Annotated in this window: 58 protein-coding genes and 1 tRNA gene (1 of these 59 only partly in view); 33 read left to right on the forward strand and 26 right to left on the reverse strand. The window is 63.6% G+C overall.

Going from position 1 to position 55,089, the window contains the following annotated elements; all coding sequences use genetic code 11:
- Window positions 1–215: 215 nt before the first annotated feature.
- Complete coding sequence (locus LB543_RS22940; RefSeq protein ID WP_224615642.1) at window positions 216–2,048, reverse strand: ATP-binding protein; 1,833 nt, start codon at window positions 2,046–2,048, stop codon at window positions 216–218.
- Window positions 2,049–2,203: 155 nt separating this feature from the next.
- Between LB543_RS22940 and LB543_RS22945 the strand changes: the two genes are divergently transcribed.
- Genes LB543_RS22945 through LB543_RS22955 form a run of 3 tightly spaced genes read left to right on the forward strand, consistent with a single transcriptional unit; the run spans window position 2,204 to window position 3,654 of the window.
- Complete coding sequence (locus LB543_RS22945) at window positions 2,204–2,767, forward strand: helix-turn-helix domain-containing protein (protein WP_224615643.1); 564 nt, start codon at window positions 2,204–2,206, stop codon at window positions 2,765–2,767.
- A gap of 4 nt (window positions 2,768–2,771) precedes the next feature.
- Window positions 2,772–3,080, forward strand: coding sequence for a hypothetical protein (locus LB543_RS22950; protein ID WP_224615644.1), 309 nt, complete (start codon window positions 2,772–2,774; stop codon window positions 3,078–3,080).
- A gap of 43 nt (window positions 3,081–3,123) precedes the next feature.
- Complete coding sequence (locus LB543_RS22955) at window positions 3,124–3,654, forward strand: GNAT family N-acetyltransferase (protein ID WP_224615645.1); 531 nt, start codon at window positions 3,124–3,126, stop codon at window positions 3,652–3,654.
- 6 nt (window positions 3,655–3,660) lie between these two features.
- Here the strand turns inward: LB543_RS22955 and LB543_RS22960 are convergent, their stop codons facing one another.
- Complete coding sequence (locus tag LB543_RS22960; protein WP_224615646.1) at window positions 3,661–4,548, reverse strand: LysR substrate-binding domain-containing protein; 888 nt, start codon at window positions 4,546–4,548, stop codon at window positions 3,661–3,663.
- Between the two features lie 119 nt (window positions 4,549–4,667).
- Here LB543_RS22960 and LB543_RS22965 point away from each other — a divergent pair, with 119 nt between their 5' ends.
- Together LB543_RS22965 and LB543_RS22970 are read left to right on the forward strand one after the other, a co-directional pair.
- Window positions 4,668–5,819 carry a gamma-butyrobetaine dioxygenase gene (locus tag LB543_RS22965; protein ID WP_140812666.1) on the forward strand — a complete coding sequence of 384 codons (1,152 nt, stop codon included), beginning with the start codon at window positions 4,668–4,670 and terminating at the stop codon, window positions 5,817–5,819.
- A complete protein-coding gene (locus tag LB543_RS22970) occupies window positions 5,816–6,400 on the forward strand; it encodes an HD domain-containing protein (RefSeq protein WP_224615647.1) in 585 nt (194 codons plus the stop codon). Before LB543_RS22965 ends, LB543_RS22970 begins: the two co-directional genes overlap by 4 nt.
- A 193-nt stretch (window positions 6,401–6,593) precedes the next feature.
- On the opposite strand, the gene LB543_RS22975 is transcribed toward LB543_RS22970, so the two are convergent.
- Entirely contained in the window at window positions 6,594–8,402 is a 1,809-nt protein-coding gene (locus tag LB543_RS22975; protein WP_224615648.1) for an NAD(P)/FAD-dependent oxidoreductase, read from the reverse strand.
- 446 nt (window positions 8,403–8,848) lie between these two features.
- Here LB543_RS22975 and LB543_RS22980 point away from each other — a divergent pair, with 446 nt between their 5' ends.
- On the forward strand, window positions 8,849–10,645 hold the full coding sequence (locus tag LB543_RS22980) for an acetolactate synthase 3 large subunit (protein ID WP_263498798.1): 1,797 nt from the start codon (window positions 8,849–8,851) through the stop codon (window positions 10,643–10,645).
- 78 nt (window positions 10,646–10,723) lie between these two features.
- A complete protein-coding gene (gene ilvN / locus LB543_RS22985; RefSeq protein ID WP_140758083.1) occupies window positions 10,724–11,299 on the forward strand; it encodes an acetolactate synthase small subunit in 576 nt (191 codons plus the stop codon).
- Window positions 11,300–11,310: 11 nt separating this feature from the next.
- Here the strand turns inward: ilvN and LB543_RS22990 are convergent, their stop codons facing one another.
- A complete protein-coding gene (locus LB543_RS22990) occupies window positions 11,311–11,700 on the reverse strand; it encodes a metalloregulator ArsR/SmtB family transcription factor (protein ID WP_224615649.1) in 390 nt (129 codons plus the stop codon).
- 186 nt (window positions 11,701–11,886) lie between these two features.
- Here LB543_RS22990 and LB543_RS22995 point away from each other — a divergent pair, with 186 nt between their 5' ends.
- The 10 genes from LB543_RS22995 to LB543_RS23040 all read left to right on the forward strand — a co-directional run bounded on the left by LB543_RS22995 (window position 11,887) and on the right by LB543_RS23040 (window position 22,014).
- Window positions 11,887–12,834 carry an acyl-CoA desaturase gene (locus tag LB543_RS22995; protein WP_224592381.1) on the forward strand — a complete coding sequence of 316 codons (948 nt, stop codon included), beginning with the start codon at window positions 11,887–11,889 and terminating at the stop codon, window positions 12,832–12,834.
- A 154-nt stretch (window positions 12,835–12,988) separates the two neighbouring features.
- The gene (locus LB543_RS23000) at window positions 12,989–13,585 is read left to right on the forward strand and encodes a LysE family translocator (protein ID WP_224592383.1); all 597 of its coding nucleotides are present in this window, start codon (window positions 12,989–12,991) and stop codon (window positions 13,583–13,585) included.
- A 102-nt stretch (window positions 13,586–13,687) separates the two neighbouring features.
- The gene (locus LB543_RS23005; protein WP_224615650.1) at window positions 13,688–13,978 is read left to right on the forward strand and encodes a type II toxin-antitoxin system RelE/ParE family toxin; all 291 of its coding nucleotides are present in this window, start codon (window positions 13,688–13,690) and stop codon (window positions 13,976–13,978) included.
- Window positions 13,975–14,295, forward strand: coding sequence for an addiction module antidote protein (locus LB543_RS23010; protein WP_140812671.1), 321 nt, complete (start codon window positions 13,975–13,977; stop codon window positions 14,293–14,295). Before LB543_RS23005 ends, LB543_RS23010 begins: the two co-directional genes overlap by 4 nt.
- Before the next feature lie 331 nt (window positions 14,296–14,626).
- A complete protein-coding gene (locus LB543_RS23015; RefSeq protein WP_224615651.1) occupies window positions 14,627–15,895 on the forward strand; it encodes an efflux RND transporter periplasmic adaptor subunit in 1,269 nt (422 codons plus the stop codon).
- A complete protein-coding gene (locus LB543_RS23020; protein WP_140812673.1) occupies window positions 15,892–19,053 on the forward strand; it encodes an efflux RND transporter permease subunit in 3,162 nt (1,053 codons plus the stop codon). The genes LB543_RS23015 and LB543_RS23020 overlap by 4 nt, the downstream gene beginning before the upstream one ends.
- A gap of 80 nt (window positions 19,054–19,133) precedes the next feature.
- The gene (gene nthA / locus LB543_RS23025) at window positions 19,134–19,739 is read left to right on the forward strand and encodes a nitrile hydratase subunit alpha (RefSeq protein WP_140758076.1); all 606 of its coding nucleotides are present in this window, start codon (window positions 19,134–19,136) and stop codon (window positions 19,737–19,739) included.
- A complete protein-coding gene (nthB, locus tag LB543_RS23030) occupies window positions 19,736–20,395 on the forward strand; it encodes a nitrile hydratase subunit beta (protein ID WP_224615652.1) in 660 nt (219 codons plus the stop codon). The genes nthA and nthB overlap by 4 nt, the downstream gene beginning before the upstream one ends.
- Window positions 20,382–20,750: a nitrile hydratase accessory protein gene (locus tag LB543_RS23035; RefSeq protein ID WP_224615653.1), complete on the forward strand. Its 369-nt coding sequence runs from the start codon at window positions 20,382–20,384 to the stop codon at window positions 20,748–20,750. Before nthB ends, LB543_RS23035 begins: the two co-directional genes overlap by 14 nt.
- A gap of 136 nt (window positions 20,751–20,886) precedes the next feature.
- Window positions 20,887–22,014 (forward strand): ATP-dependent RecD-like DNA helicase, encoded by a 1,128-nt coding sequence (locus LB543_RS23040; RefSeq protein ID WP_140812675.1) that lies wholly within the window; start codon window positions 20,887–20,889, stop codon window positions 22,012–22,014.
- Between the two features lie 24 nt (window positions 22,015–22,038).
- Here the strand turns inward: LB543_RS23040 and LB543_RS23045 are convergent, their stop codons facing one another.
- Complete coding sequence (locus LB543_RS23045) at window positions 22,039–22,467, reverse strand: STAS/SEC14 domain-containing protein (RefSeq protein ID WP_224615654.1); 429 nt, start codon at window positions 22,465–22,467, stop codon at window positions 22,039–22,041.
- Between the two features lie 160 nt (window positions 22,468–22,627).
- Between LB543_RS23045 and LB543_RS23050 the strand changes: the two genes are divergently transcribed.
- From LB543_RS23050 to LB543_RS23065, 4 genes are all read left to right on the forward strand, one after another.
- Entirely contained in the window at window positions 22,628–23,368 is a 741-nt protein-coding gene (locus LB543_RS23050) for a pyridoxine 5'-phosphate synthase (RefSeq protein ID WP_224615655.1), read from the forward strand.
- A 95-nt stretch (window positions 23,369–23,463) separates the two neighbouring features.
- On the forward strand, window positions 23,464–25,377 hold the full coding sequence (locus tag LB543_RS23055; RefSeq protein WP_224615656.1) for a potassium transporter Kup: 1,914 nt from the start codon (window positions 23,464–23,466) through the stop codon (window positions 25,375–25,377).
- A 152-nt stretch (window positions 25,378–25,529) separates the two neighbouring features.
- The gene (locus LB543_RS23060) at window positions 25,530–27,449 is read left to right on the forward strand and encodes a potassium transporter Kup (protein ID WP_224615657.1); all 1,920 of its coding nucleotides are present in this window, start codon (window positions 25,530–25,532) and stop codon (window positions 27,447–27,449) included.
- A 38-nt stretch (window positions 27,450–27,487) separates the two neighbouring features.
- Window positions 27,488–28,528 (forward strand): SDR family oxidoreductase, encoded by a 1,041-nt coding sequence (locus LB543_RS23065; RefSeq protein WP_224615658.1) that lies wholly within the window; start codon window positions 27,488–27,490, stop codon window positions 28,526–28,528.
- A 34-nt stretch (window positions 28,529–28,562) separates the two neighbouring features.
- Here LB543_RS23065 and LB543_RS23070 read toward each other — a convergent pair whose 3' ends face one another.
- The gene (locus tag LB543_RS23070) at window positions 28,563–29,453 is read right to left on the reverse strand and encodes an SDR family oxidoreductase (protein ID WP_224615659.1); all 891 of its coding nucleotides are present in this window, start codon (window positions 29,451–29,453) and stop codon (window positions 28,563–28,565) included.
- 135 nt (window positions 29,454–29,588) lie between these two features.
- On the opposite strand from LB543_RS23070, the gene LB543_RS23075 reads away from it, so the two are divergent.
- Window positions 29,589–29,999, forward strand: a complete 411-nt coding sequence (locus LB543_RS23075; protein WP_224615660.1) for a winged helix-turn-helix transcriptional regulator — start codon at window positions 29,589–29,591, stop codon at window positions 29,997–29,999.
- A gap of 50 nt (window positions 30,000–30,049) precedes the next feature.
- Here the strand turns inward: LB543_RS23075 and LB543_RS23080 are convergent, their stop codons facing one another.
- On the reverse strand, window positions 30,050–30,787 hold the full coding sequence (locus LB543_RS23080) for a glutathione S-transferase family protein (RefSeq protein ID WP_224615661.1): 738 nt from the start codon (window positions 30,785–30,787) through the stop codon (window positions 30,050–30,052).
- A 101-nt stretch (window positions 30,788–30,888) separates the two neighbouring features.
- On the opposite strand from LB543_RS23080, the gene LB543_RS23085 reads away from it, so the two are divergent.
- On the forward strand, window positions 30,889–31,341 hold the full coding sequence (locus tag LB543_RS23085) for a MarR family winged helix-turn-helix transcriptional regulator (RefSeq protein WP_224592519.1): 453 nt from the start codon (window positions 30,889–30,891) through the stop codon (window positions 31,339–31,341).
- A 20-nt stretch (window positions 31,342–31,361) separates the two neighbouring features.
- Here the strand turns inward: LB543_RS23085 and LB543_RS23090 are convergent, their stop codons facing one another.
- Window positions 31,362–31,871 carry a hypothetical protein gene (locus LB543_RS23090; protein ID WP_224615662.1) on the reverse strand — a complete coding sequence of 170 codons (510 nt, stop codon included), beginning with the start codon at window positions 31,869–31,871 and terminating at the stop codon, window positions 31,362–31,364.
- A gap of 377 nt (window positions 31,872–32,248) precedes the next feature.
- On the opposite strand from LB543_RS23090, the gene LB543_RS23095 reads away from it, so the two are divergent.
- Together LB543_RS23095 and ilvC are read left to right on the forward strand one after the other, a co-directional pair.
- Window positions 32,249–32,902, forward strand: a complete 654-nt coding sequence (locus LB543_RS23095) for a TetR/AcrR family transcriptional regulator (RefSeq protein WP_224615663.1) — start codon at window positions 32,249–32,251, stop codon at window positions 32,900–32,902.
- Window positions 32,903–33,036: 134 nt separating this feature from the next.
- On the forward strand, window positions 33,037–34,056 hold the full coding sequence (gene ilvC / locus LB543_RS23100; RefSeq protein WP_023757108.1) for a ketol-acid reductoisomerase: 1,020 nt from the start codon (window positions 33,037–33,039) through the stop codon (window positions 34,054–34,056).
- 76 nt (window positions 34,057–34,132) lie between these two features.
- On the opposite strand, the gene LB543_RS23105 is transcribed toward ilvC, so the two are convergent.
- Complete coding sequence (locus LB543_RS23105) at window positions 34,133–34,714, reverse strand: BA14K family protein (RefSeq protein ID WP_224615664.1); 582 nt, start codon at window positions 34,712–34,714, stop codon at window positions 34,133–34,135.
- Window positions 34,715–34,880: 166 nt separating this feature from the next.
- On the opposite strand from LB543_RS23105, the gene LB543_RS23110 reads away from it, so the two are divergent.
- The 4 genes from LB543_RS23110 (at window position 34,881) to LB543_RS23125 (ending at window position 37,561) form a co-directional block, all read left to right on the forward strand.
- The gene (locus LB543_RS23110; protein ID WP_224615665.1) at window positions 34,881–36,008 is read left to right on the forward strand and encodes an endonuclease/exonuclease/phosphatase family protein; all 1,128 of its coding nucleotides are present in this window, start codon (window positions 34,881–34,883) and stop codon (window positions 36,006–36,008) included.
- A 19-nt stretch (window positions 36,009–36,027) separates the two neighbouring features.
- The gene (locus LB543_RS23115) at window positions 36,028–36,744 is read left to right on the forward strand and encodes a hypothetical protein (protein WP_224615666.1); all 717 of its coding nucleotides are present in this window, start codon (window positions 36,028–36,030) and stop codon (window positions 36,742–36,744) included.
- A gap of 140 nt (window positions 36,745–36,884) precedes the next feature.
- Window positions 36,885–37,139, forward strand: a complete 255-nt coding sequence (locus tag LB543_RS23120; RefSeq protein ID WP_224615667.1) for a FitA-like ribbon-helix-helix domain-containing protein — start codon at window positions 36,885–36,887, stop codon at window positions 37,137–37,139.
- On the forward strand, window positions 37,136–37,561 hold the full coding sequence (locus LB543_RS23125) for a type II toxin-antitoxin system VapC family toxin (protein ID WP_224615668.1): 426 nt from the start codon (window positions 37,136–37,138) through the stop codon (window positions 37,559–37,561). The genes LB543_RS23120 and LB543_RS23125 overlap by 4 nt, the downstream gene beginning before the upstream one ends.
- Window positions 37,562–37,625: 64 nt before the next feature.
- On the opposite strand, the gene LB543_RS23130 is transcribed toward LB543_RS23125, so the two are convergent.
- Genes LB543_RS23130 through LB543_RS23140 form a run of 3 tightly spaced genes read right to left on the reverse strand, consistent with a single transcriptional unit; the run spans window position 37,626 to window position 40,838 of the window.
- On the reverse strand, window positions 37,626–38,843 hold the full coding sequence (locus tag LB543_RS23130; protein ID WP_224615669.1) for an ABC transporter permease: 1,218 nt from the start codon (window positions 38,841–38,843) through the stop codon (window positions 37,626–37,628).
- Window positions 38,844–38,845: 2 nt separating this feature from the next.
- Window positions 38,846–39,547, reverse strand: a complete 702-nt coding sequence (locus LB543_RS23135) for an ABC transporter ATP-binding protein (protein ID WP_224615670.1) — start codon at window positions 39,545–39,547, stop codon at window positions 38,846–38,848.
- A 4-nt stretch (window positions 39,548–39,551) separates the two neighbouring features.
- Window positions 39,552–40,838, reverse strand: coding sequence for an efflux RND transporter periplasmic adaptor subunit (locus LB543_RS23140; RefSeq protein ID WP_140758056.1), 1,287 nt, complete (start codon window positions 40,836–40,838; stop codon window positions 39,552–39,554).
- A gap of 101 nt (window positions 40,839–40,939) precedes the next feature.
- On the opposite strand from LB543_RS23140, the gene LB543_RS23145 reads away from it, so the two are divergent.
- Both LB543_RS23145 and LB543_RS23150 read left to right on the forward strand, forming a co-directional pair.
- Entirely contained in the window at window positions 40,940–41,848 is a 909-nt protein-coding gene (locus tag LB543_RS23145; protein ID WP_224615671.1) for a PhzF family phenazine biosynthesis protein, read from the forward strand.
- A 106-nt stretch (window positions 41,849–41,954) separates the two neighbouring features.
- Window positions 41,955–42,030: transfer RNA gene (locus LB543_RS23150), tRNA-Lys, on the forward strand.
- Between the two features lie 117 nt (window positions 42,031–42,147).
- On the opposite strand, the gene LB543_RS23155 is transcribed toward LB543_RS23150, so the two are convergent.
- The gene (locus LB543_RS23155; RefSeq protein ID WP_140758054.1) at window positions 42,148–42,459 is read right to left on the reverse strand and encodes a hypothetical protein; all 312 of its coding nucleotides are present in this window, start codon (window positions 42,457–42,459) and stop codon (window positions 42,148–42,150) included.
- A gap of 301 nt (window positions 42,460–42,760) precedes the next feature.
- Here LB543_RS23155 and LB543_RS34205 point away from each other — a divergent pair, with 301 nt between their 5' ends.
- Window positions 42,761–42,988: a DUF559 domain-containing protein gene (locus tag LB543_RS34205; protein ID WP_224598499.1), complete on the forward strand. Its 228-nt coding sequence runs from the start codon at window positions 42,761–42,763 to the stop codon at window positions 42,986–42,988.
- Here LB543_RS34205 and LB543_RS23165 read toward each other — a convergent pair.
- The 8 genes from LB543_RS23165 to cbiE form a co-directional block, all read right to left on the reverse strand.
- Window positions 42,957–43,355, reverse strand: coding sequence for a hypothetical protein (locus tag LB543_RS23165; RefSeq protein WP_224598497.1), 399 nt, complete (start codon window positions 43,353–43,355; stop codon window positions 42,957–42,959). The two genes, LB543_RS34205 and LB543_RS23165, sit on opposite strands and share 32 nt — an antisense overlap.
- A 90-nt stretch (window positions 43,356–43,445) precedes the next feature.
- Window positions 43,446–44,456, reverse strand: a complete 1,011-nt coding sequence (gene cobT / locus LB543_RS23170) for a nicotinate-nucleotide--dimethylbenzimidazole phosphoribosyltransferase (RefSeq protein ID WP_224615672.1) — start codon at window positions 44,454–44,456, stop codon at window positions 43,446–43,448.
- Window positions 44,457–44,494: 38 nt separating this feature from the next.
- Window positions 44,495–45,271 (reverse strand): adenosylcobinamide-GDP ribazoletransferase, encoded by a 777-nt coding sequence (cobS, locus tag LB543_RS23175; protein WP_224615673.1) that lies wholly within the window; start codon window positions 45,269–45,271, stop codon window positions 44,495–44,497.
- Between the two features lie 4 nt (window positions 45,272–45,275).
- Window positions 45,276–46,589, reverse strand: a complete 1,314-nt coding sequence (locus LB543_RS23180; RefSeq protein WP_140812692.1) for a cobyrinate a,c-diamide synthase — start codon at window positions 46,587–46,589, stop codon at window positions 45,276–45,278.
- Window positions 46,586–47,404, reverse strand: coding sequence for a uroporphyrinogen-III C-methyltransferase (cobA, locus tag LB543_RS23185; protein WP_140758048.1), 819 nt, complete (start codon window positions 47,402–47,404; stop codon window positions 46,586–46,588). The genes LB543_RS23180 and cobA overlap by 4 nt, the downstream gene beginning before the upstream one ends.
- Window positions 47,401–48,165, reverse strand: a complete 765-nt coding sequence (gene cobM / locus LB543_RS23190; protein WP_224598488.1) for a precorrin-4 C(11)-methyltransferase — start codon at window positions 48,163–48,165, stop codon at window positions 47,401–47,403. The genes cobA and cobM overlap by 4 nt, the downstream gene beginning before the upstream one ends.
- Window positions 48,162–48,548, reverse strand: a complete 387-nt coding sequence (locus tag LB543_RS23195) for a cobalamin biosynthesis protein (RefSeq protein ID WP_224615674.1) — start codon at window positions 48,546–48,548, stop codon at window positions 48,162–48,164. Before LB543_RS23195 ends, cobM begins: the two co-directional genes overlap by 4 nt.
- Window positions 48,545–49,786: a precorrin-6y C5,15-methyltransferase (decarboxylating) subunit CbiE gene (cbiE, locus tag LB543_RS23200; protein WP_224615675.1), complete on the reverse strand. Its 1,242-nt coding sequence runs from the start codon at window positions 49,784–49,786 to the stop codon at window positions 48,545–48,547. Before cbiE ends, LB543_RS23195 begins: the two co-directional genes overlap by 4 nt.
- A gap of 1 nt (window position 49,787) precedes the next feature.
- Between cbiE and LB543_RS23205 the strand changes: the two genes are divergently transcribed.
- Window positions 49,788–50,555 carry a cobalt-precorrin-6A reductase gene (locus tag LB543_RS23205; protein WP_224615676.1) on the forward strand — a complete coding sequence of 256 codons (768 nt, stop codon included), beginning with the start codon at window positions 49,788–49,790 and terminating at the stop codon, window positions 50,553–50,555.
- Here the strand turns inward: LB543_RS23205 and LB543_RS23210 are convergent.
- The 5 genes in view from LB543_RS23210 to LB543_RS23230 are tightly spaced (at most 2 nt apart) and all read right to left on the reverse strand, a layout consistent with a single transcriptional unit that may run on beyond the window.
- Entirely contained in the window at window positions 50,519–51,283 is a 765-nt protein-coding gene (locus tag LB543_RS23210) for a precorrin-3B C(17)-methyltransferase (protein ID WP_224615677.1), read from the reverse strand. The genes LB543_RS23205 and LB543_RS23210 overlap by 37 nt on opposite strands.
- Complete coding sequence (locus LB543_RS23215; protein WP_224615678.1) at window positions 51,280–52,038, reverse strand: precorrin-2 C(20)-methyltransferase; 759 nt, start codon at window positions 52,036–52,038, stop codon at window positions 51,280–51,282. The genes LB543_RS23210 and LB543_RS23215 overlap by 4 nt, the downstream gene beginning before the upstream one ends.
- Window positions 52,035–52,667, reverse strand: coding sequence for a precorrin-8X methylmutase (locus LB543_RS23220; protein WP_140758040.1), 633 nt, complete (start codon window positions 52,665–52,667; stop codon window positions 52,035–52,037). The genes LB543_RS23215 and LB543_RS23220 overlap by 4 nt, the downstream gene beginning before the upstream one ends.
- A 2-nt stretch (window positions 52,668–52,669) precedes the next feature.
- On the reverse strand, window positions 52,670–54,007 hold the full coding sequence (gene cobG, locus LB543_RS23225; RefSeq protein ID WP_224615679.1) for a precorrin-3B synthase: 1,338 nt from the start codon (window positions 54,005–54,007) through the stop codon (window positions 52,670–52,672).
- Window positions 54,004–55,089: the end of a cobaltochelatase subunit CobN gene (locus LB543_RS23230; RefSeq protein WP_224615680.1), read on the reverse strand. It continues 2,454 nt past the right edge of the window; 1,086 of the gene's 3,540 nt are visible here — the last part of the coding sequence; its start codon lies beyond the right edge, outside the window; it ends in the stop codon at window positions 54,004–54,006. Before LB543_RS23230 ends, cobG begins: the two co-directional genes overlap by 4 nt.

The raw sequence follows: 55,089 nt of genomic DNA on the forward strand, positions 1-55,089 counted from the left end.
CGGTCTCCCTTGTTGAGATCTGCAACGACCTCATTCTGGCACATTGCGATGCCGTCGGGGGCCGTCCACCCCAACACGGACCAAAAGTCCGCTCCGCTCCGGTTCTCGAAGTCGACACCAATCGACTCAGCCTGACGAATTTCCTGACGGGATTTACCCAAGCTGTCCAACGAAGCAGAAACCACGGAAATTTGACGCGAGAGCAGCGGTTAAGCTCAATCGTTCTGCGGGCGCAGGCCGAAGGTGGCGGGTTTGAGGCCGTAGCGCGTGTCGAAATCTTCGTCCGACTGCACGCGGGCCGCCGATGACGGTTTGCGGTAGTCGGGGTCGCCGGCCTGCCGGCCGGAATCGACCACCTCGGCGAAGGCCATCGCCTGGCTCTGCGGTTTCGGCACGTTGCGCAGCCGCTCGACGATCGCCACCAGATCGACCTCGCCGGCTTTCGACGTCACTTCTTCGTCGCGCTTGGCCGTGCCGGGAAGCAGGTGAGCGGGCAGTCTTTCGAATTTCAGCCGCATGGTCGTCGCCACGCCTTCGCCGAAGGCGATCGCTTCGCGCTGGCCCATGGAAGACAGGAACGCGAGCGTGGAGGCGGACGAGTCGGCGATTGCCGAGCGGATGATCGCCTGGTCCTGCTCGTTGGCGAGCCGCATGGCGAAGAAGGTCGAGCATTGCGACAGGATGGTCGGGTCGAGCTCGCCAGGGCGCTGGGTGACGACGCCGAGATAGCAGCCATATTTGCGGCCTTCCTTGGCGATGCGCGACAGCGCATGCCGGGTCGGCGCGAAGCCGAGACGCGCATCGGCCGGCATGTAGCGGTGCGCTTCCTCGCATAAAAACAGGAGTTGCAGCTTGCCTTCGCTCCACAAGGCAAGGTCGAAGGCCAGGCGCGCCAGCACCGAACAGACGGAATTGACCACTTCCGAAGGCATCCCGGCCATCTCGAAGCAGGTTACCGGGCGGCCATGATGCGGCACGCGGAAGATGTTGCCGATCGTCTCGTGGATGGTGTCCTCGATGAGGCGCGAATTGAACATGAAGCGGTAGCGCGGATCGGCAGCCGCGGATTCGATGCGCGTCTTCAACGATTTGAGCGTCGGGCGATCGTTCTTGCTTTCGAGCAAGCCCATGCGCTCGTCGATCTGCTTGAGCAGGTCGGCGATGCGATAAGGCACCGGCGTATCGGCGGTCAGCGCATCGCTGCCGCGCCTGAGGTAGGCGCCGGAATTGGGGTTGCGATAGAGGTTTTTGGCCATCGGAACGAGGTCGCGAAGAGCGTCGATCTCTTCCGGCACCGTTTCGCGTCCGCGAAACAGCACCTCGGCGAATTCCTCCAGCGTGAACATCCAGAACGGCAGGTCGAGTGTCTTGGAATCGACCCTGACGCAATATTCGGGTAGCGAGGCCGCGAATTCGTTGTGCGGATCGAGGATCAGGATGCGCAGGTCGGGTCGCGCCGCGATCGACTTGCGCAGCAGCAGCGACACGGCGGTCGACTTGCCGACGCCGGTCGTGCCGACAATGGCGAAATGGCGCGCCAGCGTATCGTCGATCGCGATGTTGGCGGCGATGGCCTCGTCCTGCGCCAGCGAGCCGATGGTAAGGGAATGGCGGCCGGCCAGGTCATAGACTGCCTGCAGGTCGCGGGTGCGGATGCGGTGCGCGACGGCGCCGATATGCGGATAGCTGGTGATGCCGCGGTCAAAGATCGGCTTGGCGCCGGGGTCGGCGCCGTCGCGCACTTCGCCGATCAGCTCGATGCTGACCTCGATGGCGTTCTGGCCCTCATTGCTCCAGGCGCGATCCGACTTGCCGATCGCATAGACCAGGCCAACGGTGCGCGTGGTGCCCAGATTGATGGAGATCATCTTGCCCACTGTCCACAGGCCGGTGACCGCGCCGTCGACATCCTCGGCATAGGCGCTGATGGTGGCGCGCGCGCCGTCGCATTGCACGACGTTGCCCAGGATGCGCCGAACGTTCTGCTCTGCGTTGCGGCGCTCCTGCGATGTTGGTTCTCCGACGGAAGCCTCGCGTTCGACATACATGGACAGGCCAATCCCCATTTCCCTGGAGACCGGACCCTACAGGATCGGGGTTAAGGTCGGATGAGGTCGGATGGTGTAGAGAGGATTAAGGTCCGGGTGAAAATTATCGTGAGATGGCTCTTCACTCGGGTTCCCTATTTCGCTATAATGGACGAATGGATGATATAGCGAACGATATTTCCTCGACCATCGGCAGGCGCATTCACGCCGAGAGGATCATGCGGGATTGGTCGCTGGCCGAACTCGCCGAGAGGTCCGGCGTTTCCAAGGCGATGCTGAGCACGATCGAGCGCGGCATGACCAGCCCGACCGCCGCGCTTCTGGTGCGCATTGCGGCGGCCTTCGGCATGACGCTCTCGACCCTCATCGCGCGCGCGGAATTGCAAGGCGGCGGGCTGCTGCGCACGGCCGACCAGCCGGTGTGGCGCGACCCTGATACGGGCTATGTCAGGCGGCATCTGTCGCCGGCCGGCGACATGCCGCTCGAACTGATCAAGGTCCATCTGCCGGCAGGCGCGAAAGTCAGCTTGCCGGCGGCTTCCTACGCCTTCATCAAGCAACAGATCTGGCTGATTTCGGGAAAACTCGAATTCACCGAGGGGGATCAGGTGCACAGGCTCGAGCCCGGCGACTGCCTGGCACTTGGGGCGCCGTCGGATTGCACCTTCCATGCGCTGGAGCCGGGCGCCGACTATCTCGTCGCGCTGGTCAGGGGCTGACATCATGGCAAGACGGCCAAAGCGCTCCCACAATGGGGGGCCGCCTCTCGACGACTACAAGGGACCGCCATGGGGCAAGGGTGATCCTTACATCTTCCTGGCCTGGCAGGCGGCGCACGCCAAGGCATGGAAGGCGCCGAGCCGCGAGGTGATGCTGATGCGCATGGAAAAGGCTGAACGGCTCGGCCTGACCTATGAGGAATACACGCTCGAAATCCTCGAGCGCGGTCGGCATCTCAGGGAAGAGGACACCGAACGCATCGGCGCCATCAAGGCCGCGCGCAAGCGGCGGCGTGTGCGCCATCTCGACTGACCCAGCGCTGTCGATCCCATCAATCGTTTCCAGAGGACCAGATATGAATGCCATAGAAATCGGGCCATTGACCGCCAGCCAGGAAACACTCGCACTGCTGACGGATCTGCTGGTCGAAACGGTTGCCGCCGGCGGATCGGTCAGCTTCATGCATCCGCTGGCACCGGAGGCGGCAAGGGCATTCTGGGAGACGTCGCTGGCCGCGGCGGCACGAGGGCAAAGAGTGGTGCTTGGGGCATGGGACGGTGGGACTCTGGTCGGCACCGTCACCTTGCTGCTCGACTACCCGCCCAACCAGCCGCATCGGGCCGAGATCGCCAAGCTGATGACATCGGTCGAGCAGCGGGGCAGGGGCGTCGGGACACGCCTGATGCGGGCCGCCGAACGCCTCGCGGTGGAGAAGGGGCGCACGCTGCTGGTTCTGGATACGGCGACGGAGGAGGGTGCTTCAGGGCTTTATGAGAAGCTCGGCTTCACCCTGGCCGGCGAGGTACCGGATTATGCGCTGAAGCCGCATGGCGGGTTGACGGGCACGCTGATCTACTGGAAGCGTATCGGCACAGCGTCGCGGTAGCGCCAGTCAGGTCCGGGCCTTTCCGGCAAGGCGCTTCAGCAGCCAGTGGCGGAAATCCTGCTCGGCGCTGGTCAGCTGCGCGGTCGACGGCCTGGTCAGAAAATGCCCCGACGTGCTGGGGAGCTCAAAATCGGAAAGCGGGACCAGCGCCCCACTGTCGAGCGCCGCGTCGATCAAGGGGCGGGAACCCAGAAGCACGCCGGCACCGGCGCTCGCCGCCTCCATCGCGGCGACGAAACTGTCGAAGCGATGAGACCGCTGGGTATGGCCGGCCAATCCGGCCGCCGCGAACCATTCCGCCCACATCTCGCGCGCGCCGGCCACGAGAAGCAGCGGCAGCGATGTCCAGTCGGCGGCCTTGGCCAGGGCCGGACTTGCCACCGGCACAAGCCGCTCGGCGGTCAGCCTCTCGGCCTCGCGTCCAGGAAAGGACCCATTGCCGAAACGGATGTCGAGCGTCGAGCCCGGCAGATCGTAGTCGGTCGGGCGGTGGATCGTCACCAGATCGAGTTGGACGCGCGGCAGCGCCTCGGCGAGATCGGGCAGCGCCGGCACCAATGCCAGCAAGGCAAACGAGATCGGCGCCCGGATCTGGACGGTCCGCACGGCGCGCGGTTCGAACAATTCCGTGGTGCTGCTGCCAATGGTGGCGAAGGCCGACTGGATGTGCGGCAGGTAGGCGGCGCCCTCAGGCGACAGCGCGACCCCACGCGCCAGCCGCGAGAACAGCCGCGTCTTCAGCCGTTCCTCGAGCAGCCGGATATGCTGGCTGACGGCCGCCTGGGTCAGGCCGAGTTCGGCAGCCGCCGCAGTGAAATTCGACAGTCGTGCCGCGGCCTCGAAACTGCGCAGCCAGTCGAGTGGAGGCAGCGTGGGGATAGATCTCCGAGCCATTATGAAAATTCGGCCTTTGGCTAAAAAATGATAATTTGAGTTATGCCTGCGGTGCGCTCAACATGCAATCGAAGCCCAGGATCTGGCCATGGGCGGATAGACACGGGAACCTGATCTCGATGTTGACCCACGCGCTGATCGGCGACGAAGGCAGAACAATCGAACTTGGCTGGCAGGACGGAAGGCGCACCCGCTTTCACGCCATGTGGCTGCGTGACAACGCGCTCGACGACAAGACGCGCAGCGCCGGCAATGGCCAGCGCCTGGTCACCATCCTCGACATTCCGGCCGGTACGAGAATTGGCGCTGCTTCGATCAAGGCCGAAGCGCTGGAGATCAGCTTCGAACCGGAGGGAAAAACGGTCAGCTTTCCCGCCCAATGGCTTGATGCAAACGCCTATGATCGCGACGAGACACGCCAGCCCGGTTGGACAGGCGATGTCATCCAGCGCTGGACCAAGGCGACGATGCAGAACTCGCTGCCGCGCGCCAGCTATCCGGCGGCCTTCCATGGCCGCGGTGTCCTGCGCGAATGGCTTTCGGCGGTGAGGACTTATGGCTTTGCGGTGATGGACGGTCTGCCGGCCGAATCCGGGGCGCTGTGCAAGGTATCCGACTTGTTCGGCTACATCAGGGAGACCAATTACGGGCGCTGGTTCGAAGTGCGCGCCGAGGTCAATCCGAACAACCTCGCCTACACCAATCTCGGCCTGCAGGCGCATACCGACAATCCCTATCGCGATCCGGTGCCGACGCTGCAGATCCTGTCCTGCATCGAGAACACGGTGAAGGGCGGTGAATCCAGCGTCGTCGACGGCTTTGCCGTGGCGGCCGCCTTGCAGGCGGAAAATCCCGAAGGTTTTCGGCTGTTGAGCTCCCATGCGGCGCGGTTCGAATATGCAGGGTCGTCCGGTGTGCGGCTGCAGTCCAAACGGCCGATGATCGAGCTCGGACCCGATGGCGAATTGATCTGCATCCGCTTCAACAACCGCTCGCTGGCGCCGACCGTCGATGTGCCGTTCGCCGACATGGATCGCTACTATGCCGCCTACCGCCGCTTCGCCGAACTGATCGAGGATCCGTCCTTCGAAGTCACCTTCAAGCTCGAGCCCGGCCAGGCCTTCATCGTCGACAACACCCGCGTCATGCATGCGCGCAAGGCGTTTTCCGGCACCGGCAAGCGCTGGCTGCAGGGATGCTACGCGGACAAGGACGGCCTGCTGTCGACGCTCGCCGCGATCGAACACGGCTTCAAGGAGGCCGCCGAATGAGCGGCCAGGATCTGAACGCGGACACCATCGTCGAATTCATCGCCGACATCTTTGAGCGCCGGGGTGCCGAATCCTATCTCGGCGAGCCGGTGACGATGTCCGAGCACATGCTGCAAGGAGCTTGGCTGGCGGAACAGGACGGAGCGCCCGAGGTGCTGGTGGCCGCCGCGCTGCTGCACGACATCGGCCACTACACCAGTGAGTTCGGCACCTATTCCCCCGACGATGTCGAGGACAAGCACCATGACGAGGCCGGCGGCGAGGTGCTGGCGCCGTTCTTCCCGCCGGTCATCGTCGAATGCGTCCGGCTGCATGTCGCCGCCAAACGCTATCTCTGCGCCACGGACCCGACCTATTTCTCCAGGCTGTCGCCGGCTTCGGTTCATACCTTGTCGCTGCAGGGCGGACCGATGAATGTCGAAGAGGTGGCCGCGTTCCGCAAGAACCCGTTCCACGAGGAAGCGGTGCGGGTTCGCATCTGGGACGAAGGCGGCAAGGTCGCCAATATGCGGACGCGGGCGTTCCGCGACTATGTGCCGTTGCTGCAGCGCGTCGTGCACGACTTCGCCAATCGCGCCTGACGCGACCAATCACCGCGAGGAGACGGCCATGTGTTTATGCTTCGATGGTGAAAGCGCGGTGGTCGCATACCGGCCGGAGACCTGCGGCGAGCGTTTGGCTGACGTAAGTGCTTCCGCCCCGGTTGTCGATCATCCGAGCGGCGGGCTCAGCCGTCCCGCCGCCGCGGTTTCGTTCAAACCCCTCGAGGCAGGACTAAGCCTTGTGATGAACCTCCTGCAATCCGTAGACCGGTGTGGGCAAGCCAGCGTGCCGGGCTTTTAGCTGCAGCGCCAGATATTGCGAATAGTGGCGCGACTGATGGAGGTTGCCGCCATGGAACCACAGCGCCTCTTGCTGGGTCGGCTTCCACATGTTGCGTTGCTCGCCTTCCCAGGGGCCGGGATCCTTGGCGGTGTTGGAGCCAAGGCCCCAGACCTTGCCGACCTTGTCCGCCACCTCCAGCGAAATGAGGTCCGCGGCCCAGCCGTTCATCGAGCCGTAGCCGGTGGCATAGATGACGAGATCGGCCGGCAATTCGGTTCCATCGGCGAATTTGACACCGGTTTGCGTCAGCTCCTGAACCGCGGCGCCTGGTCCGCTCTTGAGCTTGATCGAACCGTCGATGACGAGGTCGCAGGCGCCGACATCGATGTAGTAGCCTGAACCACGGCGCAGATATTTCATGAAGAGGCCCGAGCCGTCATCGCCCCAGTCGAGCAGGAAGCCGGCCTTTTCCAGGTCCGCGTAGAACTTGGCGTCGCGTTCCTTCATCTGCTGGTAAAGCGGGATCTGGAATTCGTGCAGGATGCGGTAGGGCAGGGAGGCGAAGATCATGTCGGCCTTGCGCGTCGTCATGCCGTTCTCGACCGCCTGCTCCGAGTAGAGCGCGCCGAGCCCAATATCCATAAGGGTGTCGGACCTGACGATGTGCGTGGAGGAACGCTGCACCATGGTCACGTCAGCGCCACCCTCCCAGAGAGCCGCGCAGATGTCGTGGGCGGAGTTGTTGGAGCCGATGACCACGACTTTCTTGCCGCGATATTTGTCCGGGCCGGGATGGGTCGAGGAATGCTGCTGCTCGCCCTTGAAGATGTCCTGGCCCTTGTATTTGGGCCAGTTCGCCTTGCCGGACATGCCGGTGGCCAGCACCAACTGCTTGGGCTTGAGCACGATCTCTTCGCCGTCGCGTTCGACCACGACGGTCCATTCCTTGGTCTTGTCGTCGTATTTCGCGGATTTCGCCGAGGTGGAGGACCAGTAATTCAACTCCATCACCTTGGTGTACATTTCGAGCCAGTCGCCGATCTTGTCCTTGGGCGCGAAGACCGGCCAGTTCTTGGGGAAGTCGATATAGGGCAGATGGTCGTACCAGACCGGATCGTGCAGGCAGAGCGACTTGTAGCGCTTGCGCCAGGAATCGCCGGGGCGCTCGTTCTTCTCGATGATGATGGCTGAAACGCCGAGCTGGCGCAGGCGCGCGCCGAGCGCGATGCCGCCCTGGCCGCCGCCGATGATCACGACATAAGGCTGCTTGCTGCGGCCGAGTTCGGCGAGTTCATCGTCACGTTCCTCGCGCCAGGATTTCCTGTCCTTGCCGTGGCCGTGTTTGGCGCCGAGCGGGCGGGTGAAGCCCGCCTTCTCCTCATGGCCTTTGAGTTCGGCCATGGTGGTGAGCAAGGTCCAGATCAGCTCGCCCTTGAATCGCACCAGGCCGAAACCGCGCGCCACCTCGGTCTCGAAGGTGATCCAGGCGGTGGTGACGCCGTCCGCCTCGGTTGCTTCCTCGCCTTCGGCCACTTTCCAGTCGCTCGGCCGGGTCCCAGCCAGGGTTGCCGTCAGCATGTCGCGGACCTGATCCTGGCCCTCCATCGTCCTCAGGTTCCAGGTGAAGGTAACGAGGTCGCGCCAGTAGCAATCCGCCTGGAAACAGTTGACGGCCGCGTCGATGTCGCCGGTCTCCAACGCCTTGCCAAACTTGTCGAGCAGCGCTTGTGCCTTCGTTGTGGGTGTTCTCTCGAGCATGGTTTCTCCTCCGGTTGTCGGTTTCCAAGAACGCCTGTTCAGGCTTCCACTGGAACAGCAAGGGGCCGGCCAGGACCTCCCTACCTGGGGAAGGGACTCCCATTCGCCGGCAACGCGTCTCCTCCCAGGCACGTCGTCAGCCCGGGATAGTGGTGCGTCGATGGGACGGGCTCAACTGTACTATGGTAGCGCGTGGCGGAACCCCATCTCACAGGCGAGTGAATTCGTGCCGTACCCCATTGACGACCCCGCGCGTTCGCCTTTATGGTCCGCCACCATGAAAACGGCACTCATTCTCGTAGGAAGGCGCGTGGGCAAGGCGGTGTAACCGCCGGGCGAAGACCTCCCATGCGCACACACAGGCTCCCTCGGGGGCCTTTTTTATTGCCTGAAACACGACTAAACGACCAGCAACGCCCAAATGGCGGCAGTACGGGACCAGACCGATGAACAATGGACAGAGTGAGCGGCGCGAAGTGCCAAGTAGGGAAATGACTGGCGCCGAAATGGTGGTGCAGGCGCTGAAGGATAATGGCGTCAAGCATGTCTTCGGCTATCCGGGCGGCGCCGTTCTTCCGATCTATGACGAGATTTTCCAGCAGGACGAGGTCGAGCACATTCTCGTGCGGCACGAGCAGGGCGCCGGCCACGCCGCCGAGGGCTATGCGCGGTCGACCGGCAAGGCCGGCGTCATGCTGGTGACATCGGGCCCGGGCGCCACCAATGCGGTGACGCCGCTGCAGGACGCACTGATGGATTCGATCCCGCTGGTCTGCCTGACTGGCCAGGTGCCGACTTCGCTGATCGGCTCCGACGCGTTCCAGGAATGCGATACGGTCGGCATCACGCGCCCCTGCACCAAGCACAACTGGCTGGTGAAGGACGTCAACGAGCTCGCCGCGACCATCCACGAGGCCTTCCATGTCGCGACGACCGGCCGTCCCGGTCCGGTCGTGGTCGACATCCCGAAAGACGTGCAGTTCGCCAAGGGCTTCTATGTCCCGCCGCAGATCGCGCCGCGCACCAGCTACCAGCCGAAGGTCCAGGGCGACCTGGAGAAGATCAAGGCCGCGGTCGAGCTGATGGCCACCGCCAGGAAGCCGGTCATCTATTCGGGCGGCGGTGTCATCAATTCCGGCCCGGAAGCGAGCCATCTCCTGCGCGAACTGGTGGACCTCACCGGTTTCCCGATCACCTCGACGCTGATGGGTCTCGGCGCCTATCCGGCATCGGGCAAGAACTGGTTGGGCATGCTCGGCATGCACGGCACCTACGAAGCCAACATGGCCATGCATGATTGCGACGTGATGATCTGCATCGGCGCGCGTTTCGACGACCGTATCACCGGCAGGCTCAATGCGTTTTCGCCGAATTCGCGAAAAATCCATATCGATATCGATGCGTCCTCGATCAACAAGAACGTCCACACCGAAGTGCCTATCATCGGCGATGTCGGCCGGGTGCTGGAAGACATGGTGCGGCTGTGGCGGGCAACCGCCAAGACCGACAAGAAGGCGCTCTATCCCTGGTGGGAGCAGATCGCCAAATGGCGCGCGCGCGATTCACTCGCCTTCAAGATGAACAATGACGTGATCATGCCGCAATACGCCATCCAGCGGCTCTATGAACTGACCAAGACCATGGACACCTACATCACCACCGAGGTCGGTCAGCACCAGATGTGGGCGGCGCAGCACTATCATTTCGAGAAGCCGAACCGCTGGATGACATCGGGAGGCCTGGGCACGATGGGCTACGGCCTGCCGGCCGCGCTCGGCGTGCAGATCGCGCATCCCGATGCACTGGTCGTCGACATCGCCGGCGACGCCTCGGTGCAGATGACCATGCAGGAGATGAGCGCGGCGGTGCAGCACGATGCACCGATCAAGATCTTCATCCTCAACAACCAGTATATGGGCATGGTGCGGCAGTGGCAGCAGCTGCTGCACGGCAATCGTCTGTCGCATTCCTACACCGAGGCGATGCCGGACTTCGTCAAGCTGGCCGAGGCCTATGGCGGTCACGGCATTCGCTGCGACAAGCCCGACGAACTGGACGACGCGATCAAGGAGATGATCTCGGTCAGGAAGCCGGTGCTGTTCGACTGCCGCGTGGCGACGCTCGCCAACTGCTTCCCGATGATCCCTTCGGGCAAGGCGCACAACGAGATGCTGTTGCCCGACGAGGCGACCGACGAGGTCGTTGCCAATGCCATCGACGCCAAGGGCCGGGAACTGGTGTAGACGACGAGCCAAGGCAGGGCTTGTCAAAAGAAGCCGTGCGAAAACAGATAATTAGGTCCAGAATTTGAGATTCATGTCATGAACGCACAGCACCTTCAACCCACCGGGTCCGCCTACTTCATCGCCAAGGAGACGGAGAGGCCGGAAAACCACACGCTTTCCGTGCTGGTCGATAACGAACCGGGCGTGCTTGCCCGGGTCATCGGCCTGTTTTCCGGGCGCGGCTACAATATCGAGAGCCTGACTGTCTCGGAGACCGAGCATGAAAAACACCTGTCACGTATCACCATCGTGACGCGCGGCACGCCGCATGTGCTGGAACAGATCAAGCATCAGCTCGAGCGCATCGTGCCGGTCCACCGCGTCGTCGATCTCACCGTGCGTTCGCACGAGTTCGGGCAGGAGCGGCCGCTGGAGCGGGAACTGGCGCTGGTCAAGGTTGCCGGCACCGGCGAGGCCCGGGTCGAAGCGCTGCGCCTGGCGGACGCCTTCCGCGCCAGTGTCATCGACGCCAACACCGAGCATTTCATCTTCGAGATCACCGGCAAGGGCTCCAAGATCGACCAATTCATCGCCATCATGAAGCCGCTCGGCCTGGTCGAGATCTGCCGCACCGGCGTGGCGGCGATGAACCGCGGCTCGCAGGGGATGTAGGCCGACACGGATCAGTCCTCGGGTTTTGCCGATGGGGCCTCGACCTTGCCGCTGGCCAGGGCCTTGCTTTCCCTTTTCAGCGGCCGCGACACCGGGCAGACATCCTGAACGAAGCCGTTCAGGGTGTTCACCAGATTGTTCTCGACCAGCGAGTAGTGGATGAACTGTCCCTGACGCTCCCTGGCGATGAGGCCGGCCGTCTCCAGAATGTTCAGGTGCTGCGAGATCGATGGCTTCGACATGTCGAAGCGCGCCGCGATCTCGCCGGCGGTCAGCGACGAATGCGCGAGGTAGGCGAGAATCCTGCGCCGGGGCGCCGAGGACAGCGCCTCGAACACGCGCTGGATCGCCCCGCTGGCGCCGATGCCGGCCTCAGCCTCCTGTTCTGCTTTCTCGACCACTGTGCGCACCTCGTAATCGCAGACATCGTCGAGACGCCTGCCGGTATTTTCCCGAACGTCATTTAGACTATTGCCTAAATACCTAATCCGGCATAATAGATGATTAGCTTATTGCCTAAATACTGGCCGGGACGCCAAAAGGCAAGGCTGTGGTTCGGCAAATGTTCATGCGAGGAGGGGTTCCCGATGAAGACCATATCCACGGGCAGAATGATTTCTCGACAAGACAGCGACGCGCGCGATGGCAGGGTTGTCTGGATGCCGGCCAAGTCGATCTGGGTCGGCGCGATGACGGTTGTCGCCATCGTGTTCGGACCGCTTACCTTCAGCTGGAGCGCCTTTCTCCTGTTCGTCGTCACGAGCGCGGTGACGATCTGCGCCGGGCATTCGGTCGGCATGCACCGGCTGCTCATCCATCGCTCCTTCAAGGTCCACATCTGGATCGAACACGCGCTGGTCTATCTCGGCGTTCTGGTCGGCATGGCCGGCCCTTTCGGGATGATCCATGCGCATGACATCCGTGACTGGGCACAGCGCCAGGCGGCCTGCCACGACCTGCATGCGCACCGCCGGCCGTTTTTCATCGACGCCTTCTGGCAGATGCATTGCGCGGTCGTCTTGCGCGATCCGCCCGATTTCGTCATCGAGCCGTCGATCAGGAATGACCGGTTCTACAAATTCCTGGAACGCACATGGATGCTGCAGCAGCTGCCATGGGCCGTTCTGTTCTTGGCTGTCGGCGGCTGGAGCTGGGTCGTCTGGGGCATCGCGGTGCGTGTTTCGGTATCCCTCACCGGACATTGGCTGGTCGGCCATTTCGCGCATCGGGGCGGGGACCAGGGATGGTGCGTGGATGGCGTGGCGGTGCAGGGCTACAATCTGCCACGGTTCGGATTGGTCACGTTCGGCGAGAGTTTTCACGGCAATCATCACGCCTTTCCCGAATCGGCGCGGCTCGGCCTGGAGCGGGGGCAGATCGACCTTGGCTGGATCTTCATCCGGGTTCTTGCCGGCCTCGGTCTCGCTCACGGCGTAAAGCTGCCGGAGAATACGCCAAGGCGGAAGGGGTTGCGCCGGCTACGCGGCAGGGAGCAGGGCATGGCTGTCGTTGACAGGCGGTTGCCGGCTTCATGATCATGGGCAGCCAGCGGCCGCGAGTGGACCAACGGATTGCTGTTGCGGCAGGTGCTTCGGGTATCTAAGTCAATATTGCTGACCTTCCTGTTTTTACGCAATTTCGGATGGAAAACCGCTACGCACTTTTCCTGGAATTGCGCTAGTGAGCCCGATGTCACTCGATGCATTCCTCGCACTGCTCGTCTATGCCTTCGTGACGTCGATCACGCCGGGGCCGAACAACCTCATGCTGCTGGCCTCCGGCGTCAATTTCGGACTGGTCAGAAGCGTGCCGCACATGCTCGGCATCAGCATCGGTTTTCTCGTCCTGTTGCTCGCCGTCGGCTTCGGGCTTGGCGCGGTGCTGACCGCGTTCCCGACGCTGCACACCGGGCTGAAGATAGCCGGCGCCGTCTATCTGCTCTACCTGGCCTGGAAGATCGCGATGTCACGCTCGCTTGGCGGCAAGGGTGAGACGGATGCGCGGCCGATGCGCTTCATCGATGCGGCGGCTTTCCAATGGGTCAATCCCAAGGCCTGGGTGATGGCGATCACCGCGATGGCCGTCTACACCAATCCGGAGCGGCCGTTCCTGTCCGTCGTCCTGATTGGCATGGCTTTCACCGTGGTCAATCTTCCCAGCGTCTCGGTCTGGGCGGGATTCGGTACGGCGTTACGCGGTTTCCTGTCCGACCCGATGCGGCTGAAATGGTTCAACATAGCCATGGGCGTGCTGCTGGCGGCGACGCTTTGGCCAATGCTGCGGTAAGTTAAGGCCTTCAGGCGCGGCACGCACAAAGCGGGGGCATTCTGTAAACTCTGGTTCACATCTATTTTGACTATTTGTGAACTATGGACTACAAAGCGATCCATGATCGAAGTCCGGAAAACAGCTGAATTCGCCGGCTGGTTCAAGTCCCTCAAGGATGTCCGCGCCAAGGCTCGCATTCAGATTCGGATCGATCGTGTCGAGCTCGGCAACCTTGGCGATGCCAAGTTTTTCGATGGCATCGGCGAATTGCGGGTCGACCATGGTCCGGGCTATCGCATCTATTTCGTCAAGGCGAGCAACACGATCATTATCCTGCTCTGCGGCGGCGACAAGTCATCACAAAAGGCTGACATCAAGAAAGCCATCGGCATGGCGAAGGAGGTCAAATGACCATCGAAACCACCAAATGGGACGCTTCAGAATTCCTCGACAGCGAGGAGGCAATCTTCGCTTATATCGAAGCGGCCTTCGAAGACGGCGATCCCGCCCTTATCACCCATGCGCTCGGCAACGTGGCCAGATCTCGGGGCATGACATCCATTGCCAAAGACGCTGGCGTGACACGTGAGGCGCTGTACAAGGCTCTAAGCGACAAGGGCGATCCCAAACTTTCAACCCTGCTCGGCGTCATGAGGGCACTCGGGCTCAGATTGACGGCGGAGGCCGTACCAAAGGACAATCATGCCGAGGCACGCCTCGCAGGCTAGCTCGCCATAAAAGCGACGTAACCAACGTGGCGCCCGATGGCTTCGACGAGATGGCTTGCCAAGTAACTCACGGCATGAAAGCCCCCAAAGCCGGCCTGGTTGAGGCCGGACGAAAGTGCGTGATCTCGTCTCACGACGCTGAATGTGTCCCATCGGCCCGGCTGCACAACTATTGTGCAGTGCACATTAAATCTTCGTAATGCCGTGTTTTGGCCCTTTTCCGACAAACCCGCGTCCTATCTATTCGGCGAAATCGCGGCAATGAGCCGTGAATTGCGCTAGAATACGACCACCTGGATATGGCGTGTCGGACGGAGAGGTCTTTTTGTCGATGCGTGGAAAAGTCATTCTATTATTGCTTGCGGTCGCATGTGTCGGCGCGGCCTGGCTCTATCTGTCGCCAGACGCGCTGAACAAGGCACGGCAGATCATCGGCGCAAAGCAGGTCGCCGCGACAGACAAGCCGGCGGCCGACAAGCCGGCAGGCGGCAAACAGTCCGGTGGCGGCGGTGGCGCCCGTTCGGCCTCGATCGTTTCGGCGACGGCAACGACGGCCGACTTTCCGATCCGCCGCTATGCCATCGGCTTCGTCTCCTCTCCGGCCGTGGTCAACATCAACGCGCGCGTCTCCAGCCAGATCGTGTCGATCGACGTCAAGGACGGGCAGATGGTGAAGGCAGGCGACCTCCTGTTCTCGCTCGACGACCGGGCGCTGAAGGCTCAACTCGCCAAGGACCAGGCAACACTTGCCAAGGACCAGGCGCTGCTCGCCAGTTCGAGTTCCGATCTTCAGCGCGCCAAGGACCTTGTCGCCAAACAGGCCGGTACGCAGCAGACTTACGATCAGGCCGTTGCCGCGCAGAAGGCGGCGGCGGCGACCGTCGATGCCGACAAGGCGACGATCGACGCGGACAATGTCCAGCTTGGCTTTGCCACCATCACCGCGCCGATCGCCGGCAGGCTGGGTGCCGTGAATGTCGCCGTCGGCGACCTCGTGACTGTCAGCAATGGCAACAGCAGCACGGCGACGCCGCTGGTGACCATCACCCAGATGGACCCGCTGCAGGTCAACTTCAATCTGCCGGAAAGCGACCTTGCGCTGCTGCACAAGACGCTTGCCAATCCACAGCAGAACGCCGTGACGTTGACCCAAAGCGGCGACCCGACGCCGATCGGCAAGGGCACGCTCGATTTCGTCGATTCCAGCGTCGACACCGCGTCGGGCACAATCGCCACTCGGGCAAGCATTCCCAATGCCGATCTTTCGCTATGGCCCGGCCAGTATGTGAACGTCGTGCTCGACGCCGGCGTCATGCCGCGGATGACCTCGGTTCCGACCGTCGCGGTCCAGCCCAGCCAGAAGGGGTCGTTCGTCTATGTGGTCAAGCCCGACAACACCGTCGAGATGCGGCCGGTGCAGGTGGCGCTGACCGAAGGCCAAAACAGCGCCATCAGCCAAGGGCTGAAAAGCGGTGAGAAGGTCGTCACCGAAGGCCAGACAAGGCTGAAGGACGGTGCGGCGGTGCATGAAGGCAAGGCCACGGCGAATGCCGCGCCCAAGGTGGCCGAGGCGACCAACGCCGGCGAGGCGGCCCAATGATTTCCGAATTCTGCATTCGCAGGCCCGTCGCAACGCTGCTGATGTCGTTCGCCCTCATTCTGGGCGGTATTTTCGCTTACAAGTTCCTGCCGGTGGCGGCACTGCCGAGCGCGGAGTTCCCGGTGGTCAACGTGTCGGCACAGCTGCCTGGCGCATCGCCGGAAACCATGGCCACATCCGTGGCGACGCCGCTGATCAAGCAGTTCGCGACCATCGCCGGCATCGATTCCATTTCGACCACCAACTCGCTCGGTCAGACTTCGATCGCCATCCAGTTCGTGCTCAACCGCGACATCGACGCGGCCGCGGCCGACGTCCAGGCGGCAATCGCGCGCACGCAGCGGCAACTGCCGCCGGAGATGACGGCCCCGCCCAGCTACCGCAAGGTCAATCCGGCCGACGCGCCGATCCTTTTGATGTCGCTGGTCAGCGATACGGTCCCGCTGACGGATCTCGATGCTTTCGCGGAAAATGTCATCTCGCCTTCGCTTTCGACGATCGATGGTGTGGCGCAGGTTTCGATCTATGGCCAGCAGAAATATGCGGTGCGTGTCCAGATTGATCCGACCGCGCTGGCGGCGCGCGGCATCTCGATCGACCAGTTGCAGACGGCGATCGCATCCGCCAACAGCAACACGCCGCTCGGCGTGCTGCAGAACAACAAGCAGCAGCTCACCATCACCGCCAACACCCAGCTCACCAACGCTGCCGGCTTCTCCAACCTCATCATCGCCACCAAGAACGGCCATCCCGTGCGGTTGGGGGAGGTGACACGTGTCATCGATTCGGTTCAGACCACCACGACGGCGAGCTGGTATGATGGCACCCGCGCCATCATCCTCGCAGTCCAGCGCCAGCCCGACGCCAACACGGTCGACGTGGTCGACAAGGTCAAGGCGATGCTGCCCTCGTTCCAGGATCAGATGCCGGCAGCTGCCTCGATCAAGCTTCTCAACGACCGCTCGACATCGATCCGCCAGGCCGTCAACGACGTGCAGTTCACGCTGCTTCTGACCATCGCGCTGGTGGTGATGGTGATCTTCGTGTTCCTGCGCCGTGTCACCGCGACGATCATTCCTGCGGTGGCGGTGCCGATTTCGCTGATCGCAACGCTCGGCGCGATGTTCCTGTTCGGCTTTTCCATCGACAATATCTCATTGATGGGCCTGACACTGGCGGTGGGGCTCGTCGTCGACGACGCCATCGTGATGCTCGAGAACATCTTCCGTCACATGGAAGAGGATGGGCTGTCAGCGTTCGACGCGGCGCTGAAAGGCGCGCGCGAGATCGGTTTCACCATCATCTCGATCTCGATCTCGCTGGTGGCTGTGTTCATTCCCGTGCTTCTGATGGGCGGTGTGATCGGGCGCATCTTCAACGAATTCGCCGTCGTGGTGACCGTCGCGATCCTGGCGTCGATGTTCGTGTCGCTGACGCTGACGCCCATGCTTTGTTCGCGGCTGCTGTCTGTCAGCAAGGCCGACCGTGAGGCACATGGCGGTGGCCACAGGCATGATCTTTTCACACGCAGCTATGACTGGATTTTGACCTTCTGCCTGCGGCACACCTTCCTAGTGTTTCTGGTCTTCATCGGAACGGCTGCACTGTCGGTATGGCTGATCCAGATTTCTCCAAAAGGCTTTTTCCCACAAGAGGATATCGGCCAAGTGTCGGTGACGACGATTGCCCGGCAGGACATTTCCTTCGACGCCATGGTCAAACTGCAGAGCCAGGTTGCCGATGTCTTCTCGCATTCCCCATACGTAACACATGTGGCCTGGTCAGTCGGCGGTGGGGGCAGCGCCCTCAATCAGGGCCGTCTCTATGTGCAGCTCAAGGATAAGAGCCAGCGCCCCGACATCGAGAAGGTGCAGGCCGATCTGAGGCGGCAGCTTTCCAGTGTGGCCGGTATCGAAACTTACATGCAGCCGGTGCAGAACCTCAGGCTCGGTTCGCGTTCCTCCGCCAGCGCTTATCAGCTTGTCGTGCAAGGCCTCGATACGGCGCAGGCCGATATCTGGGCGCAGAAGATGGACGACGCCATGGCGGCGGACCACGCGACCTTCACCGACGTCACCAGCGATCTGCAGAACAATGCGCTGCAGGCAACGCTGGTGGTCGACCGTGACAAGGCCGCCCAACTCGGCATCGACACCGATACGCTGCGTTCAAGTCTCTATGGCGGTTTCGGCACCGCACAGGTCTCGACGATCTTCGGTTCGGCCGACAGCTACGAGGTCGTCATGGAGCTCGATCCGAAAATCGAATGGTCGCCGGAGCGGATGCTGGCCATTCAGGTCAGGACGGCGAGCGGCAGGTTGGTGCCGCTTGGCGCCTTCGCCCGGGTCGATCGCACGGCTGGAGCTTTGACCGTCAACCAACTCGGTCAGCTCCCGGCGGTGACGATCTCCTACAATCTGCCGCAAGGCGTGGCGCTCGGCGACAGCGTGACGCGCATCAACGCGATCAAAGAGCAGATCGGCATGCCGAAGGCGATCTCGACCACTTTTGCCGGCACGGCCAAGACCTTCCAGGATTCACTTGCCAACCAGGGCCTGCTGATCGGCGGCGCGATCCTGACCATCTATATCGTGCTCGGCATCCTCTATGAGAGCTTCATCCACCCGCTCACCATTCTCACGGGCCTGCCATCGGCGGTGTTGGGAGCGCTCGTTGCGCTGCGCTTCGCCGGCATGGACCTGTCGGTCATCGCGGTGATCGGCATCCTGATGCTGATCGGCATCGTCAAGAAGAACGGCATCATGATGGTCGACGTCGCGCTCGAACTGCGACGAGAAGGCATGTCGGCCACGGACTCCATCCACAAGGCCTGCCTGATGCGGTTCAGGCCGATCATGATGACGACGCTGGCGGCACTGATGGGCACGTTTCCGATCGCGCTCGGTACCGGCGCCAGCGCGGAACTTCGCCAGCCGCTGGGCGTAGCCGTCGTCGGCGGCCTGCTCGCCTCGCAGGCGCTGACGCTGTTCGTGACGCCGGTGATCTACGTCTATATGGAGAACTTCTCCGGCTGGCTCGTCGGTCTCTTGCCAAAGCGCAAGGGCGAGATGCATCTGGTCGAAGAAGGCGATCAGCCTTCGCTGTTCGGCACCAATGACGACATCCCGGCTGAGCCGCAGAAGACGGCCGCTGAGTAGCAGGGCAGGCAAGACGCCGGTCCCCGTTGGCCCAAGCCATGGAGCTTGCGGCCGGCGGGTCGGAACCGTAATTTGCCGTCATGTCCCACGATCATGACCATGACAACGAACTCGATCCGTTTGCCGCCCGGGTGCGGGCGCTCGAAACCATCCTGACCCGCAAGGGGCTGATCGATCCGGCCGCGATCGACGTCATCGTCGATACCTACGAGACGAAAATCGGCCCGCGCAACGGCGCCAGGGTGGTGGCCAAGGCGTGGAGCGATCCCGCCTTTGCCGAGTGGCTGAAGCGCGATGCGACGGCGGCGATCGAATCGCTGGGCTATAGCGGGCGCCAAGGCGAGCACATGCAGGCGGTTTTCAACACCGGGGATACCCACAACCTCGTCGTCTGCACGCTGTGCTCCTGCTATCCCTGGTCGGTGCTTGGCTTGCCGCCGGTGTGGTACAAGGCGCCGCCCTACCGGTCGCGGGCGGTGATCGATCCGCGCGGCGTGCTCGAGGAATTCGGGCTGGTGCTGCCGGCCGGGACGAAGATACGCGTCTGCGATTCGACGGCGGAACTGCGCTATCTCGTCGTGCCGATGCGGCCCGAGCGCACCGAAGGCTGGAGCGAGGAGCGGCTGGCCGAACTGGTCAGCCGCGATGCGATGATCGGCACCGCTCTGGCGAGGCAACCGGCATGAACGGGCCGCAGGATCTCGGCGGACAGATGGGATTCGGCCCGATCTCGCCCGAAAAGGATGAACCCTATTTCCATGCGGAATGGGAGAGGCGGGCGCTCGGCGTGACGCTCTGCGCCGGCGGCATGGGGGCTTGGAACATCGACGAGAGCCGGCACGCGCGGGAATCGCTGCATCCGGCCGACTATTATGGCTCGAGCTACTATCAAATCTGGATCAAGGCGCTGGAGACCCTACTCAAGCGGCACGGCTTCGTCAGCGAGCGCGACCTCAGGGCAGGCGAGGCGATCGATCCGGCGGCGACCCCGAAACGGGTGCTGAAGGCCGAGAATGTGCCGGCCGTTCTGGCCAAGGGCGGTCCTTGTGACCGGCCGGTCGAGACAGCGCCGCGCTTCAAGGCCGGTGATTCGGTGCGAACCAAAAACATCAACCCGACCGGTCATACCAGGCTGCCGCGTTATGCGCGGGACAAGCAGGGCACGATCGAGGCGGTGCGCGACGGCTTCGTCTTTCCCGACAGCAACGCGCATGGGCAGGGCGAGAATCCGCAGTGGGTCTATACCGTGGTTTTCGATGGCACGGAAATCTGGGGCGAGGGCGCCGACCCGACACTGAGCGTCTCGATCGACGCCTGGGAGAGTTATCTTGAGCCGGTCTGAGGCCAAGAAGGGGCCTGCCGCCAGTTTGCCCACCGGCCTCGACGCACCGGTTTTCGCCGAGCCATGGCAGGCCGAAGCGTTCGCCATGACGGTGGCGCTGCACGACAAGGGCCTGTTTTCGTGGGGCGAGTGGGCGGATGCCCTGTCAGCCGAGGTGAAGAAGCCAGGTGCCGCGGCGGACGGCCATGATTATTACGAGCATTGGCTGGCGGCGCTGGAAGGGCTGCTTGCCTCCAAGGGGCTGGCCGCCAAGCCCGACGTCGATGCGATGGCACAGGCCTGGGAGCGCGCCGCGCATGCCACGCCGCATGGCAAGCCGATCCTGCTGGAGAACGATCCGCGCGCTGCCAGCTGAAGTTGCGCGGCTGCTTTTTTCGTTCCCTTTACGTTCTTGCTTGCGGCTGATAGCCTGAACCGCAGTCGCCACCGGCTGTGTCGATGCTGGTGGCGGCTATCTTGTCTTTGCCTTGCGAATCCGGTCACACGATCAGATGGAATTTTCACCCCAACAAGATGAGGCGCTGCAGGCGGTCGCCCGCTGGCTGAAGACCGGCAAGCCGCAGTTGTTCCGGCTTTTCGGCTATGCCGGGACCGGAAAGACGACGCTGGCGCGCTATTTTGCCGAGCATGTCGACGGCCAGGTGCAGTTCGCCGCCTTCACCGGCAAGGCGGCGCAAGTGCTGCGCTCCAAGGGCGCGGTCAACGCCCGCACCATCCATTCGCTCATTTACCGGCCCAAGGGCGAGGAATCGGTGGCCGACGAGGTGACCGGCAAGACCTCGATGTCGCCGACCTTTTCGCTCAACCGGCAGAGCCCGATCTCGCGCGCGAAACTGGTCGTCATCGACGAATGCTCGATGGTCGACGAGCAGCTTGGCCGCGACCTGATGAGTTTCGGAACGCCGATCCTGGTGCTGGGCGATCCCGGCCAGTTGCCGCCGATCTCGGGCGGCGGCTTCTTCACCGATCACGAGCCCGACTTCTTGCTGACCGAAATCCACCGGCAGGCGCGCGACAATCCGATCCTGCGGCTGGCGCTCGACGTGCGCGAGGGCCGCGAATTCATGCGCGGCGACTATGGCACCGCGCAGGTGATCGGCAAGGAAGACGTCAACCAGGAACTGGTGCTGAGGGCCGACCAGGTGCTGGTCGGCACCAACCGCACGCGGCGGCGCTACAACCAGCGCCTGCGCGAACTGAAAGGCTTCAATGCCGATTACCCACAAGCGGGCGACAAGCTGGTGTGCCTGCGCAACGATCCGGCCAAAGGCCTGCTCAACGGCTCGCTGTGGAAGGTGATGACGTCGTCGCGCGAGACGGTGAAGCCCGGCATCAACCTTCTGGTTTCGCCCGAAGAGGACGATCCGGATCGCGGCGTCGCCAAGATCAAGCTGCTCAAGGCGGCGTTCGAGGATCCGGACGCCGAAATCCCCTGGCAGCAGAAGAAGCGCTTCGACGATTTCGACTATGGCTATGCGCTGACGGTGCACAAGGCACAGGGCTCGCAGTGGAACGAGATCGTGCTGTTCGACGAAAGCTGGGCCTTCAAGGAAACGCGCCAGCGCTGGCTTTACACGGCCATCACCCGGGCCGCAGAACGACTGACCATCGTCAGATAGAAGCGGGGAGACGGAAACCGCGTTTCATTGTTTTTCTGGAGCGGGTGTGGCCTCCTCACTCGTCGGCTTCGCGCCGAGCCATTCCCAGGCAGCAGCTTCGTCCTCGAGCTTGAAATACCTGAATTCGACGGGCGACGAATCGGGCAAGGCGCGTCGCGCGTTCGGCGTCCAGTCAGGGGCGCCGATCGCCGCGCAACGGCCAATATGTTCCAATGCCTGGACGGCACCCTTCTTGATGGTCTCATCGGAGATATCCGCCCAGTCGACGCCCTCGTGATCGACTATGCGTACAGCCACATCGATTCTCTGATGGAGCAAATAGGCCGCCTCCAGCAGGCCGAACAGGTTCTCGGCATCCGCAGCCGAGACATGGCCGACCACATCGATGGCAAAGAGGTCGTCGCGGCTGGTGTCGATGCGGCGAATCGCTGGCACGGATTGGAGGAAATTCAAGGCGGTGCCTCCCTTTCGCGGAATATGTTGGTCTTCTGGAACACCGGAAAGGCCCTATCTGTTCCCGTCAAAGACGCTATAGATGCGCCGTCTCAAATGCGCCGCGCCGGAACGAATGAGCGTGGCGTGCCTCGATCGCCTGTTTCACGGACGCCAAACCATGCCCGCCAAGCTTTCTGTCAACCTCAACGCCATTGCCATGCTGCGCAACCGGCGCGACCTGCCGTGGCCAAGCGTGATCGGTGTCGGCCGCCTTGCCCTTGCCGCCGGAGCGCATGGGCTGACGGTGCATCCGCGCCCCGACGAACGTCACACCCGGCATTCCGACCTGCCCGAGATCAGGGCGCTGATCGACGATGAGTTCCCGCAGGCGGAATTCAATATCGAGGGCTACCCAAGCGAGGATTTCCTGGCGCTCGTGGAAAAGCACCAGCCCGAACAGGTGACGCTGGTGCCTGACGATCCCGCGCAGGCAACCTCCGACCATGGCTGGAACTTCGTTGCCGATGCGGCGTTCCTGACGCCGATCGTCAGGCGTCTGAAGAAGGGCGGTTTCAGGGTCTCGCTGTTTTCCGACGCGGATCCCGCCGGCATAGGGGCTGCGCGCGATACGGGCGCCGATCGTATCGAACTCTATACCGGCCCTTATGGCAGCTACCATTCCGATTCCGGCAAGGCGACCAAGGAATTGGAAAGATTGGGGAAAACGGCAGACGCGGCATTTGCCGCCGGCCTCCAGGTCAACGCCGGACACGATCTGACGGTGGCCAATCTGCCTGATCTGGCAAGGCGCATTCCGGCATTGGCCGAAGTGTCGATCGGACATGGGTTGACAGCCGACGCGTTGGAGTATGGCATGGCCGGCACAGTGGGTCGGTTTCTCAGCGCTTGCGGCTGGTAGGGGTAATGCTTCGTATTGGTATGGCAGCCATCGCGTGCACTTGATATCGTATCGCAGCATGCATAGAGCAACGCGCGCTTTTCGGAGAGTGGTCGATGGCCCTTGCCAATAGCGGGAGCGAGGCTGAAACCGTCGAGCAGTCGAGCCATTCGGAGGTCGAGCAGCACAGTACCAAGGTCCTGATGCTGGGCGCGCTCGGTGTCGTCTATGGCGATATAGGCACAAGTCCGATTTACGCTTTTCGCGAGGCGCTTCACGCCTCAGCCGGCATCGATACGCGCGTTCACGTGCTTGGCGTGCTGTCGCTTATCGTCTGGGCGCTGACGATCATCGTAACCATCAAATACGTCGCCTTCGTGCTTCGCGCCGACAACAAGGGCGAAGGCGGCACGCTGTCGCTGATGTCGTTGGCACGCAGCGCCTATCCCAAGGGCGCCCGGCTGATCCTCGTGATCGGTCTTTGCGGCGCGGCGCTGTTTTTCGGCGATTCGATCATAACGCCGGCCATCTCGGTGCTGTCGGCGGTCGAAGGCCTGACGGTGGTGACCCCGAAGCTGGACGCCTATGTGGTGCCGATCACGCTGGTCATCCTTGCCATCCTGTTTTCCGTGCAGCGCTTCGGCACGGGAAAGGTGGCGGCGGTGTTCGGGCCGGTGACGGCGCTGTGGTTCCTGGCGATCGGTGTCGCGGGCCTCTGGCACTTGATGGATGATCCATCGATCCTGCTCGCCATCAATCCCTATTACGCGGTCGCCTATCTGGCCAGCACACCCACCGCCGCCTTCGTCACTGTCGGCGCCGTGTTCCTGGCAGTAACCGGGGCCGAGGCGCTCTATGTGGATCTCGGCCATTTCGGACGCAAGCCGATCGTGCTGGCATGGTTTTCCGTGGTTTTCCCCTGCCTGCTGCTCAACTATTTCGGGCAGGGCGCCTTTGTGCTCGCCAATGACGGAAAACCGACCAATCCATTCTTCCAGATGCTGCCCGACTGGGCGCTGATGCCGATGGTGGGACTTGCAACGGCCGCGACGGTCATTGCCAGCCAGGCGGTCATTTCGGGTGCTTTTTCGCTGACCCGGCAGGCGGTGCAACTCAACCTTCTGCCACGTATCGAGGTCCAGCATACCTCGGAAATGCAGTCCGGGCAGATCTACATGCCCCGCGTCAACCTGCTGATCGCCCTGGGGGTGATGCTGCTGGTGGTCGGCTTCGGCAGTTCGAGTTCGCTGGCTTCCGCCTATGGCATCTCGGTGACTGGCGAAATGCTGATGACGACGATCCTGCTGTTCGTGGTGATGCGCAAGATGTGGAAATGGAAGCTGGCGCTCGCCCTAGCGCTGACCTTGCTTTTCGGCATCATCGACAGCGGCTTCTTCCTGGCCAATGTCGTGAAGATCGTGGAAGGCGGCTGGGTCTCGATCACCGTTGCCTGCCTGATGGGGCTGATCATGTGGACGTGGATACGCGGCAGCCGCTATCTCTTCGACAAGACTCGCCGCAACGAGATCCCGCTCGATTTCCTCGCCGGCAACCTTTTGAAGAAAAAGCCGCAGCTGGTCTCGGGCACCGCCGTATTCCTGACCAGCGATCCGCTCAGCGCGCCGACCGCGCTGATGCACAGCCTCAAGCACTACAAGGTGCTGCACGAGCAGAACGTCATCCTCTCGGTGGTGACGGCGCCGCAGCCCGTCGTGCCCGACAGCGAACGCGTCAAGATGGAGACGGTCAACGAGCTGTTCATGCGGGTGACGCTGACTTTCGGCTACATGGAACAGCCAAACATTCCACGCGCGCTGGCGATCTGCCGCAAGCAGGGCTGGAAGTTCGACATCATGACGACGTCCTTCTTCCTGTCGCGGCGCTCGCTCAAGGCTTCGCCCAATTCCGGCATGCCCGTGTGGCAGGACCGGCTGTTCATCGGCCTGGCGCGCTCGGCGGCCGATGCGACGGAGTATTTCCAGATACCCACCGGCCGCGTCGTTGAAATCGGCACGCAGGTCGCCATTTAACAGACACGCGCTTGCCGGGCCGCGGGTCTGCCCTCCGCGAGAAGTCGCCCCGCAAGAGCCGCGCGCTGCCGACATGAGTGCCATAACGCTACGGCACTTGATATTGCACTGCAGCAAGCGTAGAGCACCGCGCGTTTATCGGAGTGTCGTGCATGGCCCTTGCCAATGCTGGTAGTGAGGCAGAACCCGTCGACCAATCGAGCCATCCCGAAATCGAGCAGCACAGCACCAAGGTGTTGATGCTGGGCGCACTCGGCGTGGTCTATGGCGATATCGGCACCAGCCCGATCTATGCGCTCCGGGAGGCGTTGCACGCTTCGTCCGGCAGCGATGTCGCGACCCGTGCCGATATTCTCGGCGTGCTGTCGCTGATCATCTGGTCGCTGACTATTACCGTCACGGTAAAGTACATCATGTTCGTGCTGCGTGCCGACAACCGCGGCGAGGGCGGCGTGCTGTCGCTGATGGCGCTGGCCCGCGGCAGTTTTCCGAAGCGCTCGGCGGTGATTCTCGGCATCGGCATCGTCGGCGCCTCGCTGTTTTTCGGTGACGCGGTCATCACGCCGGCGATTTCGGTGCTTTCGGCGGTCGAGGGCATGAATGTCGTCACCCCCACTTTCCAGCCCTATGTCGTACCATTGACTCTGGTCATCCTCGCCGTGGTGTTTGCCGTCCAGCGCTTCGGTACCGGCGGCGTTGGGCTGGTGTTCGGGCCGGTGACCGCGGTGTGGTTCCTGGCCATCGGTCTATCCGGCATCAATCACATCATCGTCGATCCGGAAATCCTGTGGGCCGTCAGCCCGCACTATATCGTCGCTTTCCTGATCAATTCGCCCGACGTCGCCTTCGTGACGGTCGGCGCCGTCTTCCTTGCCGTGACCGGCGCGGAAGCGCTCTATGCCGATCTCGGCCATTTCGGCCGCAAGCCGATCGTGCTTGCCTGGCTGGCGATCGTGTTCCCTTGCCTGCTGCTCAATTATGCAGGGCAAGGCGCCTTCATACTGGCGAATGGCGGCGTGGTGGGCCATCCGTTCTTCGAGATGAACGGGGGTTGGACGCTGATCCCGATGGTGGTGCTGGCGACGGCGGCTACCGTCATTGCCAGCCAGGCGGTCATTTCAGGGGCTTTTTCGCTGACCCGGCAGGCGGTGCAGCTCAACATGCTGCCGCGGCTGGAAATCCTGCACACATCGGAAAAGCAGTCCGGCCAGATCTACATGCCGCGCGTCAACCTGCTGCTGGCCCTGGTGGTGATGATGCTGGTGGTCGGCTTCGGCGAATCGAGCAAATTGGCCTCCGCCTACGGCATCTCGGTAACCGGCAACATGCTGGTGACGACGGTGCTGCTCTATGTCGTCATGACCCGTATCTGGAAATGGAAGCTGTCGCTGGCGGTCCCGCTGACGGTGCTGTTCGCCTTCATCGACATCGGCTTCTTCGCCTCCAACATCGTCAAGGTGTTCGAAGGCGGCTGGGCGTCGCTGGTCGTGGCCTTCACCATCGTGCTGGGCATGTGGACCTGGGTGCGCGGCAGCCGCTATCTGTTCGACAAGACCCGCCGCAACGAGATCCCGCTCGATTTCCTCGCCGGCAACCTTTTGAAGAAAAAGCCGCAGCTGGTATCCGGCACCGCGGTGTTCCTGACCAGCGATCCGCTCAGCGCGCCGACCTCGCTGATGCACAGCCTCAAGCACTGCAAGGTGCTGCACGAACAGAATGTCATCCTTTCGGTGGTGACCGCCCCTCAGCCGGTGGTGCCCGACAGCGACCGCGTCAAGATGGAGACGGTCAACGAGCTGTTCATGCGGGTGACGCTGACCTTCGGCTACATGGAACAGCCTAACATCCCGCGCGCGTTGGCGATCTGCCGCAAGCAGGGCTGGAAGTTCGACATCATGACGACGTCCTTCTTCCTGTCGCGGCGCTCGCTCAAGGCTTCGCCCAATTCCGGCATGCCGGTATGGCAGGACAGGCTGTTCATCGGCCTGGCGCGCACGGCGGCGGACGCCACTGAATATTTCCAGATCCCGACCGGACGTGTGGTAGAAATCGGCACACAGGTGGCGATCTGACGAGTTCGATCGTCTCGACCTGAGCGGGGAGGGCTGAGATGAGCGGCGAATTGGTGCTTGTCACCGGCGGATCGGGTTTCCTCGGCGCACACTGTATCCTTGCCCTGTTGAAGGCGGGCTATCGCGTGCGCACGACGGTGCGCTCCGCCAAGCGCGAAGCCGACGTCATCGCCATGCTGAAGGCCGGCGGCGCCGAGCCGGGCGACAGGCTTTCCTTTGCCATGGCCGACCTCATGGGCGACGCTGGCTGGCCGCAAGCGGTCGCCGGCTGCGATTATGTCCTGCATGTCGCGTCACCGTTCCCGCCCGGCGTGCCGAAGCATGAGGATGACTTGATCATCCCGGCTCGCGAAGGCGCCTTGCGCGTGCTCAGGGCGGCGCGGGACGCCGGCGTCAAACGCGTCGTGCTGACATCGTCCTTCGCGGCCATCGGCTATGGCAAGATGCCGCCCGACGGCCGGCCCTTCACCGAGGAGAGCTGGACCGATCCAACGGCCAAGGTCAGCGCCTATGTGAAGTCGAAGACGCTAGCCGAGCGTGCGGCGTGGAATTTCATCGCCGCCGAGGGTGGCAGTCTGGAGTTGGCGGTCGTCAATCCGGTCGGAATTTTCGGGCCTGTCCTCGGATCAGACCATTCGACGTCCACCGAATTTGTCCAGCGCATGATGAACGGTGCCATGCCGGGACTGCCGCGCCTGTCCTTCGGCGTGGTCGATGCGCGCGACGTGGCCGACCTGCATGTGCGCGCCATGACCAATCCCGCCGCCAAGGGCGAGCGGTTTCTGGCCGTCGCTGGCGATTTCATGACTGTGCGGGCGATCGCGCGGACTGTGAAGACGCGGCTCGGCGCCGCCGCCTCGCGGGTCTCGACGCGGGAGCTTCCCGATTGGATGGTGCGGGCGGTGGGGCTGTTCAACGCGGAAGCCGCGCAACTGGTGACGGAACTCGGCAAGGTCAAGAACGCCACCAACGCCAAGGCGGTGCGCATGCTCGGCTGGGCGCCGCGCTCGCGCGAGGACGCGCTGGCCGCCACCGGAGAAAGCCTGATCCGGCTTGGGTTGGTCAAAACCCCGAAATAGCGCGGCGGGAGAAAGACTTCCCGCCGCGCGGGTTTCAGCCTGCCAGTGCGGCCTTGTTGGCCTCGAGGAACTGCTTCAGCGGTACCGACTTCCGACCGGAAAGCTTTTCGACGGAGTCCGTCACCATGCCAAGGTCGCCGGCGCGCGTGGCAGCATCGAAGGATACGAGAAGCCGGGCGATGGGCTCGGGAAGGCCCGCGCCTTTCATCCCCTCGGCCAAGGCCTCGTCCGAAAGCTGAATGACCTGGATCGGCTTGCCGGTGACTTCGGTGACGAGTGCGGCGACTTCGGCTGATGTATAGGCCCTGGGTCCGGTCAGTGTGTAGGTCTTGCTTTCGGTCGCGTCCGAAGCCAGCCCCGCCGCAATGGCCGCGGCGAGGTCGTCACGCGCGCCATAGGAAATGGCGCCGTCGCCCGCGGACGTATACCATTGGCCCGAGACGAGGATCCGCGGCATCGCCATGAACAGGTTCTCGTCATACCAGCCGTTGCGGAAGATCGTGTAGGGAATGCCGCTGGCCTTGATCGCCTGTTCGGTGTCGTAATGGTCGGGCGCGAAGAGCACCGGTGAACCCGGCTCCGTGTTGGGCAGGGAGGTGTAAAGCAGGTGGCCGACGCCGGCCTTGCTGGCTGCAGCGACCGCCGCGAGCTGCTGTTCGCGGCGCTTTCCCTGGATCGCCAGCTCGTTGGTCGAAATGATCAGCGCCCGGTCGGCGCCGGCGAAGGCTTTGGCAAGCGAGGCCTGATCGTCGAAATCGGCCTCGCGAACGGTGATGCCGCGCGCCGACAGGTCGGCAAGATTCGCGGGCGTGCGGGTCGTGGCGATGATCCGCGCCGCCGGTATCTCGAACGTGTCCAGCAGATGGTTGATGACGCTGCGGCCGAGCTGGCCGGACGCGCCGGTGACGAGAAGAGTTGCGGTCATGGAGGATCCTGACATTGCGCCGGAAGGGCGGTTCGGGTGGCGGTCTCAAAAAGAGACCAGCACTAAAATAGGAATTGACCCACTGCCGTAAAGAAGGCAGTTTTTCGGGAGGTAGGCACACGCAGGGAACCAGCCATGGACAGCCGGACCGTCAATCTGAAATCCAAACTCGAAGTCTACAAAGCGATGACCGACGGCGGAAACATTGCGGATTGCCCGGTCCGCGACGTCATCCAGGGACTCAATGGCAAATGGAGTTCACTGTTGACGGCGGCCCTTGCCGAGCAGCCCTATCGCTTCGGCGAGCTGCGGCGGCTGGTTCCCGATATCTCGCAGCGCATGCTGACCCAGACGCTCTACGATCTGCAGCGCGACGGCTATGTGCATCGCGAAGTGTTTCCAACCAAGCCGCCCAGTGTCGAATACAGCCTGACCGACCTTGGGCGATCGATGTTCGACGCTTTGCAGTATCTGTTGCAGTGGGCTGAAAACAACCACGACGCGGTGCGCGACGCGCGCAATGCCTTCGACTCGACTCAGGCTTGAACAGACGCAGTTCCTGGCCTCGATGGTGGCCGGCACGGTGATCGATCCGTTCAGGCGGGCTGGGCTTGCCGAAGCGCGGTGGCCGGATCGCCTTGCCGAATGAGACTCGAGAGAAAAGACTCCTTCGCCCGCAGGAAAGCATGCAGGCGCTGCGGATAGTCGGGCGCGACGGCGCCCTTGATCGAAGTGCGTTCGCTCAACGCCTCGCGCCAGGCCTGGACAAGCGGCTTGCCGTCCAGGATGCCGAAATCGCCGATGCGGTCGAAGGTGTCGAGATAGCGGAAGACCGGACCGTAAACGGCATCGACGAGGGAAAAGCGACTACCAGCGAACCATGGCCCGCCGTGTCCGGCGCCGTCCGACAGTTCAGCCTCGACACGGTCGAACATCGCCGACAGCACGCTGGACTCGGCGAGGAGGCCGGCCTCGCTCGATGCTGAATAGAACCGGCCGATGGCGTTGAGGATGGCTGAGCCGTACTCGATCCAGGCGCGGTGCCGGGCGCGGGCATAAGGGTCGGCCGGGTGGAGCGGATTGGCCTGTGTTTCCTCGAGGAATTCGAGGATGACCGCGGATTCGAAGATCATCGTCTCGTCGCCATTTTGCCGTACGCGCAGCAGCGGCACCTTGCCGAGCGGCGAGATCGCCTTGAACCAGTCCGGCTTGTTGGCGAGGTCGATGTCGACGCGTTCGAACGGGACGCCTTTCTCGGCCAGCGAGATCGCCGCACGCTGGACATAGGGGCAAAGGGGGTGGCTGACGAGACTGAGGGTGTCGGGATGTTGCATGGGGATGTGCCTCTCGATATCGATGCAATTGCATCTATGTAGATGCACCTGCATTGATCGTCAAGCTTGATGCAATTGCATCTATCTCTTATGGTGCAGCCATGACAGAGATGCCTTCGCCGGATGCAATCAAGGTCTGGGCTCGCCTGATGCGGGTTTCGCGCCAATTGATGGAACGCGCCGAGGAGGCTCTGAAGGAGGGCGGCCTGCCGCCGCTTGCATGGTACGACGTGCTGCACGAGCTTGCCGAGGCCGGCGAGGGCGGCTTGCGCCCGTTTCAATTGATCGAGCGCACCCTTTTTGCGCAATACAACATCTCGCGGCTGTTGGCCCGGCTCGAGACCGACGGCCTGGTCGAAAAACTGCCGGTGGCCGATGACGGTCGTGGGCAAACCATCCGCATCACGGCCAGGGGACGTGAGACGCGCCGCCGGATGTGGGCGGTCTACGGACGTTCGATCGCCGAACTGGTGGGTGCCAAGCTTTCATCGGATGAGCTGAGCATGATCTCGGAACTGCTTGGCCAGCTGCGCCATCCGCCCGCCGCGGACTGATCTCTGTCGTGTATTCGGAATCAGAGTAGCCGGAACGGTCGGCTGGGCAAAACCTGACCTCCGCCCAGACCGACGAGTCCAAAAATTGATTTGTCGATCTCGTGCTGCGGCGCGCTCAGGAAATTCGACTGAACATGGACTTCATCGGGTTTGCGCCAGATCAGAAGCGGGTATCCGAGCCGCAACGATTTCGGCAAAGCGGTGGGGTCACGCATTTGCAGCGTGACGCCCCAGTTGTGGACTGGCCGTGCGCTCACGACATCCATCCATCTGACCGACAAACCAGAGCGATTGTCGATCAGGCTCTGTTTGTCGATAATCAAGACTGGTTCATTCGATCGGGCGTCCCGGAAGCAAAAAAGCGCGGCAGCCGATGAAAGCGGGACCATCCCAAGGGCGAAAAGTCCAAACAGTGTCAGCGCTATGTTTTCAAAAAATGTGTGGTGGGGCGTGCCGAGAAACAACGTCAATGCGGCAATGGCCATTATCAGCGTAACAAATGTCCAGAAAGCGCCGACAAAGACGGTCATTCGTCTGTTCACACACGCTGTAATCGGAAGCTGGACCGATACCGGGGAGACCACGGACTTCCGGAAAGTAGGCTCCCCTGGAATGACAATGAATTGGTCAGGGTCGGATGCTGTCACAGCTCTGCCATCGCTCGTCGGAACTCAAGTTGCGCTTGGTCAAGAATAGCTTTTCGGCATTACGGTCAGATTTACAACAAGCATGGCTTTGTAGGTTTCGATCCGTTCTACAGCAGATCTCTGCATCGAAGGTGCTGGCGGTTCTCGCTGCGGCGAAAGGGCTTGCGTACGCCGACGCAATACGTCATAGAAGTGGCGAACCGTAACGTACGGTACGGCTTGCCGAAATTGACTGGCTTGGCCGTTCGCGAGGGAAGAACGTGTTGCACAGCGTGCCCGACATCGACAACAGCGAGACGCTGACGGAGCGGCAGCAGGCCGTCCTGGATGCGGCTTTGCGGTTGCTGGTCGAGGACGGCGACAACCTGACCATGACCGCCGTCGCGCGGCGAGCGAGCTGTTCGAAGGAAACGCTCTACAAATGGTTCGGTGACCGCGACGGCCTGCTGACCGCGACCGTGCAGTGGCAGGCGTCCAAGGTGCGTGTGGCGCAGGTCGACGGCAAGGGGCTCGACCTTGTCTCGCTGGCGGCGAGCCTGGAGCGCTTTGCCCGCGACTGGCTCAAGGTCATTTCAAGCGATACCTCGATCGCGCTCAATAGGGTGGCGGTCGGTCATGCGGGTTCGGGTAAGGACAATCTCGGCGCCGTCGTGCTGGAGAATGGGCGCTTTGCACTGGCCAAGAGGCTGAAGCCGGTGCTGGAGGCCGGCCGGCAGGCCGGGCTCGTTGAATTTGCGGATGCCGAGACGGCGTTCCGTACCTTTTTCGGGCTGGTTGGCCGGGATGTGCAGATCCGTCTGCTGCTCGGTGACCGGCTGGAATTGACTGAGGCGGCGATCGGCGGCGATGCCATCCGCGCGACGCAACAGTTTCTCGCTCTTTTCGGAGCAAAAACCGGGCCTCAAGGCCCATAGAGCCGGATGATTTCAGGTCAAATCGACCTGAAATCTGAATCCGGCTCTACATCAAGAGATGGAGCATGATGTCGTCCGAAAACCGCTTCACACTTTTCGGCATCATGCTCTCTTCAAAACGGGAAGGAAGTAAAATGCGTGTCTATTACGATCGTGATGCCGATCTCAACCTGATCAAGGGCAAGAAGGTCGCCATCATCGGCTATGGCAGCCAGGGCAGGGCGCATGCGCTCAACCTCAAGGATTCCGGCGCCAAGGAGATCGCCATCGGCCTCAAGGCCGGCTCGGCGACCGCCAAGAAGGTGGAGGCCGACGGGCTCAAGGTGATGAGCGTCGCCGACGCCGCCAAATGGGCGGACCTGATGATGATGGCGACGCCCGACGAATTGCAGGCCGACATCTACAAGAACGAAATCGCGCCGAACATCCGCGACGGTGCCGCGATCGCCTTCGCGCACGGCCTCAATGTGCATTTCGGCCTCATCGAGCCGAAGTCGACCGTCGACGTCGTCATGATCGCGCCGAAGGGCCCGGGCCACACGGTGCGCGGCGAATACCAGAAGGGTGGCGGCGTGCCGTGCCTGGTCGCCGTCAACCAGGACGCCTCGGGCAATGCGCTCGACCTCGCTCTGTCCTACGCCTGCGGCGTCGGCGGCGGCCGTTCGGGCATCATCGAGACCAATTTCCGCGAGGAATGCGAGACCGACCTGTTCGGCGAGCAGGTCGTTCTGTGCGGCGGCCTGGTCGAACTGATCCGCGCCGGCTTCGAGACGCTGGTGGAAGCCGGTTACGCGCCGGAAATGGCCTATTTCGAGTGCCTGCACGAGGTCAAGCTGATCGTCGACCTAATCTATGAAGGCGGCATCGCCAACATGAACTACTCAATCTCCAACACCGCCGAGTGGGGCGAATATGTCTCGGGTCCGCGCATCATCACCGCCGAGACCAAGGCCGAGATGAAGCGCGTGCTGAAGGACATCCAGACGGGAAAATTCACCTCGGAATGGATGCAGGAATACCGTGCCGGCATGTCGCGCTTCAAGGGCATCCGCCGCATGAACGACAGCCACCAGATCGAGGAGGTCGGCGCCAAGCTGCGCGCGATGATGCCGTGGATTTCCAAGAACAAGCTGGTCGACAAGGCCAAGAACTGAGCGATCCAGACTCACCATGAAAAACGGCGCCGCGTGGCGCCGTTTTTTACTTCAGATAGCCAGGTTCGGTTACAGCTCAACTGTAAGGCGACCGGCACTGCTGGCGCGGGCCGTTGTAGGGCTGGAACGTGTTGTCCCAGGCGCGATACGACCGATACCTGTTATAGCACCACTGGACATGGGCGCTGGAAAGCCGACCCGCACGGTAGTAGCGACGCGGGTGATAGTATCGCGGATAGGAGTCATAGTAATAGGGATCATAATAGTCGTTGTAGGCTAGGCTGCCCAATCCAAGGCCGAGGCCTAGACCCAAAATGGCTGCGTCACCATCATCGAAGTTTCGACGATGATGCCGCCAGCGCCAGTTGTTATTGCCATTCCAGTTGCCGCCGTTCCAGTTACGGGAAAAATGACGTTGACCGCTGAAGTTGCCGGAGCGGAATCTGAAGTCGCCGCCGCCGTTGTGCCAGCGCCAGATCGGGCGATTGTTGCCGCCGGCCCAGCTGTCGCGGACGGGGATGATCTGCGGCGCGGGCGCCGTGGTTGCGGTCGAGAGATCGGGTTGCAGAATCGGGCCGGCGAGCGACGGCACCGTCAGCCCCGCAATAAGGCCGAGGCTCATCAGCCCGGACCGGAAGGAAGAAAAGAGCGGTTTCATTTCACTCTCCAAGAAGTAAAGGCCCCACGCCCAACATACCCGGGAAGAGGCCCTATTGATGGGACTTTTCCTATGAACGGAAGATGAACAGAAAGGTTCCGTCAACCATGACGGGCATGCGCCTTGACTCTTGTGTTGGCTGTCGCTTGCAGGCAAAGGTCAGGACATGTCGCTGCGCCTTGCCACCTTCAATGTCGAGAACCTGATGAACAGGTTCGATTTTTCCGGCTATCGCAACCAGCTCAACGAAGACCGGACGCTGGCGCTGTTCGATATCCAGAGCGAGGCCGAATACAGGATGCTGGAACAGGCGCGCGCCATCGCGCAATCCGACGATACGCGCCAGCTGACTGCGCTGGCCATCGCCGCCACCCGTGCCGACATCATTTGCATGCAGGAGGTCGACAACATCGAGGCCCTGAAGGCCTTCGAATATGGCTATCTGTTCAAGATGGTGGGGCAGGGTTACCGCCAGAAATACACCACATCGGGCAATGATTCGCGCGGCATCGATGTCGCCCTGATGATGCGCAACGAAACCGCGCAGGGGCAGCCGATCGAATTCGTGCGCATGACCAGCCACGCCTATGTCACCTACGAGCAGTTCGGGTTGCACACGCCGGAGCTTGCAGCCCTCGGCAACCAGGCCAATGAACGCATCTTCCGGCGCGACTGCCTGGAAGTCGATGTCACCGTGGGCGGTGTGCCGCTGACGCTCTATCTCGTGCACTTCAAGTCGATGGGGTCGCCCCGCAACGGGTTCGACGGACGCGAAGCGACAATGCCGGTGCGCATCGCCGAGGCGCAGGCCGTGCGGCGCATCATCGAGGAGCGTTTCGGTGTGGAGACTGCCGACAAGACCGGGGCCGCCGACAAGCGCTGGGCGATCTGCGGCGACATGAACGATTACCGCCAGCGCGTGAAGATCGACGGCGATGAGATCGACGGCTACCGTTTCCAGGTGATCGACGAGAACCTGTCCTGCATCAATGTGCTGACAGCGGGCGGCTTCTGCGAAAACGTCGTCGAGCGGCGGCCGGAAATGAACCGATGGAGCTTCTATCACACACGCGGGCCGCAAGAGCGGCATCTGTGCCAACTCGACTACATCCTGCTGTCGAAGGGGCTGGCGGCGAAGAACGCCACCGCGGTACCCGACATCATCCGCAACGGCCAACCCTGGCGCACGATCTTTCCCGCCGGCCAGGAAGTCGAGCGCTTCCCGCGCACCGGCTGGGATCGGCCCAAGGCTTCGGACCATTGCCCGGTGGCGATCACGTTGGACATGGTCTGATGGGAGGGCCTGAGCCGACATGAGTTTTGATCTTCCGCGCAATGTCATCCTGCCGGTCGACGCCATCGATGTGCGCCTCGATGCCGGACCGCATCCCTTCGCGGTGGATAATGCCGAGGCGATCGCCGAGAACTGGCGGCAGGAGATAGCGGCCAATCCGGCGCTGTTCGACGGCACGGTGGTTCTGCTTTCAGAACTTGCCTATCGCGACCGCAGCCTCGTTGGCCGCTGCCATGCGGTCAACTACTCGACCTTCATGCTCTGGCGCAAGCGACGGGAGAATTCCGGAGCCGAGCACGCCTATGGCCATGCCATGCTGGTGGCGGGGGACAATGCACTGGTGGCGATCCGCATGGGACGACACACAGTGGGTGCCGGCAGCGTCTATTTCGCCGCCGGATCGTTCGAGCCGATCGATTTCCGTGATGGGCTAGTCGATGTCGATTTCAACATGATCCGGGAGGTGCGCGAGGAAACCGGCCTCGACCTGTCGGATGCCAGGCGCGGCGTGCGCTGGCACGCCCTGTCGGCGGCAAGCGGCACCGTCATCTTCCGCCGTTATCATGTCGATGGGTCGGCCGACGAGATCGCGCGCCGAATCTCGGCCTTCGTCGCCACCGAAGCCGATCCGGAGATCGAGCGCCCGGTGATTATCCGCCATGCCGGCGACCTGCCAGACGGGCTGTCGCCGCACATGAAGCCGCTGATCGAGTGGCATTTCGCGAACAGAAATTAAATTCCGTGCCGTTGTCACGGATCGGCAGCGCGATGGTCCGAGCGGCTCTTGCAGATGAACAGCTATAAGGGCTGTTGCGTAATGATAGCAGATTTGCGATATTGCTATCGATGACATCATTGTAGCTTTGGATGATATCAATGAGTGCTGTCACTATCCGCAATTTGCCAGAGGAAACGCTCCGCGCCCTGAAAGTGCGGGCAGCGCATCACGGCCGCAGCACCGAAGCCGAAATGCGTGAAATCCTGGAAACGGCCGTGCGGCCGGCCAATCGGGTCAAGCTCGGCTCGCTGCTCGCCGCCATCGGCCGCGAGGCCGGGTTGTCGGATGGGGACGTCGATGCCTTGCAGCAGCTCCGCGACAAAACACCGGGCGGGCCGGTGAGACTCGAATGATCCTCATCGACACCAATGTCATTTCCGAGCCGTGGAGACCTGCACCCGATCCCCGCGTCATCGGGTGGATCGACGCCCAGGCGGTCGAAACCCTGTATCTCTCGGCTATCACCGTAGCCGAGTTGCGTTTCGGCATCGCGGCGATGCCTGCCGGCAAGCGCCGCACGATCCTGCAGGATCGTCTCGAGCAGGACGCGTTGCCGCTGTTTGCTGGCCGCATTCTGCCCTTCGACCTCGATGCGTCGCGCGCCTATGCCAACCTCATGGTACAGGCGAGAGCCGCGGGCAAGGCGATCGGCAACGCGGACGGCTACATCGCGGCCACTGCCGTAGCGCACGGTCTCACGATCGCCACACGCGACACCGGTCCATTCGCGGCCGCCGGGTTGAACACCGTCAATCCGTGGGAAGCAGCGATATAACCGGGCGTTCCATCCTAAGCCGTAGGCGAGCAATAGATCAGAAGACCGGCCGGCGTGTCGACGCTTATTCGTGCCTTAACGCGTCGATCGGATTGAGGCGGGCGCCGCGCAGGGCCGGGAAGAAGCCGAACACCATGCCGATCAGCGCGGAGAAGCCGACGGCGAGCAGGATGACTGCCGGGCTTGGCGCGAAGGGTATGGTCAGAGTCATCGAGGCGAGGCCGGCCAGCGCCAGGCCAATCAGGATGCCGATAATGCCGCCGAGCAGCGACAGCACGGTCGCCTCGACCAGGAACTGGATGAGGATGTGCTTTTCATGCGCGCCGATGGCGAGCCTGATACCGATTTCGCGGGTGCGCTCGGTGACCGACACCAGCATGATGTTCATGATGCCGATGCCGCCGACAAGCAGGCTGACGCCGGCGACCGCACCCAGCATGCCGGTCATGGTGGTGGTGGCGCTGGCCATGGCATCGGCGATCTGGGTCATGTCGCGGATGCCGAAATCGCTCTCGCGGTCGGGAGTTATGCGGCGCGCATCGCGCAAAATGTCCTCGACGCGCGGCTGCAATTCGGTGGTCGGCGTGCGGTCGTCGGCGGCGATGTAGATGTTGTCGATGTCGCGGTTGCCGGCGATGCGGCGCTGATAGGCGGCGAGCGGCATCAGCACGACATTGTCCTGGTCCTGGCCGAAGCCGGTATAGCCCTTGGGTTCGAGCAGGCCGATGATCTTGCATGAGGTACGGTTGACGCGGATGATCTCGCCCTCGGGATCGCCGGCGCCGAAGAACTGCTGGCGCACCGTCTCGCCGATCAGGCACACGCCGGTGCCCGAGCGGGTTTCGGAATCGCTGAACGGACGGCCGGACACCAGCTTCCAGTCGCGCGCGTCGAGATAGGCGCTGTCGGTGCCGGTAACGCCTGAAGTCAGGCTTTCGGTGCCGAAGATGACGCGGACCTGCTTTTGCGAGGCCGGCGAAATGGCGCGCGCGCCGGTGAGATGCGCGACCAGCGCCGCCAGGTCCTTTTCCGCCAGCGGCCGCACCGCCTGGTCGAGCCCGCCCGGACCGCCGGGACCGGCTGGGCGCCCGGCTCGCACGACCAGCAGATTGCTGCCGAGCTTGGAAATGTCTGCCTTGACCTTTTGCGTGGTGCCGGAGCCGATGGTCAGCATGGCAATGACGGCGGCGACGCCGATGACGATGCCGAGCAGCGTCAGGAACGAGCGCAGCACGTTGCGGCGGATCGAGCGCAGCGAGAGGCGGACGGTTTCCCAGATCATGGTTATGCCGTCTCCAGTTTCGCGGTGTCGGAGGCGACGTGGCCGTCGAGGAAGCGGATGGTGCGCTCGGCATATTCGGCGACATCGGCCTCGTGTGTGACCATGGCGATGGTCAGGCCAAGCTCCTTGTTCAGCTTCGTCAGCAACTCCATGATCTCATGGGTGCGTGCAGTGTCGAGATTTCCGGTCGGCTCGTCGGCGACGAGCAGCGTCGGCCTAGTGACGATGGCGCGCGCGATCGCCACACGCTGCTGCTGGCCGCCGGAAAGTTCCGCCGGCGTGTGATGCTCGCGGCCGACGAGGCCGACCTGGGCCAGCGCCTGCATGGCAAGGTCGCGGCGTTCGCGGGCGGCGACGCCGCGATAGATCAGCGGCAGTTCGACATTTTCGGCCGCAGTGGTGCGGGCCAGCAGATTGTAGCCCTGGAAGACAAAGCCGACATAGAGGTTGCGCAGCATGGCGCGGCGGTTGCGGTCGAGCCGGCCGGCATCGACGCCCATGAAGGAGTAGGTTCCGGCCGTCGGTGTGTCGAGGCAACCGATGATGTTCATCGCCGTCGATTTGCCGGAGCCGGAAGGACCCATGATGGCGACGAATTCGCCGCGCCGGATGGCAAGGTCGACGCCGGCCAGCGCATGCACCTTGGCTTCGCCCTGGCCGTAGCTCTTCCAGACCTTGTCGAAGCTGATGAGGGGCGCGGCCACGGCCTCAGCTCCGCGATTGCGAGGCGGTGATGATCTGCGCGCCTTCCTCCAGGCCGGAGGTGATCTCGGTCAGTTCGCCATCGGTCGAGCCGATCTTGACGTTGACCGGATGCGGCCGGCCGTTCTCCAGCACATAGAGCGTGCGAGAACCATCGGTCGGTGGCTTCGCCGCCTGGCGCTGGCGGTTGGGGCGGCCCATGCGGCCGGTGAACAGGTCGCTGAGGCTCCAGCCGCGCGCGGCCTGCTGCGCCGGGCGGTAGCGGAAGGCGCCGGCGGGCACGGTGAGCACATCCTTGGCCTGCCGGGTGACCACCGAAACGGTAGCGGTCATGCCCGGGCGCAGCAGGAGTTCGCTGTTGTCGACCTCGAGCCGCGCATTGTAGGTGACGACGCCGTCCGTCGTGACCGAGGCATAGGAGATGTCGCGGATTTCGGCATCGAACGGCCGGTCGGGGAAGGCGTCGACGGTGAAGCGGGCGTGCTGGCCTGACTTGACCGCACCGATGTCGGCTTCGTCGACCGCCGCCACCAGCTCCATGTTCCTCAAATCCGCGGCGATGATAAACAGCACCGGCGCCTGCAGCGAAGAGGCTACCGTCTGGCCGGGGTCGACCGAACGGGTCAGCACGATGCCATCGATCGGCGCGTAGATGGTGCTGTTGGCCAGGTCGGTCTGCTGCGATTTCAGGTCGGCATTGGCGATGGCCAGATTGGCCGCGGCGCTGTCGAGCGCCGCCCTGGAGCGGTCGCGCGTCGCGGTCGCCGCCTCGAGCGACTGGTCGGTGGCCATGCCGCGCTTGGTCAACGCGGCCGCGCGGACAAGCGCGCTTTCGTTCTCGGCCAGCGTTACCTTGGCGTCCTCGACATTGGCAGCCGCGGCTTTCGCGGACGCTTCGGCTCGTTCGATCTGGACCTGCAGCTTGGCGGTGTCGAGCGCCGCCAGCACGTCGCCCTTCTTCACCTGCTGGTTCTCATTGACCGCGACCGAGCGTATGATGCCGGAGAGCTGGCTTGATATGTCGACTTGGGTGAGCGGCTGCAGCGTGCCCGTCGCCGACACCTGGACGGTAAGGTCGGCCTTGGCCGCCGGCACTGTCGTGTAGTCTATCCTGGTCGGCGTGCCGGCGTACCATTGATAGCCCGCAAAAGCCGCGACGAGGACGATCAGCGCCAGCAACGCATAGAGCCAGCCACGCCGGCGCGTCTTGCGCAGACCTTGTCTGTCGAGTCCAAGCGCCGTCTCGATGGCGGAATCCGATTCCGTCTTTGGCAGATTGACAATCTGGTCCACGTCGGACCCCTGTGATGCGTAATGTCCCTATCTGTGCACAGATCAGGCTTACCGGTTCAAATATCAAATTAAATTTCGCCCATGTTGGGATTGAGGCAGGAATGCAAACCCGGAATTACTTGCTTTACGATGTGTTTACGACCCAGCGACTGGCCGGCAACCCGCTGGCGGTGGTGTTGGATTGCAAAGGTCTGGACACCGCCGCGATGCAGGCCATCGCGCGCGAGTTCAACCTGTCCGAATCGGTATTCGTGCTGCCGCCTGATAACCCAAAGCACCGAAACCGCATCCGCATCTTCACGCCCGACTATGAAATGCCATTCGCGGGCCACCCGACGGTGGGCTCGGCTATCGCGCTGGCGGAACTGGCCGGTGAGGGTGGAGCCGGCATCTTCGTGCTGGAAGAAAACATCGGTCCGGTACGTTGCGCGGTCAGCAAGCACGATGGCGCCACCTTCGCCGAATTCGACCTGGCGAAACTGCCGGAGCCGTTGAAGCTCGATGCCGATCCGGAGGCGGTCGGGGCGGCGCTTGGCCTGGCGCCGCACGAGATCGGCTTCGAGAATCACCGTGTCGCCTTCTGGTCGGCGGGCGTGCCCTATGTGACCATTCCGGTCGCCAACCTCGAGGCGGCGGGCCGGATCAGGCTGGACAACCAGGCGTGGTCGGAACTGGCACCGCGCAAGACCGAATGGGCCTTCGCCAGTCCGTACGTCTATTGCCGCGAGACGGTGAATCACGAAAGCGCTTTTCATGTGCGCATGATCGTGCCCGGCACGCCGTCCTATGAGGACCCGGCGACGGGCTCCGCTGCGGCCGCTTTCGCCGGCGCCATCATGCATTTCGACGGCCCGACGGACGGGGTTTCGCAGCTATGGATCGAGCAGGGACTGGAGATGGGGCGGCCATCGCGCATCCGCCTCGAACTGACGGTAGAGCGCGGAAAACTGGCGTCGGCGCGCATTGGCGGGCATGCGATCAAGGTGGCGGAAGGCAAGCTTTTCGTCTGATCGGGAGAGGCCTCGGTCGATTTGTCGGGAAATGATTCCAGCAGGGCTGGACAGGATCGGCATCGGCGGCTATATGGCCGCCAACGCCGGTTTTTGCCGGCCGAGTGGGTGCGTAGCTCAGTTGGTAGAGCAGCTGACTCTTAATCAGCGGGTCCACAGTTCAATCCTGTGCGCACCCACCAAATTCTAACAAAATCAATTTGTTGGACGAGGTGAGGGACCCTGGTGGATGCAGGCGGAAGTCCGTGTCCGCTCTATGTCCAGATATTTTGAGCCAGCACCGAAATTGCATACTGGATCTAGATGCGCGTCATGCCGTTCTCCCGGCTGCCAAAATGTCGCGCTGGCGGCGGCCGATCTGTACTTGGCCCTTGGTTTGATCCACGGCCCACTTCGATGATTCCCACTAGTGCGCGAATAAACTCAACCATATCGTTTGCGGTGATGGCTGCCTTGTCGGGGTTTTGCCCGATGTGCTCGGCGGCTTCGCAACATGAGCGGCGGATGAGATCGTAGTGTGTATCCCTTTCGTCCTCCGGCAACGCCGCCAACTTCATGGCTCGGTTATAAATCAACCGCAGCAATAGTTCGAGAGCTGCTCCGACACTCATGCGTTTGCTCCGCATTGGTCGAGCGTCCCGGCGCCTGAGGGCGCGCGTTTGGAACGTCCGATGAGGAGGTGTTTCCCGTCCCCGTATGCAAGGCTGCATCACAGCCGTTAATATATTCTTTCTTGCTAATGTAAGTTCGCCGGAGCCTGCAGAAGGGCCGAGCGGCGCCCGGCGCTTCTTCTTGCGGTCGAAATTTCAGTAGGCCCGAGCCAGGACATCGCGAGCCTCCCTCGGGGGCATCCGAAAATTTATGAGGATTTGTACACAAGGCGTCCGCGCATGGGCGCATCATATCGCGAGGATGTCGGGCAACGCCGCACTGCCCGTGCGTTGGGCCCATGACGCAAAACGAGATCGCTGGCTATATGGACAAGGCTGGACCGTCCTTCGGTTCATGGGTACCGAAACTCACGAGAATTTGGATCGTTGTCTCGACGAAATATGTACGTTGGTCGGCGTTGAGCGCTTGAACAGGCCTCAGCGGGGCTGCAGGTGCCTTACTGCGCCGGTTTGCCGATGCTGGCCTTGAACTTGACCTTCATGGCGATCTGCCCGGTCACTGTCATCTGCGATCCCGCAGCACCTCCCATGCCGCGATCCCTGGCGTTGACGTTCGTGGTCACGCTGGTGACCTCGCATGTGTCGGCAACGGTATCGAGCACCATGGCGCAGCTGCCGGCCGCGACCTTGTAGAATGAACGCAGCGCGGTTTGCTGCTGCGCCGCGACATCCTCGTCGTCCTTGACGGGAAGGGTCATGGTCAGACTGGATTGGATTTTGGCCAGCCCGTCGTCGCCGGCGCGCCGGAAGCGGCCATTCTCATCGACATACTGCGAAAAAGCCGGCGCAACAGTGCCGCAAAGCAGCGCAATGATAGTTATCGCCTTCAAATACATCGTCTGATCTCCACATGAGATTTACTGGTCTCATGAAACAATCAAAACGGCGTTATTATTTTGGCTCAATCACGTTGAAAGTTTGACGGATCACTTCTCCGACACTCCCGCCTCGGCAAAGCTCGCCATTCTCGCATGGCACTCCAGCGCCGAGCGCACGATGTTGACGGCCAGGCAGGCGCCGGAGCCTTCGCCGAGCCGCATGCCGAGATCGAGCAGCGGCCGCAGGGCGAGCGCTTCGAGCAGGCCGCGATGGCCCGATTCGGCGGAGACGTGTGCGGCGATCGTATGAGCAAGGCCGGTCGGGTGCAGTTTCGCCAGCGGTGCGGCGGCGGCGGTGCAGACGAAGCCATCGAGCAGCACGGGTATGCCCAGATGCCGCGCGGCGAGCGTGGCGCCGAAGATAGCGGCGAGTTCGCGCCCGCCAAGGGAGGCTGCGATCGCCAGCGGATCGGCAAGGGCTGCGGCGTGGCGCTTCAGGCCGGCTTCGATGGCGACCACCTTGCGCTTCAGGCCGGCATCGTCGACGCCGGTGCCGCGCCCGGTCCATTTTTCGGCACCGCCGCCGAACAGGGCAGCCGAAATGGCGGCGGCCGGCGTGGTGTTGCCGATGCCCATTTCGCCAAAGCAGACGAGGTCGATGTCTTTGGTCACCGCGTCATGGCCTGCGGACACTGCGGCGAGAAAAGCTTTCTCGTCCATCGCGGATGTCTGCGTGAAGTCGCCGGTCGGATGGTCGAGGTCGAGCGGGATGACGTCGAGCTCGGCGCCGGCGATGCGGGCGAGCTGGTTGATGGCGGCACCTCCGCCGGCAAAATTGGCCACCATCTGCACGGTGACTTCCGAAGGGTAGGCCGACACGCCTTGCGCGGTGACGCCGTGGTTGCCGGCGAAGACGAAGACTTTCACGCGGTCGAGCTTCGGCATGTCACGGCCTTGCCAGCGCGCCAGCCAGGCGGCGATCGATTCGAGCCGGCCGAGGCTGCCTTGCGGCTTGGTCAGTGTATCCTGGCGGCGGGCAACGGCATTGGCCGCCGCCTCGCTGCCGGCTGGCAGGTCGAGGCAGGCTGCGCGCAGTTCATTGAGGGATTTGAAGGGCATGGCGGCAAGGTCTCCAGAAGGGAATCAGGTCGAGGGGGTCAGGAAAGAGCTACGGAAGCGACGAGAAGCACTGCGACTTCGCTCAATTGCTGCAAGGCGCCAACCGTGTCGCCGGTCTGGCCATCGATCTGGTTGAGGCAAAGGGCGTGGAAGGCGGCAAACAGCAGGCCAAGCAGGATGAGCGCGGCGATGGCGCCGCCGGGGCCAAGCAGGAGCAGCGGAATAGCGCCGATCACGGCGCCGGCTATCGCCATTTCGAGCGAGACGGCGCCGGCCCCGGCCGACAGGCCGTCGGACCGCGCCGCCGGCAAGAGATGCATGAAGGCGCCGAGCACGCCGCGCGAAGCCGCATGCGCCGCCACCAGGGCGAAGAGGGCTTGCGTGGGATCGGGGAGTTCCGAAAGCGTGCTCCAGCGGATCAGCAGCGACAGCGCCAGTGCCATGGCCCCATAGGCGCCGATGCGGCTGTCGCGCATGATCTCGAGCTTGCGTCCGCGCGACTTGCCGCCGCCGAAGCCGTCGGCGACGTCGGAGAGCCCATCCTCGTGCAGGCAGCCTGTGGTGAGCACGGTTGCAACAAGGGCCAGGGCGGCCGACGGTCCTATGGCAAGGCCAAAGCGTTCCGCCGTGGCAAAGACGATCGCGCCGATCAAGCCGACGACGAGGCCGGCAATAGGAGCGGCCCAGATCGCGGCGGAGAGGCTGCGGCCACGAAAATCGAACACCGGCAGCGGCAGGCGCGTGAAGAAGACCAGGCAAAGGGCGATGTCGTCGAGGACTTGCCGAGGTGACAGGGTGATTCTTCGGAACTTCATGGTTCTAGGCCCGCGCGATGGCGTGGAAGAAGGTGCCGCTGACATGGCCACGCCGGTAGCCGGATGCGCCGAGCGGATTGCCCTGGCCGTCGGCGAGGTCTGCAAGCGGCTCGTCATTGCCGGTCGCCGTCATCTGCGCATAGTGGAATTCGTGCCCCCGGATCAGCGCGCCTTGCGGCCCCAGCGGACAGTCGGTGCGCAGCCGTGCCTCGCGATAGCCGAGGTTCATCTTGCGTCTGGCGAAGCTGGTGGAATGGCCGAGCAGGCCGAGCATGCGATGCGTTTCGCCGGAAGCATCCTCCAGCACTTCACCAAGCACCATGAAGCCACCGCACTCGCCATGGATCGGCTTTGTCGTGGCGAAACGTGCCATTCCCGCGTGGAAATTCGTGGCAGCTGCGAGTTTGCCGGCGTGAAGCTCGGGATAGCCACCGGATAGCCAGCAGACATCGCAATCCTCGTCGGGCGCTTCATCTGCGAGCGGCGAGAACGGAACGATCTCCGCGCCGGCCTTGCGCCAACAGGCGGCGACATGCGGGTAGAGGAAGGTGAAAGCGGCATCCTCGGCCAGCGCGATGCGCTGGCCAGGCGGCCGCAGCGCGTCGGCGAAGTCGCCAACCGCCGGGGCGAGGGGTGCTGCCAGCGCCATGACAGCGTCGAGGTCGAGCGACTTCTCGGCCATGTCGGCGAGCCGGTCGAGATGCGCCATCAGGTCATCATATTCGCCGGCCTGGACGAGGCCGAGATGGCGTTCGGGCAAATTGAGCGAGGGGTCGCGCAAAATAGCGCCGACGACGGGCAGGCCGATCGCCTCGATGGCGTCGCCGGAGAGCCGCCGGTGGCGCTCGCTGCCCAGCCGGTTCAGCACGACGCCCGCCATGCGCACATCCGGATCGTAAGTCGCAAAACCCTTGGCGACGGCCGCCGCCGTGGTCGACTGGCCCGATACGTCGAGCACCAGCAGCACCGGCAGGCCGTAAAGCCGGGCGAGATCGGCGGCGGAACCGGTGCGCCCAGGCGAGGCCGGGATGCCGTCGAACAAGCCCATGGCGCTTTCGAGGATGACGAAGTCGGTATCGTCGGCTGCCTGTGCGGCCAGCGCATTGAGCAGCGACGGCGACATCGCCCAACTGTCGAGGTTGACGCCGGATAGCCCGGTGGCGGCGGTGTGGAAGCCGGGGTCGATGTAGTCCGGGCCGGATTTGGCGCCACGAACCTTCAGGCCGCGCCGCGTGAGCGCGCGCAGGATGCCGATGGTGACGCTTGTCTTGCCCGAACCGGAGCGCGGCGCGCCGATGATGATCGCGCGCGCCGTCATGCCTGCGCCGCCAATGCCGCGCGCATGGCGACGATGCCGCCGACGACGATCAATGCCGGCGAGGCGAGCCCGGCGGCCGCCGCTGCCTCGGCAATGGTGGCGAGCGTGGCGACGACGGTTCGCTCCTTTGGGGTGGTCGCAGCAACGATTACGGCCGCCGGCGTCGACGGCGCCAGTCCGCCGTCGAGCAGGGCGGCTGCTATCAGCGGCAGATTGGCCATGCCCATATAGACGACCACGGGCTGGCCGGTGCGGGCGATGGCCGCCCAGTCGATGTCGTCGTCGGTGCCTGCGGCGTGGCCGGTCGCAAGAATGACAGCCTTGTTGATGCCGCGCATGGTGGCCGGGATGCCGGTGGCCGCCAGCGCGCTGAGGCCCGATGTCAGGCCCGGCAGCACGCGAAACGCGATGTTTTCGCGCGCCAGCGCCAGCGCCTCTTCGCCGCCACGGCCAAAAATATAGGGGTCGCCGCCCTTCAGCCTGACGACGCGGCGGCCTTCACGCGCCAGCCGCACCAACAAAGCGGTGATGTCGTCCTGCTTCATCGAGGGTTGGCCGCCGCGTTTTCCCGCAAAGAAAAGCTCGGCGTTATCGGCAACCGCGACGACATCAGGCGAAACCAGAGCGTCGTAGACCAGCGCATCCGCTTCGGCCAGCGCCGCCAGCACTTCCAGGGTCAGGCAGCCCGGATCGCCGGGGCCGGCGCCGGCCAACCAGACATGACCCGGCTCAAGCGGACGCGGCTTGAAGTTCAGCCGCGCGAGCGCCTGTTCGAGCGTGGCGTTTTCGCCCTTATTTCCAGTGCTGCCGCTCACAATCCGTCCCGTCCGCGAAAACGCCGCTGATAATGGGCGTCATACAATGAACTCTCGCCAAAGCCTTCCGCCGCCAGCGAGCGACCGACGAAGATGAGCGCCGTACGCTCCATCGGATCGGCGGCCAGTAGCGCCTCGATGGTCTCCAACGTGCCGGTCAGCACGCGCTCGTCCGGCCAGGAGGCGCGGAAGACGATCGCGACCGGGCAATCGCCGCCATAGTGCGGCGTCAGTTCGGCGACGACGCGGTCGATGGCGTGGATGGCAAGATGGATGGCCAGCGTGGCGCCGGTGCGGCCGAAGCCGGCCAAGGTTTCGCCGGGCGGCATTTTCGACGCACGCCCCGAAACGCGGGTCAGCACCAGGCTTTGCGCGACTTCGGGAATGGTCAGTTCGCGGCGAAGTGCGGCGGCGGCGGCCGCGAAGGAAGGGACGCCCGGCGTCAGCGTGTAGGGGATGCCATGCTTTTCCAGCCGGCGGATCTGCTCGGCGACGGCGCTCCACACCGACAGGTCGCCGGAGTGCAGGCGCGCAACGTCATGGCCGACTTTGTGGGCGGCCACATATTCAGCCTCGATCTCGTCCAGCGACATCGGCGCGGTGTCGATCAATCTTGTTCCCGGCGCGCAATGCTGCAGCAATTCCGGCGCGACGATGGAGCCGGCGTGAAGGCAGACCGGGCAACGCGCCAAGAGCCTTGCGCCACGCAGCGTGATGAGGTCGGCGGCACCCGGCCCGGCACCGATGAAATGGACGGTCATGGTGCGTCTCCGCTGATGGCGATGGCGCAGGTGACCGCGCCGAGCACGGTGCGCGGACCAAGCAGGCTGGCGCCTTTGCCGGCGACGGCAAGGGCCGAGGCTTCCGAAACCGATGGCGTGCCGGCGAGGTCCCGCGAGAGGCTGGAGTTGCTGAGCGTCCGCGGCGAGGCGGCCTCAAGCGTCGCCTCGTCGACGATGATGACGGGAAGGTTCAGCTTGCGACCAGCGGCGGCGATCGCGTCTTCATCCTTTTTGAGCGCTGCAGTGGCCAGTGCCGTCAGTGCCGTCATTGCCAGCCCATGCGCTTCGAGCGCGGTTTCTATCGCCGAGAGCACCTCCTGGACGGTGACGCCCTTTCGGCTGCCGATGCCCGCGACCATCATGGCTTTACCCAGCTCCATTGCGTGACAGGCATGGCCGGCCGCCATGCCTGCATGGAGCCGACCGGCGAAGCGCGGGAGATGGCGATGCGTGTGAGATCGCCGCCGCGCTTTGTGTGCTGGGCGAGGAGCAGGGCTTCCATTTCCAGCGTCACCGCGTTGGCGACAAGACGGCCGCCGGCGCGCAAAGCCTTGATGGCGGCGTTCAAGACGCCGGCGTCGCTGCCGCCACCGCCGATGAAGATGGCATCGGGCGTCTCCAGTTTTACAAGCGCCTTGGGCGCGCTGCCTTCCACGATGACGAGGCCGGGAACGCCGCAGGCAACGGCGTTGTGGCCGATGCGGGCGGCGCGGGCCGGATCGGCCTCGATGGCGATGGCGCGCATCGAGGGGTGGGCGAGCATCCATTCGATGCCGACGGAGCCTGAGCCGGCGCCGACGTCCCACAGCAATTCGCCGCGCCTCGGCGCCAGCGCCGACAGGGTCACGGCGCGGATTTCACGCTTGGTGATCTGGCCGTCATGCTCGAACAGATGATCGGCAAGGCCTGATGTGAGCGGCAGCACGCGGCCTTGCGGAGCTGAATCAATTTCGATGGCCAGCACATTGAGCGGATTGACGTTTTCGATGTCGAAGGCGTCGGCGCGAACCGAACGCAATGTCTCCTTCGGTCCGCCCAATGCCTCCAGGACCGTCAGCCGCGAAGCGCCGAAATCGAGTTCGGTGAGCAGGCGCCCAATTGCAGCAGGTGCATCGCCGTCCGATGTCAGCGCCAGGATGCGTGCGTTGGGCTGCAGCAGCGGGCGGATCAGGTCGATCGGGTGACCGTGCAGCGAGATGATCTCGATGTCCTGCAGCGCCCAGCCAAGACGGGCGGCGGCCAGCGAAATGGCTGACGGCGCTGGGATGACATCCATATCGCGCGGGTTGACCTTGCGGGCGAGGGTGGCGCCGACCCCGTGGAAGAACGGGTCGCCGGAGGCGAGCACGCAGACGTTTCTGCCGGCAAGCGCCAAGACATCGGCCATCCCGGCATCGAACGGAACCGGCCAGGGACGCGGCTTGCCCTTGGCGAAGGAAGTGACGAGCGCCAGATGCCGCTTGCCGCCGAAGATGAACTCCGCCTCGGCGATCCGCCGCTTGGCCTCGTCGCCAAGACCCGCTAAACCGTCCTCGCCGATGCCGACGATGGTGAGCCATTTTGAGTTGAGCTTGGCGCCGCGCGGACCCTCAGCAGGCATGATGACCCACCGCATTCTGATCCTTGGCGGCACCACCGAAGCCCGGCAACTGGCTGGAAAACTGGCGGCGCGCGCCGATTGCTCGGTCACGCTTTCGCTGGCCGGCCGTACGGAAAGTCCCGTCGCGCAGGGCGTGCCCGTGCGAAGTGGAGGGTTCGGCGGCGCCGATGGTCTGGCCACCTATCTCAGGCAGACGTCCATCGACCTGCTGATCGATGCCACCCATCCCTACGCGGCGCGAATCTCCGCCAACGCGGCAATGGCCGCGCGCAAGAGCGGCGTGCCGATCCTTGCCTTGCGGCGCCCGGGCTGGGAGGCCATCCAAGCCGACCGCTGGCTTGACGTCGACAGCGTTGCCGCCGCGGCACGGGCGCTTGGCGATGTGCCGCGCCGCGTTTTCCTGGCGCTTGGCCGACAGGAGGTCGCCGCCTTCGAGGTAGCGCCCCAGCACCACTATCTCATCCGCAGCGTCGATCCGGTCGAGCCGAAGTTGGTTGTGCCTGATGCTGACTATCTGCTGGCGCGCGGACCGTTTGGCGAGACCGACGAGCGCGTGCTGCTCGAAAAGCATCGCATCGATGTCGTGGTGTCGAAGAACAGCGGCGGCGCGGCGACATACGGGAAGATTGCCGCGGCGCGGATGCTTGGCATCGAGGTGATCATGGTGCGCAGGCCCGATCTGCCGGACGTGCCTTCTGCCGAAACCGTCGAAGCGCTGGCCGCGATGGTGCGTCATTTTGTCGAGCCCGATGCCGAGCGAGGCGTGTAGACCAGCGCCGGCTTGTCGCAGCGCTTGATGATCCGGGTTTCCGGCGAGCCGATGATGATGCAGGTCGCCATGTCGGCCTTTTCTGCGTCGACATCGGCCAGCAGATAGACCTCGATGCGCTCGTCCGGGCGGCCGGCGGCGCGGCCGAAGATCACCGGCGTCGTGCCGGGCAGGATGGCGGTCAGGCATTCGAAGGCGCGGCCAAGCTGCCAGGGACGCGCCTTGCTGATTGGGTTGTAGAGCGCGATGACGAAGCCGGCGCCAGCCGCCGCCAGCAGGCGCAGCTCGATCAGATCCCATGGCTTCAGATTGTCGGACAGCGAGATGGCACAAAAATCGTGGCCGAGCGGCGCGCCGATGCGGGCGGCGACCGCGAGCATGGCGGTGACGCCAGGCACGACAGCGACATCGACCGCACGCCATTCGGCCGGACCGGCCTCGATCGCCTCGCAGACCGCCGCGGCCATGGCAAACACGCCGGGATCGCCGCCGGACACCACGGCGACGTCGTGGCCCTCGGTGGCCTTGGTCAGGGCATCCTTGGAACGGGCGAGTTCCTCACGGTTGTCGGAAGCGACGCGGGTCTGGTCCGGGCGCAGCTCGAGCCGGTCGAGATAAGGCTTGTAGCCGTAGAAGAATTTTGCCTCGGCGATAGCGTGGCTGGCTTGCGGCGTGACCTGGTCGGCATTGCCGGGCCCGAGACCGATGACAGTGAGACGGCCGCTCATGCCTGCGCTCCAGCCACGCCAGGCCTGCCGGACCAGCCGGCGACCAGCACGATGGCGAAATAGGGCGCCTTGTCGTCCGGCTTGTCGGCAAGCCGCATCGAGACGCTGCCGGCCATCGTGCCGCGCTCGACATAGACTGCGCGCGTCAGCTTGCCGGTCGCTTCCAGCGCGCGCCTGATCTTGGGCAGGTTGCGGCCGACCTTCATGATGACGGCGGCATCGGTGTCGGCGAGACGGCGGGTCAATTCAAACTCGCTCATCGTGCCGGGCAGTACGGTTAGCACGTCGTCACCCTGGACGATCGGCACACCGGTCTGCGACCAGCAGCCGGACATGGCGGTGACGCCGGGGATGACTTCGGTCGGGAAACGATGGGCGAGGCGCACATGCAGATGCATGTAGGAGCCATAGAACAACGGATCGCCTTCGGACAGCACGGCAACCATCTTGCCGGCGTCGAGGTGCTCGGCGACCCTGTCTGCCGACTCCTCGTAGAAACCTGATATCTGCGAGCGGTAATCGTCGTGATCCTTGTCGATCTCGGTGGTCACGGGATAGAGCAGCGGCAGTTCCACCATGTCGGGCCGGAAGCGCGCCTCGACGATGGCGCGCGCATTGCTGTTGTTGCCGCGTTTCGCGAAATAGGCCACGACATCGGCTTCGGCCAAGGTCCGCGCGGCCTTCAGCGTCAACAATTCGGGGTCGCCGGGACCGGTGCCGACGCCGACGAGACGGCCTTTGGGAAACGCGTTCACAGGCCCGGCCTCGCTAGCGAATTGAGCGCGGCGGCGGTCATGGCGCTGCCGCCAAGCCTGCCGCGCACGATGGCGTAGGGCACGCCATAGGAATTCTCGGCCAGCGCATCCTTGGATTCGGCGGCGCCGACGAAACCGACCGGCATGCCGATGATCGCGGCTGGCTTGGGCGCGCCGTCGCGCAGCTTCTCGAGGAGATAGAACAGCGCGGTTGGCGCGTTGCCGATGGCGACGACCGAACCGGCCATGCGCTCGCCCCACAGGTCGATCGCGGCGGCCGAGCGGGTATTGCCGATCTCCCTGGCGATGTCGTGCGTGCGCGGGTCGCGCAAGGTGCAGATCACCTCGTTGCCGGCCGGCAGCCGGGCTCGGGTGACGCCATGCGAGACCATTTCAGCGTCGCAGAAGATCGGCGCGCCGGCCGCCAAAGCGGTGCGGGCGGCGGTGACGAAATCGTTGGAGAAAACGAAATGACTTGCTGCCTCGACCTGGCCGCAGGCATGGATCATGCGGATGGCGACGTCGGCCTCGGCCTCCGAGAAGCGCGAGAGATCGGCCTCGGCGCGAATAATGGCGAAGGAGCGCTCGTAGATCGCCGTGCCGTCGTGGATGTAGTCGTAGGCGGCCATGCTCATTCCTGTTTGTAGGTCTCGGCGATGCCGGCCGTGCCCAGCCTTGTCAGGCAAGCGGCGGCGGCTTCGCCTTGAAATCGTGCGCTGCGGATCATCGCCGCGACGCGGCTGATGCCGCGCGCGGCGTCATAGCCCGGCCTGTAGCCGGCAGGAAGAGCCTTTGCCGTCGCGTTCACGACAAGTCCGGCTCCGTTTTCGTCGCCGACAATTGTGAGTGCTGCCGGGCCCGGATGTGCGCAGCCTTTTGCGCAGCCGGAAATGTGCAGGGTGAAGTCGAGGGTGTCGGCGTTTTCGGCGGCGATCGCCTCGGCGATGTCACGGGTCGCGATCCGGCCGGACGCGCAGGCCGGCGCGCCGGGGCAAGCCGCGACGCGCGTGCGGGGGTCGGTGGGGGCGATGACGAAGCCGAGGTCGGCGGCGGTTTGCTGTAGAGGTTGACTGGTGTCCGCCGGCTGACCGAGGAACAGCAGGGCGCGGCCCGGGGCGAGGCGGATTTCGGTTGCGCCGAGGGCGAGAGCTTTTTGCGCGAGGGCGACGATTTTGTCCGCTGGCATGCTGCCGTAGGGGAGGCCAATGCCGAGGGCGTGGCCGTTGTTCAGGTTGAAGAGGCCAATCGGCAGGCGACTGTGCTCTACGGCGCCCCCCTCCGGCAGGACAGAGGGGGGCGCCGTAGAGTGCCAGCTTGCGAGAGACGCCAACTGCCTCTCCGACAAATCCCGCGTGTGCGCCTCGCGGCCTTTCTCGGCAACCATCCGCAGCGCCGCGATAGCTATGTCGCGCGCCGCATCTTCGTCCGCCACCGTGAGCGGCCTGGAGGTCTGCCCATCACCCGCCACGGACACAAGCCAACGGCTGGCTGTATCGGCCCGCACCGCCTTCAACCTGACATCGGCTGTCACGCCATCCAGCGTCAGTTGCCCGCCGCCGTCGACGATCACCGCAACCTTCGGCCCCAACCTTGTTGCCAGCCCGGCTTCTTCAACGGCCATCCGAATGCGCTCAGCCATTAGCCTCGGATCGGCGATCTCCTGCGGGTCAATGCCGGCCAGCGGGCCGGTCTCGACCGGTACGCCGGTGCGCACCGCGATCCCCAGCGCATCGACCTCTGCTGCCAGCAAGGCAGCGCTTTCCGCCGTCAGGCCGCGGATTTGCAGGCTGCCGCGCGCCGTCACCTCCATGATGCCGTTGCCGTGCCGCAAGGCGGATTCGGCCAGCTCGATCAAGAGCTTCGGCGATAGGCCTTCGGCGACGGGGTTGAGCCGCACCAGCAGGCCGTCGCCTGTCTGCATCGGCGCCGACAAGGCAGGGCAGGCGCCGCGGCGCGAGAAGGCGTTCATGCCGCGACGCCGAGCGCGTTGGCCTCGGCAATCAGCGCGGCGAGATCGTCGTCGATGGAATTGCGCAAGGGATGCCAGAGCCCGCGCCGGCGCGCCGATAGGAAACGCTCGGCGATGACTTTGGCGGCGGCGGGATTTTCGCGCAGGATGAAGGCGCGGACTTCCGCGTCGCCGAGATAGGCATCATGCACCGCCTCGATCAGCGCGCCTGAAATGGCGTGGGTGGTCTCGGCGAAGCCGACCAGCCGGTCGACGGTTTCGGCGAATTCGGAGGCGCCGCGCGGACCGTGGCGCATCTGCCCTGATATGAAGCGGGCGTTGACGGCACGGGCGCGCACCACGCGTGACACCGCCTCGCCAACCGATCGCGGTTTCGGCTTCCGCGGATCCGTGGTGTCGAGCACGATGACGTCGGCGTTTCTGCCGAGGGTGGCAAGAGCGGCGGAAAAGCCGCCGATGAAGGCGACGTCGGCGGAGCCTTCGAGAATGTCGCGGCCGGGGTCGTCGCCGGTGTGGACGAGAAGGTCAGCCTCGGCGATGCGGCCTTCAAACGCTCCGGGTGCCGAGACGCCTTCGCCGCCGGCACCGCCATAGGCATGCGAAGTGGCGTCGAGATAGGCGCGGCCGATCTCTTCGCGCGCCGCCCAGTCGCCGCTGGACAAAATCTCTTCGACGCCGGCGCCGTAAGTGCCGGGCGAGGTGCCGAAGATGCGCGGGCTGACCTTGCCGTCGGCGCGGGTCCTGGCGGCGAGCGGATTTTCCGAATCGTCCTCGTCGCGCGCGGCAACGGCTTTGGCGGCGGCGTCGATCAGTGCGATCTGGGTCGGGAACATGTCGCGGAACAGACCTGATATACGCCAGGTGACGTCGACGCGCGGGCGGCCGAGCGTCGCCGGCGGCAGCACCTCGATGCCGGTGATGCGGCCGGTCGTGGCATCCCATTGCGGCCGGCAGCCCATCAGCGCCAGGCCTTGCGCAATCTCCTCGCCGCCGGTGCGCAGCGAGGCCGAGCCCCAGAGATCGATGACCAAGGAGCGGGGCCAGTCGCCATGCGATTGCATGTAGCCGCGTACGACTTCTTC

Source organism: Mesorhizobium sp. ESP7-2, assembly GCF_020164715.1.
Lineage (GTDB): Bacteria > Pseudomonadota > Alphaproteobacteria > Rhizobiales > Rhizobiaceae > Mesorhizobium.

Bases quoted from the DNA above. Each gene is read 5' to 3' on its own strand.
- LB543_RS23120 (WP_224615667.1), top strand. From the start codon at position 36,885: ATGAGTGCTGTCACTATCCGCAATTTGCCAGAGGAAACGCTCCGCGCC.
- LB543_RS22950 (WP_224615644.1), top strand. From the start codon at position 2,772: ATGGCAAGACGGCCAAAGCGCTCCCACAATGGGGGGCCGCCTCTCGAC.
- LB543_RS23075 (WP_224615660.1), top strand. From the start codon at position 29,589: ATGGACAGCCGGACCGTCAATCTGAAATCCAAACTCGAAGTCTACAAA.
- ilvN (WP_140758083.1), top strand. From the start codon at position 10,724: ATGAACGCACAGCACCTTCAACCCACCGGGTCCGCCTACTTCATCGCC.
- LB543_RS23055 (WP_224615656.1), top strand. From the start codon at position 23,464: ATGGCCCTTGCCAATAGCGGGAGCGAGGCTGAAACCGTCGAGCAGTCG.
- LB543_RS23180 (WP_140812692.1), bottom strand. From the start codon at position 46,589: ATGACGGCGCGCGCGATCATCATCGGCGCGCCGCGCTCCGGTTCGGGC.
- LB543_RS22980 (WP_263498798.1), top strand. From the start codon at position 8,849: ATGAACAATGGACAGAGTGAGCGGCGCGAAGTGCCAAGTAGGGAAATG.
- LB543_RS22995 (WP_224592381.1), top strand. From the start codon at position 11,887: ATGAAGACCATATCCACGGGCAGAATGATTTCTCGACAAGACAGCGAC.
- LB543_RS23130 (WP_224615669.1), bottom strand. From the start codon at position 38,843: ATGATCTGGGAAACCGTCCGCCTCTCGCTGCGCTCGATCCGCCGCAAC.
- LB543_RS23005 (WP_224615650.1), top strand. From the start codon at position 13,688: ATGATCGAAGTCCGGAAAACAGCTGAATTCGCCGGCTGGTTCAAGTCC.
- LB543_RS23145 (WP_224615671.1), top strand. From the start codon at position 40,940: ATGCAAACCCGGAATTACTTGCTTTACGATGTGTTTACGACCCAGCGA.
- LB543_RS23015 (WP_224615651.1), top strand. From the start codon at position 14,627: ATGCGTGGAAAAGTCATTCTATTATTGCTTGCGGTCGCATGTGTCGGC.
- LB543_RS23080 (WP_224615661.1), bottom strand. From the start codon at position 30,787: ATGCAACATCCCGACACCCTCAGTCTCGTCAGCCACCCCCTTTGCCCC.
- LB543_RS23040 (WP_140812675.1), top strand. From the start codon at position 20,887: ATGGAATTTTCACCCCAACAAGATGAGGCGCTGCAGGCGGTCGCCCGC.
- LB543_RS23125 (WP_224615668.1), top strand. From the start codon at position 37,136: ATGATCCTCATCGACACCAATGTCATTTCCGAGCCGTGGAGACCTGCA.
- LB543_RS23020 (WP_140812673.1), top strand. From the start codon at position 15,892: ATGATTTCCGAATTCTGCATTCGCAGGCCCGTCGCAACGCTGCTGATG.
- LB543_RS22940 (WP_224615642.1), bottom strand. From the start codon at position 2,048: ATGTATGTCGAACGCGAGGCTTCCGTCGGAGAACCAACATCGCAGGAG.
- cobT (WP_224615672.1), bottom strand. From the start codon at position 44,456: ATGCCCTTCAAATCCCTCAATGAACTGCGCGCAGCCTGCCTCGACCTG.
- LB543_RS22960 (WP_224615646.1), bottom strand. From the start codon at position 4,548: ATGGCTCGGAGATCTATCCCCACGCTGCCTCCACTCGACTGGCTGCGC.
- cobS (WP_224615673.1), bottom strand. From the start codon at position 45,271: ATGAAGTTCCGAAGAATCACCCTGTCACCTCGGCAAGTCCTCGACGAC.
- LB543_RS23065 (WP_224615658.1), top strand. From the start codon at position 27,488: ATGAGCGGCGAATTGGTGCTTGTCACCGGCGGATCGGGTTTCCTCGGC.
- cbiE (WP_224615675.1), bottom strand. From the start codon at position 49,786: ATGCCTGCTGAGGGTCCGCGCGGCGCCAAGCTCAACTCAAAATGGCTC.
- LB543_RS23220 (WP_140758040.1), bottom strand. From the start codon at position 52,667: ATGGCCGCCTACGACTACATCCACGACGGCACGGCGATCTACGAGCGC.
- LB543_RS23165 (WP_224598497.1), bottom strand. From the start codon at position 43,355: ATGTATTTGAAGGCGATAACTATCATTGCGCTGCTTTGCGGCACTGTT.
- LB543_RS23085 (WP_224592519.1), top strand. From the start codon at position 30,889: ATGACAGAGATGCCTTCGCCGGATGCAATCAAGGTCTGGGCTCGCCTG.
- LB543_RS23090 (WP_224615662.1), bottom strand. From the start codon at position 31,871: ATGACCGTCTTTGTCGGCGCTTTCTGGACATTTGTTACGCTGATAATG.
- nthB (WP_224615652.1), top strand. From the start codon at position 19,736: ATGAACGGGCCGCAGGATCTCGGCGGACAGATGGGATTCGGCCCGATC.
- ilvC (WP_023757108.1), top strand. From the start codon at position 33,037: ATGCGTGTCTATTACGATCGTGATGCCGATCTCAACCTGATCAAGGGC.
- LB543_RS23205 (WP_224615676.1), top strand. From the start codon at position 49,788: ATGACCCACCGCATTCTGATCCTTGGCGGCACCACCGAAGCCCGGCAA.
- LB543_RS34205 (WP_224598499.1), top strand. From the start codon at position 42,761: ATGTCGGGCAACGCCGCACTGCCCGTGCGTTGGGCCCATGACGCAAAA.
- LB543_RS23155 (WP_140758054.1), bottom strand. From the start codon at position 42,459: ATGAGTGTCGGAGCAGCTCTCGAACTATTGCTGCGGTTGATTTATAAC.
- LB543_RS23010 (WP_140812671.1), top strand. From the start codon at position 13,975: ATGACCATCGAAACCACCAAATGGGACGCTTCAGAATTCCTCGACAGC.
- LB543_RS22970 (WP_224615647.1), top strand. From the start codon at position 5,816: ATGAGCGGCCAGGATCTGAACGCGGACACCATCGTCGAATTCATCGCC.
- LB543_RS23000 (WP_224592383.1), top strand. From the start codon at position 12,989: ATGTCACTCGATGCATTCCTCGCACTGCTCGTCTATGCCTTCGTGACG.
- cobG (WP_224615679.1), bottom strand. From the start codon at position 54,007: ATGAACGCCTTCTCGCGCCGCGGCGCCTGCCCTGCCTTGTCGGCGCCG.
- LB543_RS22965 (WP_140812666.1), top strand. From the start codon at position 4,668: ATGTTGACCCACGCGCTGATCGGCGACGAAGGCAGAACAATCGAACTT.
- LB543_RS23210 (WP_224615677.1), bottom strand. From the start codon at position 51,283: ATGAGCGGCCGTCTCACTGTCATCGGTCTCGGGCCCGGCAATGCCGAC.
- LB543_RS23110 (WP_224615665.1), top strand. From the start codon at position 34,881: ATGTCGCTGCGCCTTGCCACCTTCAATGTCGAGAACCTGATGAACAGG.
- LB543_RS22975 (WP_224615648.1), bottom strand. From the start codon at position 8,402: ATGCTCGAGAGAACACCCACAACGAAGGCACAAGCGCTGCTCGACAAG.
- LB543_RS23115 (WP_224615666.1), top strand. From the start codon at position 36,028: ATGAGTTTTGATCTTCCGCGCAATGTCATCCTGCCGGTCGACGCCATC.
- cobM (WP_224598488.1), bottom strand. From the start codon at position 48,165: ATGACCGTCCATTTCATCGGTGCCGGGCCGGGTGCCGCCGACCTCATC.
- LB543_RS23105 (WP_224615664.1), bottom strand. From the start codon at position 34,714: ATGAAACCGCTCTTTTCTTCCTTCCGGTCCGGGCTGATGAGCCTCGGC.
- LB543_RS22945 (WP_224615643.1), top strand. From the start codon at position 2,204: ATGGATGATATAGCGAACGATATTTCCTCGACCATCGGCAGGCGCATT.
- LB543_RS23060 (WP_224615657.1), top strand. From the start codon at position 25,530: ATGGCCCTTGCCAATGCTGGTAGTGAGGCAGAACCCGTCGACCAATCG.
- nthA (WP_140758076.1), top strand. From the start codon at position 19,134: ATGTCCCACGATCATGACCATGACAACGAACTCGATCCGTTTGCCGCC.
- LB543_RS23050 (WP_224615655.1), top strand. From the start codon at position 22,628: ATGCCCGCCAAGCTTTCTGTCAACCTCAACGCCATTGCCATGCTGCGC.
- LB543_RS23195 (WP_224615674.1), bottom strand. From the start codon at position 48,548: ATGATGGTCGCGGGCATCGGCAGCCGAAAGGGCGTCACCGTCCAGGAG.
- LB543_RS23070 (WP_224615659.1), bottom strand. From the start codon at position 29,453: ATGACCGCAACTCTTCTCGTCACCGGCGCGTCCGGCCAGCTCGGCCGC.
- LB543_RS22955 (WP_224615645.1), top strand. From the start codon at position 3,124: ATGAATGCCATAGAAATCGGGCCATTGACCGCCAGCCAGGAAACACTC.